Here is a 55,227-nt window from a genome sequence, read left to right as displayed (position 1 = left end):
GAACCTGGTGAACTGAAATATCTAAGTAACCAGAGGAAAAGAAATCAACCGAGATTCCGTAAGTAGCGACGAGCGAACGCGGACTAGCCCTTAAGCTGATTTGGTTCTAGGAAAACACTCTGGAAAGAGTGGCCATAGAAGGTGATAGCCCTGTATCTGAAAGGGCCATTTCAGTGAAGACGAGTAGGGCGGGGCACGTGAAACCCTGTCTGAACATGGGGGGACCATCCTCCAAGGCTAAATACTACTGACCGACCGATAGTGAACCAGTACCGTGAGGGAAAGGCGAAAAGAACCCCGGAGAGGGGAGTGAAATAGAACCTGAAACCGTGTGCGTACAAGCAGTAGGAGCTCCGCAAGGAGTGACTGCGTACCTTTTGTATAATGGGTCAGCGACTTACTGTTCGTGGCAAGCTTAACCGTATAGGGGAGGCGAAGGGAAACCGAGTCTGATAAGGGCGCATAGTCGCGGGCAGTAGACCCGAAACCGGGTGATCTAGTCATGCCCAGGGTGAAGGTGCGGTAACACGCACTGGAGGCCCGAACCCACTCCCGTTGCAAAGGTAGGGGATGAGGTGTGATTAGGAGTGAAAAGCTAATCGAACCCGGAGATAGCTGGTTCTCCTCGAAAGCTATTTAGGTAGCGCCTCATATGTATCCTCTCGGGGGTAGAGCACTGTTATGGCTAGGGGGTCATCGCGACTTACCAAACCATTGCAAACTCCGAATACCGAGACGGACTGTATGGGAGACACACGGCGGGTGCTAACGTCCGTCGTGAAAAGGGAAACAACCCAGACCCACAGCTAAGGTCCCAAATTCACTGCTAAGTGGAAAACCATGTGGAAAGGCACAGACAGCCAGGAGGTTGGCTTAGAAGCAGCCACCCTTTAAAGAAAGCGTAATAGCTCACTGGTCGAGTCGGTCTGCGGGGAAGATTTAACGGGGCTAAGCAGTGAACCGAAGCTTGGGGTGCATAACTTTGTTATGCGCGGTAGAGGAGCGTTCCGTAAGCCGTTGAAGGTGGATTGAGAAGTCTGCTGGAGGTATCGGAAGTGCGAATGCTGACATGAGTAACGATAATGCGGGTGAAAAACCCGCACGCCGAAAGCCCAAGGTTTCCTTGCGCAACGTTAATCGGCGCAGGGTGAGTCGGCCCCTAAGGCGAGGACGAAAGTCGTAGTCGATGGGAAGCAGGTTAATATTCCTGCACCTCGCGTAAGTGCGATGGAGGGACGGAGAAGGTTAGGTGTACCAGGCGTTGGTTGTCCTGGGGAAAGGCGGTAGGTTTGGATCTTTGGCAAATCCGGGATCCTTTAAGACCGAGCACCGAGACGAGCCTTTATGGCGAAGTCACTGATACCACGCTTCCAGGAAAAGCTCCTAAGCTTCAGCTTACGCAGACCGTACCGTAAACCGACACAGGTGGGTAGGATGAGAATTCTCAGGCGCTTGAGAGAACTCGGGTGAAGGAACTAGGCAACATGGCACCGTAACTTCGGGAGAAGGTGCACCCTTTTTGGTGGCTCGTGCGAGCTATAGCTGAAGAGGGTCGCAGTAACCAGGCCGCTGCGACTGTTTATCAAAAACACAGCACTCTGCAAACACGAAAGTGGACGTATAGGGTGTGACGCCTGCCCGGTGCTGGAAGGTTAATTGATGGGGTCAGCCGCAAGGCGAAGCTCTTGATCGAAGCCCCAGTAAACGGCGGCCGTAACTATAACGGTCCTAAGGTAGCGAAATTCCTTGTCGGGTAAGTTCCGACCTGCACGAATGGCGTAACGACAGCGGCGCTGTCTCCACCCGAGACTCAGTGAAATTGAAATCGCTGTGAAGATGCAGCGTTCCCGTGGCAAGACGGAAAGACCCCGTGAACCTTTACTATAGCTTTACACTGAACGTTGAGTTCGTCTGTGTAGGATAGGTGGGAGGCTATGAAACTGTGGCGCTAGCTGCAGCGGAGCCATCCTTGAAATACCACCCTGTCGTGCTTGACGTTCTAACCTGGGCCCATTATCTGGGTCGGGGACCGTGTATGGTGGGTAGTTTGACTGGGGCGGTCTCCTCCTAAAGAGTAACGGAGGAGCTCGAAGGTACGCTCAGCGCGGTCGGACATCGCGCACTGTGTGCAAAGGCATAAGCGTGCTTGACTGCAAGATCGACGGATCAAGCAGGTAGGAAACTAGGACTTAGTGATCCGGTGGTTCTGTATGGAAGGGCCATCGCTCAACGGATAAAAGGTACTCCGGGGATAACAGGCTGATACCGCCCAAGAGTTCATATCGACGGCGGTGTTTGGCACCTCGATGTCGGCTCATCACATCCTGGGGCTGTAGTCGGTCCCAAGGGTATGGCTGTTCGCCATTTAAAGTGGTACGCGAGCTGGGTTCAGAACGTCGTGAGACAGTTCGGTCCCTATCTGCCATGGGCGTTGGAGATTTGAGAGGGGCTGCTCCTAGTACGAGAGGACCGGAGTGGACGAACCTCTGGTGTTCCGGTTGTCACGCCAGTGGCATTGCCGGGTAGCTATGTTCGGAAGCGATAACCGCTGAAAGCATCTAAGCGGGAAGCGCGCCTCAAGATGAGATCTCCCGGGGCACAAGCCCCCTGAAGGAACCATGTAGACTACGTGGTTGATAGGTCAGGTGTGTAAGTACAGCAATGTATTGAGCTAACTGATACTAATGATCCGTGCGGCTTGACCATATAACCTCAAGTTGCCTTGGCTTTACGACAACGTCGTAAGAGCATCCAAGTGCACGCTACGTCACAAGAACTATGCGAGGCTGGCGCCTTGTCCATCGGGACGAGTGCGACTCTCCAAAAGCCTCCCTGGTGAAATTAGCGCTGTGGAACCACCCGATCCCATCCCGAACTCGGAAGTGAAACGCAGCTGCGCCGATGGTAGTGTGGCTCAAGCCATGCGAGAGTAGGTCATCGCCAGGGTTTACACCCAAAACCCCGCTGCTCACGCAGCGGGGTTTTTCTTTGTGCGCAGAAAATGCGGGTAGTGCCGGCCGCTGGCCGGCACCTCCGTGGCTGCACACCGGCCGGTAGATCCACGCCATGCGTGGATATTCTCCGCGGGCAGCCACAGCGCCAACCAAGGTTGGTGTCTACCGAGGGCATGCGGACCCACAGTAGATCCACGCTGTGCGTGAATGGGCTGTCCCTGCGAAGAGAGCGGTGCCAACCCCGGCAGCGGGTCAGACAGTGCGCGTCGCTGTGATTGCCGGCCAGCGTCCGGCACTACCGGTAGATCCACGCGGTGCGTGGATGCGGCGCCAACCAGGGTGGGCCGCTACTCATGGCAGGTCCGGAAGCGGCTTTTTCCTGACCCATCACGCAAAAGCGGGCAAAAAAAAACGGCGCCCTGCGGGCGCCGTCATGATCACGATCGAATTGCAGGCCCGGATCAGGCAGCCCGCGAGACCTCGTGCGGTTCCTGCTGGCGGAACACCGACACCGCTTCGGTAAGCGTACCCGCCTGCGATTGCAGTTCGCGTGCGGCCGCGGTGGCTTCCTCCACCAGCGCGGCATTCTGCTGTGTGGCCTGATCCATCTGCACCACGGTCTGGTTGATCTGCTCGATGCCGACCGACTGCTCCTGCGAGGCCGCCGAGATCTCGTGCATCAGGTGGCTGACATTCTCCACGCCCCCGACAATTCCCTGCATCCGCTGGCCCGCGTCGGCCACCAGCTGGGCGCCTTCGCCCACCTGGCGCCCGGCTTCGTCGATCAGCTTCTTGATTTCCTGCGCGGCGGCGGCCGAACGCTGCGCCAGCACACGCACCTCGCTGGCCACCACGGCGAAGCCACGGCCCTGCTCGCCGGCGCGGGCGGCTTCCACCGCTGCGTTCAACGCCAGGATATTGGTCTGGAAGGCGATGCCGTCGATCACGCCGGTGATATCGCCGATGCGCTTCGATGCACCTTCAATTGCCTGCATGGTATCGACCACGCGCTGCATGGCGACGTTGCCGTCACTGGCGGCGGCCTGCGTGGTGACCGCCAGCTGGCTGGCCTCGCGTGCATGGGCAGCGTTCTGGCGCACGGTGGCGGTCAGCTCCTCCATCGAGGCGGCGGTTTCCTGCAGGTGCGCCGCTTGGCGCTCGCTGCGCTCGGACAGCGCGCCATTGCCCGCAGCGATTTCGCTTGCAGCGGTGCTGATCGAGGATGCGCACTGCTGGATGCGGCCGACCATGCGCGCCAGCTGGCCGGCGGTGGCGTTGGCATCGCGCTGGATTGCAGCGAAGGCGCCGTGATACTCGCCGTGCATGCGTCGATCGAGATCGCCGTTGGCCAGCGCCGAGAGCATCTGCCGCACTTCGTCGACCGTACTGCCCAACGTATCCAGCAACTGGTTGATGCCACCGGTCAGCCCATCAAGGAAGCTGGCGCCTTCGGTTGCCTGCAGACGCTGGTCGAGGTTGCCGGCGGCGGCGGCCGCGACGATGCCGGCGACGGCGTTCTCCAGCGCGAGCTCATGGGTACGGTCATGCCACTCCACGGCGAAGCCCAGGCGCAGGCCCTGAGCGTCGAAGACCGGAGTAACCACCTGGGCGAAGTGCACCGGGCCGATCTGGACCTTGCCGTTGTGGGTGACCTGCAGGCCATTGAGGATGGCGCGGATGCGGTCCGGGTTGGCGTGGAAGCGATGGATGCTGCTGCCCACCAGGCGCTCGGCATCGAAATCGGGGAAGGCCTGGCGCAGCGTCGCCTGCTGGTTGCGCAGCAGGGCCACCACCGAGCGGTTCACGTAGCGGATCACGTGGTCGTTGTCGGCAATCATCATCGCGGTGCGTGAGGCATCGAGGGCCTGGCGGATCTGCGCGTTCTCGGCGTGTGCCTCCGCTTCGCGTCCACGCTGGGCCTGCACATGGCGTGCGGTGTCGGCCAGCGCATGGGCCAGCGAACCCGGTGCGTAGGCGCTGGTGTCGGCATGTGCACCAAGATCGGCGCCGGTGGCGATGTCGCGCGCCAGTGCGGCCAGCCGGCGGGGGCCGTGGCCGAGTGCTTCGGTCTGCTGGCGGAGCCGCAGTGCGACCTGGCCAAGGAACAGGGTCAGGCCGGCGAGCATCGCGGCCTGCAACAGTGTCGGCCCCACCGCGGCACCCGCCTGCAGCGGCGCCAGCAGTGCGAGCGTGCCGATGCTGCCGGCCAGCCACACCGGAAGGCGATCGCGATGGCCCAGCAGCACGCCCAGCAGCAGGGCGATCGGCAATGCCGGCGACAGGCCGGCGATCGCGCACAACAGGGACAGCTGCAGCGACAACAGGATCGCCAGGCCGTTGCGCGCGATCCCGCGGCCTGCCAGCGGACCAGCCAGCCACGAGGCGGGCAACAGCGCGCCTGCGGTCAACGCGGCGGCCACACCGTGCGGACCGCGCAGGGCCAGCACCAGGCCAGTCACGGCCAGCGCGGCGCTGCCGATCAGCAGTCGGCGGTCGGCGCCGCGGGCGAGCTGCTGCAGGTGCGACAGGCGGGCGGTATCGGGGGGACGGGCGGATGCAATGGACATCGGAGGCTCCTGGATCAGCAGACGACAACGAGCACGCCGCAACGCACGCAGCAGGGCGTGACCAGGGCGGGTGCCGGGAATTCGAGGGATGCGGCGCGATCAGCGACGCGGAGACGGGACACCGTGGCCACATCCTGTGGGTGACGGTGCAGCAGAGCGGGCATGCGGACTTCCTTGCAGAACCAGACACATGCCGCAGGACCGACCGGGCCCGCGTGCAGCGGGCGCAGGGGCCCGCAACTGATGTATCGGCCGCAGACGCGCGGAGTGAAGCGCGCGGGCGCCTGCGCTCAGCCGGCGTTGTCGTTGCTGAAGAAGTGCAGGATCACGTCTGCGATCTGTTCCGGGTCTTCCATGTGCAGGTGATGGTTGCCGGGAAACACGGCCAGCCGTCCATCCCGCAGGTGCTGCAGGCGATCGCTGCGCATCGGCTCGGGATAATACGACTGCGCCGGCGTGGCATAGATCACCTGTGTCGGGCAGGCGATGGCCTGCAGCAGGTTGTCGATCTGGCCTTCACTGAGGCGGATCGCGGTGGGCAGCATCAGGCGCGGATCACTGCACCAGCGATAGCCGCCTTCGATCGGTTCCACGCCGCGCTCGACCAGCAGCCGTGCGCACGGTTCGCTGAGCTGGTTGGTCATCATCCGTGCGCGGATCGGCGCGGCCAGGTCGGGGAACACGCGCAGCTGCTTGCGCGCCAACGCACGGGTGGCGTTCACATGCTCGCGCAGGCGATGGGCGGTTTCTTCCTCCGGGCCGCGCAGGCCGCCGAGTGCTTCGATCGCCACCAGGCGCTCGACGCGGTCGCTGACCGAGGCGGTGAGGCTGGCGATGCCGGCGCCCATCGAATGGCCGAGCAAACTGAAGCGCTCCCAGCCCAGCGCGTCGGCGACGTCGAGTACGTGGCAGATCGCGGCCGCCGTGGTGTAGCTGGCACCGGCCGGCAGATGCGCGCTGTGGCCATGGCCGGGCAGGTCGATCGCCACCAGCTGCAGCGACGACAGGTGCGGGGCCAGCGGTACGAAGCTGGCGGCATTGTCGAGCCAGCCATGCAGGGCCAGCACGCGCGGGCCCTCGCTGCTGTTGCGCAGGCCGGCGACGCGGGTGCCGCCGACCTCGAGTTCAAAGGGCTGCAGACTCATGCCAGCGAGGCCACGGCCAGTCGCGCCAAGGCGCGCGCGTGTTCCGGTTCGGCATTGAGGCAGGGGATGTAGCGCATCGTCGCGCCACGTTCGGCCAGCGTTTCGGTGAAGCCCATCGCGACTTCTTCCAGCGTTTCCAGGCAATCGGTAGCGAAGCCGGGGCAGACCACGTCGATCTGCTTCACGCCGGATTCGGCCAGGGCCCACAGGCTCGGCTCAGCGTAAGGCTGCAGCCAGCGCTCGCGGCCGAAGCGCGACTGGTAACCCATCTGCCAGTCGTCCTTGCCCAGGCCCAGCGCGTTGGCGATGGCCTGCGCGCTGGCCTCGCAGCGCTGCGGATACGGATCACCCGCGTCGGCCAGGCGCTGCGGGATGCCGTGGAAGGAGAACATCAGCGTCTGGCCGCGACCGTGCTGCTCCCAGTAGCGCCGGATCGAGCCGGCAACCGCTTCGACCCAGCCCGGGTCGATCGAGTAGTCGCGCACCAGGCTGACGGTCACGCCTGGATTGCGGCGCTGCCAGGCGTCGACGCGGTCTTCGACCGAGGCGGTGGTGGTGGTCGAGTACTGCGGGTACAGCGGCAGCACCACGATGCGGCGTGCGCCTTCGGCGGCGAGGCGGTCGAGCTCGCTGGCCAGGGCCGGTTCGCCGTAGCGCATCGCGTGGCGCACCTTCAGGGTCGGCAGCAGGGCCTGCATGGCCTGCGCCAGCTGCCGGGTATGGACCATCAGCGGTGAGCCATCCGGCAGCCAGACCTGGGCGTACTTGGCCGCCGAACGGCCGCTGCGCAGCGGCAGGATCAGCCCGCGCAGCAGCGGCTGCCACAGCAGCGCCGGGATCGAGACCACGCGGGGGTCGGACAGGAATTCGGCCAGGTAACGGCGTACGGCGGGGGCCGTCGGCGTCTCGGGCGTGCCTAGGTTGACCGCCAGCACGGCGGTATCGGGTGCGTCGAGCATGGTGTGCATTGTCGCCGATCCGGTGCCGCGCCGGGATGCAGGGTTCGGATTGCGGGCATAGCGCGCATCAATGTGAGCAGGGAACGCTCATTGGCGATTCATGACAACACTACTAATTTCAGTCACTTGCTATATCTTCCTATGGACTGACTTCTGGAGCCTGCCATGCGTCGCCCGATCCAAGCCCTGCTGATCGCCGCCAGCCTGCTGTCCAGCCAGGCCATGGCCGGACCGCAGGAAGACCAGCGCGCCCGCAATGCCGTGCGCGTGCTGGCTGAAATCCAGGAAATCCCTGAACAGGGGATTCCGGACAAGTTGCTCGACGAAGGCCGCGCGGTCATCGTCATTCCCGACACGATCAAGGCCGGTCTGGTCATTGGTGGTCGTCGCGGCCACGGCCTGATGTCGGTGCGCATGCCCAATGGCGCGTGGTCCAGCCCGGTATTCGTCAAGCTGACCGGTGGCAGCATCGGCTTCCAGGCCGGCGTCCAGTCTTCGGACGTGGTGCTGGTGTTCCGCAACGACCGCAGCCTGGACAACCTGGTCAACGGCAAGTTCACGCTGGGCGCCGATGCCGGCGTTGCCGCCGGTCCGGTCGGCCGCAATGCCGCCGCCGCCACCGACGGCCAGCTGAAGGCCGAGATCTGGTCCTGGTCGCGCGCCCGCGGCCTGTTCGCCGGTGTTGCGCTGGATGGCGCGGTGCTGCAGATCGACGATGCCGCCAACCTTGACGCCTACGGCAGCAACACCACGCCGCGCATGATCTTCGAAGGTCGCGCCGTCGGGTCGCCGTCGATGGACGTGGTCGCCTTCCGTGATCGCCTGGAAGAGGCCACCTACGCCGCCCGCAACAACCGCAACGGCAACGGTGGCAACGCGCCGCGCCCGGCGCCGGCCCCGCCTGCCGCTCCTGCGCCTGCGCCTGTTCAGGCAGCGCCGGCGGCCCCGGCCGAAGCCACCACCGCGCCGCTGCAGAACGTCCCGCAGAACCCGCCGCCGCAGCAGCAGGGCTTCCAGCCGGTCAACGACGGCGAAATCCGCACGGAAACGCTGGGCGGAAACTGACTTTCGTCACGCGCGCCGGCTAACAGCCGGTGCGCTATGCTCGACAGCCTGATCACTAACGTAACGAGCGTCTTTATGGGCAGTTTCAGCATCTGGCATTGGTTGGTCGTGCTGGCCATCGTCCTGCTGGTGTTCGGCACCAAGCGCCTGACCAGTGGCGCCAAGGACCTCGGTTCGGCGGTCAAGGAATTCAAGAAGGGCATGCGCGACGACGACAAGCCGAACGCGCAGCTGGGCGACGAGTCGCGCAGCCAGGACGCCTCGCGCACCGCGCAGGACGAGCACGACCGCACCCCTCGCTGATCCGGAGCGGTCGCGGTGTTTGATATCGGCTTCAGCGAACTGCTGGTGATCGCCGTGGTCGCCTTGGTGGTGCTCGGTCCCGAGCGCCTGCCCAAGGCGGCCCGCTTTGCCGGCCTGTGGGTGCGTCGTGCCCGCAATCAATGGGATTCGGTGAAACAGGAACTGGAGCGCGAACTGCAGGCCGAGGAGATCAAGCGGCAGATGCAGGACGTGCGCCAGGGCATGCAGGACACCGAGAACCAGCTGCGCGCCAGCGGCGAAGCGATCCGTCGCGAAGCGCAGGAAGCGCAGCAGCAGGGCGATACGCTGGCGCAGGAGGTGCGCGCACCGGCGCCCGCGGAGCTGCCGCCGCATATGAGCGGCCTGCCCCATGCTGATGCACCGGTACAGGAGAGCGTTGCTCCCGAGCCGACGCCGGCGACAACCCCTGAAGCCGGTGCACCGCCGCCGCAGAGCACGGAGCGCCAGCCATGAGTGAACAGGATTTCGGCGAAAGCTCGCTGGTCGAGCATCTGGTCGAACTGCGCGGCCGTCTGGTGCGCGCACTGCTGGGCCTGGGCGTGGTGCTGCTGGCGCTGCTGCCGTTTACCCAGAAGCTGTACAACGCGCTGGCCGAACCGCTGGTCTCGCAGCTGCCGAACGGGCAGACGATGATCGCGACCAATCCGGCCGGTGCCTTCTTCGCGCCGTTGAAGCTGACCTTCTTCGTTGCCCTGTTCGTGGCGGTGCCGTGGCTGCTGTACCAGCTGTGGGCCTTCGTCGCGCCCGGTCTGTATGCGCGTGAGAAGCGCCTGGCGGTGCCGCTGCTGGTGTCGTCGGTACTGCTGTTCTACACCGGCTGCGCCTTCGCCTACTTCCTGGTGCTGCCGGCGGTGTTCCACTTCCTGACCACCTTCAGCCCGGACGTGATCGCGATCACCCCGGATGCGAATGCCTACCTGGATTTCGTGCTGGCGATCTTCTTCGCCTTCGGTGGCAGTTTCGAACTGCCGGTGGCGATGGTGATCCTCGTGCTGCTGGGCTGGGTGACGCCGCAGCAGTTCAAGGAAGGCCGCGGCTACGCGATCGTCGGCATCTTCGTGCTGGCAGCGGTGCTGACCCCGCCGGATGTGGTCTCGCAGTTGATGCTGGCGATCCCGATGTGCCTGCTCTACGAGCTGGGCATCCACGCCGCACGCTGGCTGGTGCCGTCGTCGGTAGTGAAGAAGCCCGCCGCCTGAAAGAAAAAAAAGGGGACGGAGGGGATTAAGTCGTTAGCTGCACACACTGGGCATAAACGACTTAATCCCCTCCGTCCCCTTTTTCCGTCAGGCGTGGAAGATGTCGCTTGAGGTCGGGGTGGTCGGGATCGGCGGGGCGGCGCGGCTGCCGCGGTGCACGAACATCTGTTTCCACGCGGCGTAGACCGCGCCGACATACAGCGGCATCAGCACCGTGGTCAGCACCAGCTGCGCGATGAAGGCCGCGGCCAGCGGGCCACCGATCAGCATCGCGATCTGGATCACGATCACGAACAGGATGTAGATGCAGAACGCGGCGATCAGGCCGAGCACGGCGAACACGATCATCGCGCCGATGTTCTCGATGCAGCCCTGCAGGCTCAGGCGCAGCGCGTGCATGCCGCTCTGCTTGTCGAACACCACCAGCGCCGGCTGGGTGAACATCGCCAGCGACAGCGCAACCGCGCTCAGGAACACCAGCAGCATCCACAGTGCAATGCGCTTGGCCGGCAGGTTGGCCACCAGCGCGGCGGCATCATCCGGCTTGATCTGCTGGCCACTGCGGCTGATCTCTTCCATCTTGGTCATGACCTCGCTGAAGGCGGTGAAGCCCTCGCGGCCGATCATCATGAACAACAGCGCGCCCAGCAGCAGGACCGCCAGTACCTGGATCGCCAGCGGTACCAGCAGGTGGCTGACGCGGTGGTCGCGGATCGGCTGCAGCAGGTGCGAGGCCAGGCCCGGGCGGCCTTCGTCGATCTCACCCACGGCGTACAGCATGCCGCCGAACATGATCGGCGAGATGGCCAGGGTCATCAGTTGTACAGCCATGCCGGCGGCGCCGGGAATCAGCGTCGACAACAGGGTGACCACCCAGCTCACCAGCAGCCAGGTCAGACCGATCCGGGCCAGCTGCAGCGGCGCACGCCGATACAGCGAGAACGTATCCAGCAACCACTGGGCGCCCGCCGAGGCCGGCAGCTTGCGAATCTCTTTCATGGACATCCGGGAAGGACAGGAGGGGGCCGGGCGGTTGCCCGTGGCGCCGATTATCCCTGTTTTGCCGCCGGCTGGGCTGAAGACAGCCGCGCCTGGCGGACGAAGCGGCGCAGCAGCTGGCGGGCCAGCGGTGCGGCGCTGACCGCGCGCTCGATGCTGCGGGCGCAGCCGCCGTGGCGGCCGATGCAGTCGGCGCGGGCACGCACGTAGCCGCGCATGTGGTGAGTGGCGAATTCGGGATGGAACTGTACGCCCCAGGCCTGGCGCCCCCAACGGAAGGCGTGGCAGCCGTCCAGCGGCGAGCGTGCCAGCACTTCGGCACCGTCGGGCGCGCGCAGCACAGTCTGCAGGTGGGTGGCGTGGGCGGCGAAGTGCTGGGGCAGGCCCTGGAACAGCGGGTCCTGCGCGGCCTGCGGCTGCAGTTCCAGTTCGATCGTGCCGGACTCGCGCCCGGCCGGGTTGTAGGCCACCTCGCCACCCAGCGCGTGCGCCAGCAGCTGGTGGCCGTAGCAGATGCCGAACACGGGCAGGTCGGCGTGGGCGGTCTGGCGCAGCCATGCGGCGCTGCGTTCACTCCATTCGGCGTGGTCGGTGACGAAGGCGGCCGAGCCAGTCACCAGCACGCCAGCGAAGGCATGCGGGTCGGGCAGGGCATCTCCGTGTTCGACATCGACCACCACCGTCTCGTGCTCTTCCAGCCCGGCGGCGACGCGGATCCAATGCGGGAAGCGCCCATAGCGGCGCAGTGACGGCACCGGTCGGCCGGTTTCAAGGATCAGGAACGGGGCTGGGTTCATCCGGGGGCGGCAGGACTGACAGGACTTCCTCGATTGTAGTCAGCCCCTGCGCCACCTTTTCAAGCCCGGCCTGGCGCAGGGTTCGCAGCCCTTCAGCCCGCGCGGCGCGGGTGAAGCCGGCCAGATCCATGTCGGCGCGGATCTGCCCGCGCAGGCGCGAGCCCAATGGCAGCAACTCATACAGGCCGATGCGGCCGAGGAATCCGGTGCGCCGGCACTCCAGGCAGCCGACCGGCCGACAGGGCGTGGCGGCATCTGGATATGCGGCATGGCTATCAGCCAGCACCGCCCAATCGGCGGCGCCGAGGCTGTGTGGCTGCTTGCAGTGCGGGCACAGCGTGCGCACCAGGCGCTGGGCAAGGATGCCGTTGAGGGTGCTGGCCAGCAGGTAGTGCGGCACGCCCAGGTCGAGCAGGCGGGTGACCGCCGACGGCGCGTCGTTGGTATGCAGGGTGGACAGCACCAGGTGGCCGGTCAGCGACGCCTGCACCGCCATCTGCGCGGTCTCCAGGTCGCGGATCTCACCGATCATGATGATGTCCGGGTCCTGCCGCAGCAGGGTGCGCACGCCGCTGGCGAAGTCCAGGTCGATGTTGGCCTGCACCTGCATCTGGTTGAACTCGGGCGCGATCATCTCGATCGGGTCCTCCACCGTGCAGACGTTCACGTCCGGCGTGGCCAGCCGCTTCAGCGTCGAGTACAGGGTGGTGGTCTTGCCCGAACCGGTCGGGCCGGTGACCAGCACGATGCCATGCGGGCGCTCGACCAGCGCATTCCAGCCGGCGGCCTCCTGCGGGCTGAAACCGAGCTGGTCGATGCTCTTGAAGGCGGCATCGGGGTCGAAGATGCGCATCACGCACTTCTCGCCGAAGGCGGTGGGCATGGTCGACAGGCGCATCTCGACTTCGCGGCCGCCCGGCGAGCGGGTCTTGATGCGGCCGTCCTGCGGGCGCCGGCGCTCGGCCAGATCCATGCGGCCGAGCACCTTGATGCGGCTGACCACGGCGGTCATCACTGCCGGTGGCACTTCGAACACCTTGTGCAGCACGCCGTCGATGCGGAAGCGCATGCGTCCCATCTCGCGGCGAGGTTCCAGGTGGATGTCCGAGGCGCGCTGCTCGTAGGCGTACTGCAGCAGCCAGTCGACGATGTGCACGATGTGCTGGTCGTCGGCGTTGACGTCGCCGGTGCGGCCCAGCTCGACCAGCTGCTCGAAGCTGGGCAGGGTGGTGTTGGCCTCGCCACGGACGTCGCCGCGGGCGCCACGCACCGAGCGGGTCACCCCGTAGAACTCCATGGTGTAGCGGTGCAGGTCCAGCGGGTTGACCACCGCCAGCTCGATGCGGCGGCGGGTCAGGTGCTGCAGGTCGCGGCGCCATTCCTGTACCAGCGGCTCACTGGTGGCCACCAGCACGCGCTCGGCATCCACTGCCAGCGGCAGGAAGCGGTGGCGGCGGGCATAGGCGTGGGAGACCAGCGCGGTGACGGCCGCGACGTCGACCCGGGTCGGATCGATGCGCAGGTAGCGGCTGCCGGTCCGCCGGGCCAGCCATTCGGTCAGGCGCTCCAGGGTCAGCTCGCCACCGTCGCGGGCGGCCAGCTTGAGGTTGGACAGCAGCACCAGCGGATGCACTTCACTGGCATTGCGCGCGCCCTGCGCGGAAAACCGCATGCGCTCGCCCTCGTGCTCGGCGACCAGGCCGTCGGCCAGCAGCGCCGCACCGACCTGTTCGAAATGCAGGCGGCCCCACGGCAGCGGGACGCCGCCTGGCTCGCCGGGCGTGCCCACCGGCAGCCGATGTTCCATCTGCCTGCTCCTCCCGGGTACGGAATGCCCCGCAGGTCGGCCGTTATACTAGCGCACCCCCTTGCCGGCCAAGACTCGTACGCATGTCCGCGACCCCGACCGTTCCGATCACCTTCCAGGGCCTGATCCAGACCCTGAACCAGTTCTGGGCCCAGCAGGGCTGCGTGCTCATCCAGCCGCTCGACCTGGAGGTGGGCGCCGGTACCTTCCACCCGGCCACCTTCCTGCGTGCGATCGGTCCGGAAAGCTGGAACGCGGCCTACGTGCAGCCGTCGCGCCGCCCGACCGATGGCCGCTACGGCGAGAACCCGAACCGCCTGCAGCGCTACTACCAGTACCAGGTGGCGATGAAGCCGGCGCCGGACAACATCCAGCAGCTGTACCTGGATTCGCTGAAGGCCCTGGGCATCGATCCGCTGGTGCACGACCTGCGCTTCGTCGAGGACAACTGGGAATCGCCGACGCTGGGCGCCTGGGGCCTGGGCTGGGAAGTCTGGCTCAACGGCATGGAAGTGACCCAGTTCACCTACTTCCAGCAGGCCGGTGGCCTGGAGTGCCGCCCGGTGCTGGGCGAGATCACCTATGGTCTCGAGCGCCTGTGCATGTACCTGCAGAACTGCGACAACGTCTACGACCTGGTCTGGACCTACGGCCCGGACGGCCAGCCGGTGACCTACGGCGACGTCTACCACCAGAACGAGGTGGAGCAGAGCACCTACAACTTCGAATACGCCGACGTCGAAGAAATGTTCCACCGCTTCGACGCCTGCGAGCGTGAAGCGCAGAAGCTGGTGGAAGTGAACCTGCCGCTGCCGGCCTACGAGCAGGTGATGAAGGCCAGCCATACCTTCAACCTGCTCGATGCGCGCCGCGCGATCAGCGTGACCGAGCGCCAGCGCTACATCCTGCGCGTGCGCGCGCTGGCCCAGGCGGTGGCCAAGGCGTACTACGAGCAGCGCGAGAAGCTGGGCTTCCCGGGCGCGAAGAAGGCCTGACCGCCTTCCTGCACCGACCCGCTTTTCACCCACTACCCGGGGCGCCGGACGCGTTGCGCGCTGCGCCCCCACCACAGGATCGAACCGATGAGCCAATTGTCCCCCCTGCTGATCGAACTGGGCACCGAGGAGCTGCCGGTCAAGGCGCTGCCGGGCCTGGCCCAGGCGTTCTTCGACGGTGTCGTCGAAGGCCTGCGCAAGCGCGGCGTCGCGCTGGAACTGGGCGATGCGCGCCCGTTGTCGACCCCGCGCCGCCTGGCCGTGCTGCTGCCGGGCGTCGGCCTGGAGCAGCCGGAACAGCACAGCGAAGTGCTGGGCCCGTACCTGAACATCGCGCTGGACGCCGAAGGCCAGCCGACCAAGGCCCTGCAGGGCTTCGCCGCCAAGGCCGGGATCGACTGGACCGCGCTGGAGAAGACCACCGACAACAAGGGTGAGCGCTTCGTGCACCGCGCGGTGACCCCGGGTGCGAGTACTGCCAGCCTGCTGCCGGAAATCCTGCGCGAGGCGATTGCGGCGATGCCGATTCCCAAGCCGATGCGCTGGGGCGACCATGCCTGGGGCTTTGCGCGCCCGGCGCACTGGCTGGTGCTGCTGCACGGTGCCAACGTGGTCGAGGCCGAGCTGTTCGGCCTGCAGGCCGGCCGTGTCAGCCGCGGCCATCGTTTCCACCACGACCAGGCCGTGTCGCTGGCACAGCCGCAGGACTACGTTGAAGCCCTGCGCGCCGCGTTCGTGCTGGTCGACCCGAGCGAGCGCCGCGCGCGCATCGTCGCCGAGGTCGAGGCCGCTGCGGCCAAGGCTGGCGGCAGCGCCCGCATCACCGACGACAACCTGGAGCAGGTGGTGAACCTGGTCGAGTGGCCGTCGGCGGTGCTGTGCAGCTTCGAACGCGCGTTCCTGGCGGTACCGCAGGAAGCGCTGATCGAGACGATGGAGATCAACCAGAAATTCTTCCCGGTGCTGGATGACAGCGGCACGCTGACCGAGAAGTTCATCGGTATCGCCAACATCGAATCGAAGGACGTGGCCGAAGTGGCCAAGGGCTACGAACGCGTGATCCGCCCGCGCTTCGCCGATGCCAAGTTCTTCTTCGACGAGGACCTGAAGCAGGGCCTGGTGTCGATGGGCGAAGGCCTGAAGACGGTGACCTACCAGGCCAAGCTGGGCAGCGTGGCCGACAAGGTGGCGCGCGTGGCCGCCCTGGCCGAAGTGATCGCACCCCAGGTGGGCGCCGACGCTGCGCAGGCGCGGCGTGCCGCCGAACTGGCCAAGAACGACCTGCAATCGCGCATGGTCAACGAATTCCCGGAACTGCAGGGCATCGCCGGCCGCCACTACGCCGTGGCCGGTGGCGAATCGGCCGATGTGGCGCTGGCCATCGACGAGGCCTACCAGCCACGCTTCGGCGGTGACGACATCGCGCTGTCGCCGCTGGGCAAGGTGCTGGCGATTGCTGAACGCGTCGACACGCTGGCCGGTGGTTTCGCCGCAGGCCTGAAGCCGACCGGCAACAAGGACCCGTTCGCCCTGCGCCGCAATGCGCTGGGCCTGGCCCGCACGATCATCGAGAGCGGCTTCGAGCTGGACCTGCGCGCGCTGCTGGCCAGCGCCAACGCCAACCTGGCCGTGCGCAACGTGCAGGCTGATGTCGGCGAGCTGTACGACTTCATCCTCGACCGCCTGAAGGGCTACTACAGCGACAAGGGCGTGCCGGCCACGCACTTCAACGCCGTGGCCGAGCTGAAGCCGGCCTCGCTGTACGACTTCGACCGCCGCCTTGACGCAATTGGCACGTTTGCCGCGTTGCCGGAAGCCGAAGCACTGGCTGCGGCCAACAAGCGCATCCGCAACATCCTGCGCAAGGCCGAGGGCGACATTCCGGCCCAGATCGATCCGGCGCTGCTGCAGGAAGATGCCGAACGCGCGCTGGCCGAAGCGGTCACCGCGGCCATCGACGACACCGGCGCCAGCCTGCAGCACAAGGACTACGTGGCCGTGCTGGCACGCCTGGCGCGCCTGCGCCCGCAGGTCGACGCGTTCTTCGATGGCGTGATGGTCAATGCGGAAGATCCGGCACTGCGTGGCAATCGCCTTGCGCTGCTGACGATGCTGGGTGAGCGGCTGGGCAAGGTCGCGGCGATCGAGCATCTGTCGAGCTGATGCCCGTACCGGTAGTGCCGGCCGCTGGCCGGCATTGCCACCGCGCATCGGATCGATCTGTGGGTTGCCGGCCAGCGGCCGGCACTACCGGATCACCGCCGGCGGATGTCCATCGGGGTCATCGCCGGCATCGGGTACGATGCCGGCATCCTCGCCTGCGATCACGATGATCGCCACAAAGGCGCGTATTTTGACCGCAACTTAACAACCGATCCCCAATGACGTGATGCATTTCGCATCGTCACCTTCGGTCGGTATGCTGTGCCGCATGCAGCCAAAGAAATACGCCCTGCCGCTGATGGTCCTGTCGCTGGCCGCCACCTCCGTGGTCCACGCGCGCGGCACCATCGACAAGGTGGACATCAAGGGATTGGACAAGGGCGACGACGCCGCAATCATCGAGAACATCCAGGAATCGCTGTCGCTGTACGACACGATCGGCAAGGAACAGGGCGAATCGCGCCTGGAGTACCTGCTGTCCCAGGCCGAGCGGCAGACCCGCCAGGCACTGGAACCGTTCGGCTACTACAACCCGGTGATCAAGGTCGAGGCGCCGCGCGAGGACGAGCACGTCCGCGTGCTGATCCATGTCGACAAGGGCACCCCGGTGACCGTGCGCCGCGAGCACATCGACATCACCGGCCCGGCGATGTACGACCAGTACCTGCAGGATGACCTGGCCGCGTTCAAGCCGCGCAAGGGCCAGCGCTTCGAGCACACCCAGTACGAAGCCAGCAAGATCACCATCACCCGGCGCCTGGCCGAGCGCGGTTACTTCGATGCCGACTACACCCAGCGCCAGGTGCAGATCACCCGCGCCGACAATGCCGCCGACATCGACCTGACCTGGGACAGCGGCCGCCGCTACAACATGGGCCCGGTGCGCTTCGAACAGGACTACTTCGTCGACAAGCTGTTCGATCCGCTGGTGTACTGGGACCAGGGCAGCTACTACCACGAGGGCAAGCTGGACCGCCTGCGGCAGTCGCTGACCAAGCTGGACTACTTCAGTGTGATCGACATCCAGCCGCGCCCGGACCAGGCCGACGAGAACGGCGACGTGCCGGTGGACGTGAAGCTGACCCGGGCCAAGCGCACGATCTACACCGCCGGCCTGAGCTACGGCAGCGAGAGCGGCCCGGGTGTGCGCGGTGGCATCGAGCGGCGGTTCCTGAACAACCGCGGCCACAAGATGAACACGCAGCTGGACTATGCGCAGAAGCGCAAGAGCCTGGTCACCAGCTACCGCATCCCGGCCTTCAACTGGCTCGATGGCTGGTACACCTTCGCTGCCAGTGCGTACGACGAGCAGACCGACTACATCGACCTGCGCAACTTCAAACTGATCGCCAGCCGCAGCGGCGAGATCAACGAGCACTGGACCGCGATCGCCTCGGTCAACGCACTGCGCGAGCGCTGGCGTTATGCCTCCGGCACCGAGTTCACCGACGCGGTCTACAACACCTCGACGCTGGTGTACCCGCAGATGGTTGCCGACTACGTCAACGTCGACGACGAGATGTTCCCACGCAAGGGCATCAGCGGCACTGCGACGATGCGTGCCGGTGTCGAAGGCGCCGGCTCGGATACCAGCTTCGTGCAGGCCAACGCGGTGTTGCGCTGGTACATCCCGGTGGGTGAAAGCAATCGCCTGATCCTGCGCGGCGAGGGTGGCACCACCTGGACCAGCGATCTGGTGGCAATGCCGCCCAGCCTGCGCTACTTCGCCGGTGGTGACCGCAGCATCCGCGGCTATGCCTACCGCGAGGTCGGCCCGCGCACGCCGGCACCGGACAAGTACGCGCTGGGCGCCAAGAACCTGGTGATCGGCTCGGCCGAATACGAGCACTATTTCAATGGCGGCCCCTGGGGCGCGGCGGTGTTCGTCGATACCGGCAGCGCCTTCGACAACACCATCGACCTTCATACCGGCGTTGGCTTCGGCGTGCGCTGGAAATCGCCGGTGGGCCCGGTGCGCATCGACGTGGCGCATGGCCTGAACAACCCGGATTCGCAGTTCCAGCTGTACCTGAACATCGGAGCGGACCTGTGAGCACGCCCGCACCGACCACGAACACGCCGCCGCCGCGCGTGCGCTTCTATCGCCGCCGCCGCTTCTGGGCGTGGTCCGGCGCCGGCGTGATCGGCCTGGTACTGCTGGCCCTGCTGGCGGTGTACTGGCTGCTGCAGACCGTGGCCGGCCGCGATGTGCTGCTGGCACAGGTGGTAGCGCGGCTGCCGGTGGGCGCCAGCTTCACCTGGGACAAGGTGGACGGCCCGGTGGCCGGTCCGCTGACCCTGTACAACGTCGACTTCCGCTACGACGACATCCACTTCCACGCCGAGCGTGCGCACCTGGAGCCGGACCTGCGCCCGCTGCTGGGCCGCAAGCTGCTGCTGGACAAGCTGGAGCTGACCAATGCGACGTTGAACCTGGCCAAGAGTGACGAGCCGTTCAAGCTGCCGTCGTGGCCTGATTCGCTGCCGCAGATCGAAATGCCGCTGGCGATCCAGGCCGATGCCATCGCCATCGACGGTTTCCGCATCAGCCAGGCCAACGAGCCGGTGATCGACATCAGCCGCGTACGTGGCGGCATCGAGATCGCCAACGGTGAGTTCCAGGCGCACAAACTGGTCGTGGACAGCGACATGGGCAATTTCACCGCCCAGGGCCGCTACATCCCGGCCAAGGACTACGACACCGACGTGACGGTGACGGCAGTGCTGCCGGCGCCGCGTGGCCGTACCGCCGCGACGCTTGGACTGGTCGCCCGTGGTGACCTGTCGCACATGGAAGTAGCGGTGGCCGGGCGTGCGCCGAAGCCGCTGCACGCGATGCTGGTGTTCGATGGCCGCACCGACCCGAGCTGGAGCGCCAGCGTGCGCAGCGACGAGCTGGATCTGGCGCTGCTGTCGCCGGCATTGGCCAGCTCGGCGATCGCGCCGCTGGCATTGGACTTCACCGCCGCCGGCAAGGGCGGCAACGCCAACCTGCGCGGCAAGGTGAAGCAGGGTGATCAGGAACTGGAGCTGGCACCGTCGGTGGTGTCGCTGCAGGACCAGGTGCTGAAGGTTTCACCGCTGCTGGTGAAGGGCCTCGGTGGCGAAGCCCGCCTGGAGGGCACCGCTGATTTCAGCCAGGAAGACCAGCAGAAGCTCAACTTCTCGGTGGTCGCGCGGGACCTGACCTATGTGCCGGCGCCCGATCCGAACACCGCCGGCAGCGCACCGGTGCCGGTGACCCTGAAGGAAGCTCGCTTCGGCCTGGCTGGCACGTTGAAGGCCTGGGCCGCGATCGGCCGCGCCGAGGTGGAACGTGATGCACAGAAGGCGCAGCTGCGCTTCGACGTGCGCGGCAACGACCAGGCCGCGTCGATCCACCAGCTGCAGGCGCAGACACCGGGTGGGCAGCTGCAGGTGGAAGGCCAGGTGGCCTGGGCGCCGCAGCTGGACTGGGACGCCAAGGCCACGCTGAAGGACTTCGACCCCGGCTATTTCGTGCCGGGCTGGAACGGCCGCCTGTCCGGCAACCTGGCCTCCAAGGGACGCCAGCTGCCACCGCCGGCCAATGCCGCACCGGGCACCGCCGGAACGCTGGAAGCCACGGTGGACCTGCCGTCGCTGAAGGGCATGCTGCGCCAGCGCAACCTCGACGCACAGGGCAAGTTCGCGCTGCAGGGCGCGCAGGGCCAGGGCGACCTGAAACTGTCGCTGGGCAGCAGCCGGGTGACCGCGTCGGGCAAGGTCGGTGACCGCCTCGACATTGATGCGCGTTTCGAGCCGCTGCAGCTGAGTGACCTGCTGCCGGGCGCCGATGGTGGCCTGCGCGGCCAGGTGCAGGTGAAGGGCCCGCGCGATGCGCCGGACATCACCGCCGACCTGGTCGGCAACAACCTCAACTGGGACGGCTACGGCGCCGAGAGCGTGAGCATCAAGGGCCACCTGCCGTGGCGCGGTGACAGCGGCACGCTGGCGGTGCAGGGCCAGCAGGTCAACGCCGGCATGCTGCTGGAACGCTTGAATGTGGATGCGCAGGGCAGTGTCTCCAACCTGCGCCTGGCGGCGCAGACCCGCAACGAGATGGGCGCGATCGAGCTGCAGGGCAGCGTGCGCCAGCAGGGTGCGCAGTGGCGTGGCGAGCTGGCATCGCTGCGCATCGCACCGGTGAAGGGCGACGCCTGGTCGCTGCGTGCACCAGCGGCGTTCGCGATCAACGGCGGCACCTACACGCTGTCCGAAGCCTGCCTGGCCGCCGCCAGCAGCGGTGCACTGTGTGCACAGGCGAACTGGCCGCGCGAGGGCCTGGTGGTGCGCAGTGATGCGTTGCCGCTGGCGCTGGTGCAGCCGTGGTTGCCGCCGCAGTCCGGCCGCCGCATCTACCTGCGCGGCGATGTCAGTCTGGACGCGCAGATCCGCCCGCGCGGCAACGCCTGGGAAGGCCATGTGGAAGTGCGCTCGAAGGAAGGTGGCGTGCGCCTGGGTGAGAACCGCAATGCCGTGGGGGACACCACCCGTGGCGAGCTGGTGCGCTACGACCAGTTCTCGCTGAAGCTGGACATGACCCCGGCCAGCATCAAGGGCTACCTGGGCATGGGCTTCCAGGGCAACGGCTTCGTCGACGCCAGGATGCAGACCGGCTGGGAAGCCAGTGCGCCGCTGAACGGTGAGCTTTACCTCAACATGTCGCGGCTGTACTGGCTGGAGCTGTTCTCGCCGGACATCGTGCGACCGACCGGCCTGATCGAAGGCCACGTCAGCCTGCGCGGTACGCGTGGCCAGCCGTCGCTGGGTGGTGACGCGCAGCTGAGCAACTTCAAGGGTGAATTCCCGGCACTGGGCCTGACCTTCGATCAGGGCAAGGGCAGCTTCGTGGCCCAGCCCGACGGTTCGGCCAAGATCACCGCGCAGGCCAACTCCGGCCAGGGCACGTTGTACGTGGATGGTGGCCTGTCGTGGTTCGGCGATGCACAGCCGCTGCAGCTGAAGATCCACGGCGAGAACGTGCTGCTGTCCAACACCAGCGAACTGCGCATCGTCGCCAATCCCAACCTCGACTTCACCCTGGCCAAGGCCGCGATGGAACTGCGTGGCACCGTGCACGTGCCCGAGGCCGACATCGACCTGGAGCGCCTGGACCGTGGCACCTCGGTGTCCGAAGACGTGGTGGTGCTCGACCCGGCCGATCCGGAAGAGTCGCGCACCTCGCCGCTGGACATGGACCTGACGGTCAGCCTCGGTGACAAGGTGAAGATGACCGGCTTCGGCCTGAAGGGTGCACTGACCGGCAAGATGCAGGTCTGGGCCAAGCCCGGCCGCGAGATGACCGCCAATGGCGGGCTGGAAGTGAGTGGTCGCTACAAGGCGTATGGGCAGGACCTGACCATCACCCGCGGCAACCTCACCTGGAACTACAACGCGGTGTCCGACCCGCGCATCAACATCCGTGCCGAGCGCCGGATTGGCGATGTCACCGCCGGCATCGACGTGACCGGGCGTGCGCAGCAGCCGCGTGCGGACGTGTGGTCCGATCCGGCGATGTCGCAGTCCGAAGCGCTGGCCTATCTGGTGCTCGGCCGCAGCCTGACCGGTGCCAGCAGCGACCAGACCCAGCAGGTCAACGCGGCCTCGGCGGCACTCTCTGCAGGCAGTGGCCTGCTGGCCTCGCAGCTGGGTGCCAAGCTGGGCCTGGACGATGCCGGCGTGAGCCAGTCGCGCGCGCTGGGTGGCTCGGTGATCGGCGTCGGCAAGTACATTTCGCCCAAGCTGTACGTCGGCTACGGCGTGTCGCTGGTCGGTGCCGGTTCGGTGATCACGCTGAAGTACCTGCTGCGTCGCGGCTTCGACGTGGAAGTGGAATCGAGCACGGTGGAAAACCGTGGGTCGATCAACTGGCGGCGGGAGAAGTAGAGCTACGCCATGCGTGGAGGTGGCAGCGACGCCGGGCGTCGCTCCACCTCGACAGGGGCGGGGCCAGCCCGCCCACCTGGCGATGCCGGCCGTCAGTACCCGCGCGGTTCTGGCTTCGGCCGGGCATGGATGACGGCGTCGATTGTCCACACGGCCATGGCCAGGACCGCAGCGACTTCACCGATCATCAGGGCCAAGGCCCCGATCTTCACCATGGGGATGGCGAGCAACGCCATCCATGGTCGAAGTTCGAACTCGAAGCTGCTGCGTGCCCACAGACGTATCGCGGCCAGCAGCAACGTCGCCCAGGCCAGGATGCCGCCGACCAGACGTGCGTCGGCCACCTGCATCAGCAGCAGTGCCCCGATCGCCAGCAGTGGGACCAGCAGCAGCCTAGGCAGCCATCCGTGCTGGCGTGGATGCTCAGGCGCGCATTGCCACTGCATCAACCCGCCCAGGGGCAGCAGCAGGGAGCCACCGATGAGCACGGCCAGTCCACCGTACAGGGCAACCTGGCCGATGCTGGCCATGCCGTGGTTGCGCGGTCGCGACGGGTCGTCCGCCAGGGCCAGCGCCCCCAGGACCAGCAGCAGTATCAGGGCGCACAGGATGCTGCGCAGCACACCAAGCTGCATCTTCAGCGGCGTGACCTTCCTCGGCTGCGACAGGATCTGCCAGAACGCTACCTGGTCTGGATTCAACGGTGGCAACACATCCTGGGCGTAGTGCACGCCCAGCAGTTCAAGAGTGCGCCGCATGGTTTCCACGCGACCGGGCATGCAGGCGGTCCACAGGGCTTCCAGCCGGTGCCAGGGTCGGGTGAGTCGCTCCATGCGGACGCGGGCTTCCCGCGCAGACACAGGGGCTTCCGGGCGATCCAGGCAGGCGACCAGTGCGGCATGATTGTGCGGCTGCAGCCGCCAGTAGTGGTGCAGCTGTTCGCGCCGCAGATGGATCTCGAAGGGATCGATGTCACTGCCGATTTCATTCCAGCAGAAGCACAGGTCCAGCAGGTCGAAGTTCTCCGCACACACTGGTGCTCCCTGACGCAGCAGGATCTGCAGCACGGTGTCGCCGATCCGCTGCTTGTCGGTCAGTGACCACAGCTCCTGCCGCGTCGCCAACCAGCGTTCGAAGCTGTCGGGGTCGCTGTCAGTCGCGGTGTCCACTACCAGACGTGCGAAACGATGCAGGTCCAGTGCGGGCTCCGCCGCGTCGTTCGGCGTGGCCTCGATCGGCATGGGGGCACTGGTGTGCACTGGCCCGTGGCTGGGAGCAGGTCGACCTTCGAACGGCAGCAGCGCGTCGAGCCTGGCCATATCCATGTCCATGTCCGGCGATTCCGGCGATTCCGGCGATGGAGGCGGGAAGTGGGCCTGCAGGAGCGGAGCCGCCTGAGCGGAGCTGTCCACCGCGATGGCGTCGTCCAGGCCGCCCAGCGCATCGTCACCACAATGTGCACGCTCACGCGCCCATTGCAACGCGGCCTGGTAGGCCTCGTGCAGTTGCTGGAAGGCCTCCGGATCGCCGTCGGGCCGAGTCACCCGCAGTCGCTTCGCATAGGCGCGCTTGATCGCGCGCTCGTCGGCCGATGCGTCCAGTTCCAGGACCTGCAGCGCCCAGCTCACGCGTCACGCTCCAGTGCGTCGAGGGCCTCAGTCAGTTCACGGCGATGGCGCTCGACGGTGACCGTATCCTGGCCGTCCAGTACATGACGGAAGTGGCTGAGCCACGACTGCAGCTGTTCGCGATGGTGGATGAGTTCTTCATACAACCGCTCGGCACGAGCAACAACTGCCAGGTTCGGTTGCGCGTCGCGCGGATGGACCTTCAGGTTCTGCAGGGCATGCAGCCGCTGTTCGATCTCAGCCGGCGACAATACGCCGGGGTTCTGTTCCAGGATGAGCTCCTGGCGCTTGCCGGTAGCGTCCTCGGTGACTTCGACCTGCAGCAACCCATTCACGTCGTAGGTGAATCGCGCAGTGACGCTGCGTTCGTGCAGTGGGCCGCGGTGCGTGAGTGGCAGGGTCAGCTCGCCCAGCTTGATGTTGCGATCGACCATCGGGCTCTCGCCCTGGTAGACATCGATCACGACCACGCGCTGCTGCTCGTGCAGCGGGAAAAAGCGATCCTCGCGGCTGACCGGCACCACGCTGTTGCGCTGGATGATCGGGTGGAAATAGCCGCTGCGCTCGCCACCGGAGGCATCCTGGCGGGACACCTGAGTGCCCAGTGTGTAGGGGCAGACATCGGTCAGCACGACCTCGCGCAGCGATTCGTCGCGCGCCTTCAGTCCGGCGGCAACGGCGGCACCCAGCGCAATCGCCTGGTCGGGATGGACATGGCGCAGTGGCAGCCGGCCGAACATCCGGGTCGCCAGCCTGCTGACCATCGGCATGCGTACCGCACCGCCGACCAGGATGATGTCGTCCAGCGCCTCGGGCTTGAGCCGAGCGTCGCGGATCGCGCGCTCGATGGGCGTGCGCATGCGCAGCAGCAGCGGCTCACAGAGCTGCGCGTAGCGTGCCTCATCCAGCTGCCACTGGCGTTCGCGGCCGGCCAGGGGCAACTGCAGGCTGGCAGCACCGCTCTGGCTGAGTTCGCGCTTGAACAGTTCCAGCCGACGCAGCAGCTGCGCCTGTTCGGCAGCGGACAGGTCGCTGGCGGACGTGCCCTGGTCGGCATGGAAGGCCTGCACGAGTACCTGCAGGAAGTCCTCGCCACCCAGGAAATTGTCGCCGGCGCTGGCATGCACTTCGACCACGCCGTCGAACAGCTCCAGGATGGAGACGTCGAAGGTGCCACCGCCCAGGTCCAGCACCAGCACGCGGCCTTCGCCGTCACGCTCCTGCAGGCCATAGGCCAGCGCGGCGGCCGTGGGTTCATTGATCAGGCGCTCGACACGGATGCCGGCCAGCTCGCCGGCGGCGCGGGTGGCCTTGCGCTGGGCATCGGAGAAGTAGGCCGGAACGCTGATCACCGCTTCCTCCACCTTGTGGCCCAGGGCGGCTTCGGCGTCGGCCAGCAGCGAACGCAGCACCATCGCCGAGAGCTCCTCGGGACGGAAGCTGCGCTCACCCAGCCGGGTCTCACGGTCGCTGCCCATCCAGCGCTTGAAATGGGCCACGGTCTGCTGCGGATGGCTGACCAGGCGGTCACGGGCCGGCTGGCCGACCAGCACGGCGCCATCGACGAGGCTGACCACCGAAGGGGTCAACAGCTCGCCATGGGCATTGGGGAACAGCTGCGGCCCCGCTGCCGTGTGCATGCCGATGAGGGAATGGGTGGTGCCAAGATCGATGCCGACGATCATCTGCGGACGTCCGATGTGCAGAAAACGGCAATTCTAGGAGTGCGACGCAGGCCTGACTATCGGGCGTTGCCCGACAGCGCCCCACGGGCTATGGTCCCGGGCTGTTCTGTCGTACCGGATTGCCTCATGTCACCACGCAAAGCCCTTCCCACCGCCCTGGCCCTGGGCCTGACCCTCGCCGCCGGTGCCCACGCCGATGAAGGCATGTGGATGCCGACCCAGCTGCCGGAACTGGCCAAACCGCTCCAGGCTGCAGGCTTCAAGGGCAATCCGGCCGACCTGGCCAACGTCACTGCACCGCCGCTGAGCGCGGTGGTGCGTGCCGGTGGTGGCACCGGCTCGTTCGTGTCCAGCGATGGCCTGCTGCTGACCAACCACCACGTGGCGATGGGCGTGATCCAGTACAACAGCTCGCCCGAGCACGACCTGATCAACGGTGGCTTCATCGCCAGGGACCGCGCCGACGAGCGCCCGGCCAACCCGGACTTCCGTGTGCTGGTCACCGTCGGCTTCGACAAGGTGACCGACCAGGTGCTGGCGCAGGCGCGTGGCAAGACCGGCCGTGCCTACTTCGATGCCGTGGATGCGGCCAGCAAGCAGATCGTGGCCGAGTGCGAGAAGGACGGCAGCGTGCGTTGCTCGGTGGCCAACATGTACTACGGCACCGACTTCTACCGCATCGCCCAGCTGGAGCTGAGCGACGTGCGCTTGGTGTACGCGCCGCCGCGTGCGATCGGCAACTACGGCGATGAGATCGACAACTTCATGTGGCCGCGCCACACCGGCGACTTCACCCTGCTGCGCGCTTACGTGGGCAAGGACGGCAAGCCGGCCGCCTACAGCAAGGACAACGTGCCCTACCAGGCGCCGGCGCACCTGCAGATGTCGGTGGAAGGGCCGAAGGAAGGCGACTACGCGATGCTCGCCGGTTACCCGGGCATCACCTACCGCCACCGCACCGCCGCCGAATTCGCTGGCCAGATCGATACCGTGCTGCCGCGCCGCGTGTCGGTGTTCCAGCAGATGATCGACACCATCGAGGCGGCCAGCGCCAAGGACGCGCAGGCGCGTACCCGCTACGCCTCGCAGCTGCAGTCTCTGAAGAACAACCGCAAGCGCGCCGCCGGTGAGCTGGAAGGCCTGCTGCGCAGCGACGCCAAGGCCCAGCGTGCCGCCGACGAGACGGCGATGCTGGCCGCCACCGACCGCAAGTACCAGGGCGACATCAAGGCGCTGCTGGCCAACCTGTCGCAGGGCGCGGCGGTGGGCGAACGTGACCTGCTGCTGGAGCAGATGGCCGCACAGAGCCAGCTGCTGCGCTCGGCGCTGCTGCTGGAACGCCTGCGCATCGAATCGGCCAAGCCGGACGCACAGCGCGAGAGCGGCTACCAGCAGCGCGACCAGGCGATGATCGAAGGCGTGCTCAAGCAGGTCCAGCGCCGCTACGCGCCGGAAGTCGAGAAGGCGCTGCTGAGCACCCTGCTGACCCGCTACCAGCAGCTGCCGGACGCGCAGCGCGTGGCCGAGTTCGACGCCGCCTTCGGCCGTACCCCGCAGCAGCTGGCGACGGCGCTCGATACCCTGTACGCCGGCACCCAGCTGGGCGAGGAGGCACAGCGCCTGTCCCGTTTCGCGGCGGCCCGCGAAGGCAAGGCACTGGCCGCCGATCCGCTGATCGCCGTGGCCGGCCCGCTGGTGGCCGCGCAGCTGCGCATCGAGAACGAGAGCAAGACCCGCGAAGGCGAGCAGCTGCGCCTGCGCCCGGCCTACATGCAGGCGCTGTTCGCCTGGCGTGCCAAGCAGGGCCGTGCGGTGTACCCGGATGCCAACCGCACCCTGCGCATCAGCTACGGCAAGGTCGAAGCGCTGCATCCGCGCGACGGCGTGACCTACTCGCCGGTGACCACCGTGGCCGGCATCGTCGAGAAGAACACCAACGCCTATCCGTTCGATGCTCCCAAGCCGCTGCTGGCCGCGATCGCCAAGGGTGACTTCGGCAGCACCGCCGACCCGGCGCTGAAGACCCAGACGGTCAACTTCCTGACCAACCTGGACACCACCGGCGGCAACTCCGGCTCGCCGGTGCTCAACGCCAAGGGCGAACTGATCGGCCTGAACTTCGACAGCAACTGGGAATCGGTCAGCGCCAGCTGGTGGTTCGACCCGCGCTACAAGCGCGCCGTGCACGTGGACATGCGCTACCTGCGCTGGCTGCTGGCCAAGGTCTACCCGGCACCGGAACTGCTGAAGGAAATGGGCGTGCCGGCCCAGTAACGCCGGCTCCTGGTGGGTGCCCAACGTTGGTGGGCACGGAGGCCTCCGTCACGACCAACGGTCGTGACCCACCGTCGCGCCACCCTTGCGCCCCTCTGTCGTGACCTACCATCACGACCAACGGTCGTGATCTACTGGCCCCTGTCCTGACGGAAACGCGCGCGTGGTCTCCAGCTGGATCCTGCTGCTGGTCTCGGTTGCCTATGCCGCGCTGCTGTTCGGCGTGGCGTGGTGGGGTGACCGTCGGCCGATGTACCCCGACCGGCCGTGGCTGCGGCCGGTGGTCTACAGCCTGGCGCTGGCCGTGTACTGCTCGTCGTGGACCTTCTACGGCGCGGTCGGCACCGCCGTGCGCAACGGCGTGGGCTACCTGCCGATCTATATCGGTCCGTTGCTGCTGCTGTTGTTCGGCTGGCGCATCATCGAGCGCCTGGCGCTGATCGCGCGCAGCCAGAACGTGGTGTCCATCGCCGACTTCATCTCTTCGCGCTTCGGCCGCTCGCGGCGGCTGGCGGCGCTGGTGGCGATCATCGCGCTGATCGGCATCATTCCGTACCTCGCCCTGCAGTACAAAGCGGTGGCGATGAGCCTGCAGGTGCTGACCGGCAACACCGGCCCGACCGGCTTCTTCACCGATCCCGCGCTGTATGTGGCGCTGCTGATGGCATTGTTCGCCACCCTGTTCGGTACCCGCCAGGTCGATGCCACCGAGCACCACCACGGCATGATGCTGGCGATCGCCTTCGAATCGGTGATCAAGCTGCTGGCGATGCTGGCCGTGGGCGTGTTCGCCTACCTGTGGCTGAGCAACCGCACCGACGCGGTGGTCGAGTCGGTGCATACGCTGTTCACCGGCCTGCCGCCGGTGGGCTTCATCTCGCAGACCCTGCTCAGTTTCCTCGCCATCATCTGCCTGCCGCGCCAGTTCCACGTGGCCGTGGTCGAGTGCGGTGACGTGCGCGACGTGCGCCGCGCGCGCTGGATGTTCGGCGGCTACCTGGTGCTGATTTCCGGCATGGTGCTGCCGATCGCCACCGCCGGCGTGACCCTGTTCGGCACCGGTGGCAGCGTCGCCGACGATTCGATGGTGCTGGCCCTGCCGCTGGCCGAGGGCCGCAACGCGCTGGCGCTGATCGCCTATGTGGGCGGGTTCTCGGCGGCCACCGGCATGGTCATCGTGTCGTCGATCGCGCTGGCCACCATGGTCAGCAACGACCTGGTGATGCCGGTGCTGCTGCGCCGTAGCGGTGACCACCAGGAGGCCGCCGACGTCGCCTCGCGCGTGCTGTGGATCCGCCGCCTGGCGATCCTGCTGCTGGCACTGATGGCCTACAGCTATTACCGCACCAGCAGCAACGACAGCACGCTGGCCTCGTATGGCCTGATGGCGTTCGCAGCGGTGGCGCAGTTCGCGCCCGGCCTGATCGGCGGCCTGTACTGGCGTGGCGCCAGCCGTCGTGGCGTCGAGACGGGCATGCTGCTCGGCTTCGCCACCTGGCTGTACACCCTGCTGCTGCCGGCGATGACCATGGCCGGCTGGGTCGATGCCGCCTGGGTGCAGCACGGCCCGTTCGGCATCGAGTGGCTGCGGCCGCAGCAGCTGTTCGGCATGACCGGCTGGGATCCGTTGACCCACGGTACGTTCTGGTCGCTGCTGGTCAACGCGGCGACGATGATGCTGGTGTCCGCGCGCTGGCGGCCCGGCGTTGATGAGCGGCTTCGCGCTGCGCCGTTCCTCGATCCATATGCCGAGCGCCCGTCGGTGGCCGGTGGTTGGCCGGGTCACGTGCACGTGGGCGACCTGCTGGCGCTGGCCTCGCGCGTGGTTGGCGAGCGCCACGCGCGGCGTTCGTTCTTCGAGCAGGCGCAGTCGCTGGGCCGCGAGCTGCAATCCTCGGCGCCTGCGGACCGGCCGTGGGTACAGTTCACCGAGCGCCTGCTGGCCGCGTCGATCGGTGCGGCATCGGCACGCCTGCTGCTGACCAGCCTGCTGCGCGGCTCGGGCATGGACCTGGGTGAAGTGGTGGCGGTGCTGGATGAAGCGGGACAGGAACTGCGCTTCAACCGCGAGATCCTGTCGACCACGCTGGAGAACATCAGTGCCGGGGTCAGCGTGGTCGACCCGGACATGCGCCTGACCGCGTGGAACCGCCGCTACCAGGATATGTTCGGCTACCCCGACGGCATGCTCTACGTGGGCCGCCCGGTGGCCGACCTGATCCGCTACAACGCCGAGCGCGGCGAGCTGGGCGAGGGTGACATCGAAGTGCAGATCAACCGCCGCATCGGCTACATGCGCGCCGGTTCACCGCACGTGTTCGAGCGCACCCGCAGCGATGGCAAGGTGATCGAGATGCGTGGCCAGGCTCTGCCCGGTGGTGGCTACGTGACCAGCTACAACGACATCACCGACTACAAGCACGCGGAAAAAGCGCTGCTGGAAGCCAACGAGACGCTGGAACAGCGCGTGGCCGAACGCTCGCATGAGGCCGAGGTCGCGCAGCAGTCGAAGACCCGCTTCCTGGCGGCGATCAGCCATGACGTGCTGCAGCCGCTGAACGCAGCACGCCTGTTTGCTTCGGCACTGCGCGACAGTGATCACGTGAGCGACGAGCAGAAGCATCTGGCCGAGCGCGTGGATGCGTCGCTGCGCGCGGCTGAAGAACTGCTCGATGGCCTGCTGGATGTATCGCGGCTGGATGCCGGCGGCCTGCACCCGGTGATCGGCGAGTTCGACGTGAGTGCGCTGATGCGCGAACTGGCCGCGCAATACACCCCGGTCGCCGCCGGCCGTGGCCTGCGCCTGGACCTGTTCGCACGCCCGGCATGGGTGCGCAGTGACCGCCGCCTGCTGCGCCGCGTGCTGCAGAACTTCCTGGCCAATGCGCTGCGTTACACCCGCCAGGGCCGCATCGTGCTGGCCGTGCGCCAGCGCGGCGACGAAGTGGAACTGCAGGTGTGGGATACCGGGCCCGGCATTCCCGAGCACCACATGCGGCAGATCTTCGACGAGTTCCACCGCTACCAGCAGCCGTTCGACTGGGGCGAGCAGGGCCTGGGCCTGGGCCTGTCGATCTGCCAGCGCATCTCGCGCCTGCTCGACCATCGATTGAACGCACGCAGCCGGGTCGGCAAGGGCTCGATGTTCTCGATCATCCTGCCGCGGGTGGCACCGCTGCCGGGCTATACCGAACTGGCCACGCCGGTACCGACCGTGGCCGCACCGGTACGCAGCGATTCGCTGGCCGGCCTGCGCGTGCTGTGCGTGGACAACGACGAGGAGATCCTCGACGGCATGCGCGCACTGCTCGGCCGCTGGCAGGTGCAGGTGATCACCGCCGCCACCGTCGACCAGGCGCTGGAGAAGATCGCCGAGCGCCCGCAGGTGATGCTGGTGGATTACCACCTGCACGACCGCATGGATGGCCTGGACGCGCTGGTGGCGTTGCGCGAGGCGGCCGGTTACCCGCTGCCGGGCGCACTGCTGACCGCCGATGGGCGTGATGAGCTGAAGCGGATGGCACGCGAACGGGGTTACCGCGTGCTGACCAAGCCGATCAAGCCGGCCTCGCTGCGCGCCTTCCTGGGCGCGCTGCGCGACGCGCAGTAGCGCCGGCCGCCCGGCAGTAGATCCACGCCATGCGTGGATGTGACGTCTGGTAGTGCCGGCCGCTGGCCGGCAACCACGCAATCGCCCGCTCTCGGCGTTTTACCCCACGCCGTGCAGGTGCTCGTACAGGATCGTCGCACCGATGATCACCAGGATCACGCCACCGATGATCTCGGCGCGCTTGCCGACCATGCTGCCCAGCACGCGGCCGAGCATGATGCCGACGGTGACCATGGTCAGCGTGCACAGGCCGATCACCGCAGCCATCACGCCGATATGCACGTCCATGAAGGCCAGGCCGATGCCCACCGCCATCGCGTCGATGCTGGTGGCGAAACCGGTCAGCGCCAGCTTCCAGAAGCCGTGGTGCTGCGAGGGATCCTCGTCGTCCTCGGCACTGTCCGGGCGCAGGCCGTTGTAGATCATGTGGATGCCCAGTGCGCCGAGCAGGCCGAAGGCGATCCAGTGGTCGAAGGCTTCGACGTACTGCAGGGCGGCACGGCCAAGCAGCCAGCCGATGATGGGCGTGATCGCCTCGATGACGCCGAAGATGATGCCGGCACGCAATGCATCGCGGAACACCGGCTTGCGCATGGCCGCGCCCTTGCCGATTGCAGCGGCGAAGGCATCGGTGGACATGGCAAAGCCGATCAGGAGGATCGAAATGGGGGACATGGGCGGCGGCTGAGGTCGGGCTAGGACGGACGCACGGCCTGCGCTCGCGCCCAACCTGATGTTGCGCGCGCGGGCCGCTGGTCTCGCCAACCATCATGGTTGTCCACGCCACGGCGCACTGGCCGAGTATGTTGACGTGGACGATTCCTGCGAAGGAATCCGGCTACTCCCCAAGGGGACGCGAAGCTTAGCATCGCGATCCGCGCGTGGCGCACTTCCAGCGAAACGCGCAGGCAGGGCTGGTTTGTATAGCGATGGCTATAACAGGGCGAAGCAAAGGCGTGCCAAGCAAGCTTGGCACCTACCAGTGCGGTTTCAGATGATGTCGCGCGTTTCAGGCGATTGCCGGCCAGCGGCCGGCACTACCGTCAATCTTCTTCCGGCGGCAGCACGATGGCGTCGTCGTCGATCGCCAGCTTGCCGGCCATCAGCACGGCCTGGGTGCGGTTGGTCACGCCCAGCTTGCGCAGGATGGCGGTGACGTGGGCCTTGATCGTCGCTTCGGAGACGTTGAGGTCGTAGGCGATCTGCTTGTTCAAGCGCCCAGCGCCGAGCATCTGCAAGACGCGGAACTGTTGCGGGGTCAGCTCACGCAGGCGCTGGCCGACTTCGCGTTCCTCGCTACCGGTGGGCGGCACGTTGTGCGCTTCCGGCGGTGCCCAGGTCTCGCCATCGAGGATGGTGCCCAGCGCGTGGCCGATGGTGTCCGAGTCGGCCGACTTCGGAATGAAGCCCAGCGCGCCGTGGTCGAGTGCACGGCGCATCACCGTGGCTTCTTCGCGCGCGGACACCACCACCACCGGCAGGTGCGGGTGCAGCGAGCGCATGTGCACCAGCGCGTTGAAACCCTGCGCACCGGGCATGTTGAGGTCCATCAGGACCAGGTCGGCGTCGTTGTGCTGGTCGGCCAGCGCGTACAGTGCTTCCACGCTGTCGGCCTCGAACAGCTGCACGCCGGGGATGACCCGCTGCACCGCCCCACGCAGGGCTTCGCGGAACAGCGGGTGGTCATCGGCAATCAGGAGGGTGGTCATGGTCGGGGGGAACCGTGGGGGGAAACTCTATGGGGTCAGAGCCCTTTCCTGGCGGAAAGGGATCTGACCCCGGGTGATGCATCAGCGTACTTTGCGCTCGTCCACCAGCGACGCCACCACCGACGGGTCGGCCAGGGTCGAGGTGTCGCCGAGCTGGTCCGGCGCGTTCTCGGCGATCTTGCGCAGGATGCGGCGCATGATCTTGCCCGAGCGGGTCTTCGGCAGGCCCGGCGCCCACTGCAGGTGGTCCGGCGTGGCGATCGGGCCGATCTCCTTGCGCACCCAGGCGACCAGTTCCTTCTGCAGCTCATCGCTCGGTGCTTCTTCGGCCACCAGGGTGACGTAGGCGTAGATGCCCTGGCCCTTCACGTCGTGCGGGAAGCCGACCACGGCCGCTTCGGCCACCTTCGGGTGCGAGACCAGCGCACTTTCCACTTCGGCGGTGCCGATGCGGTGGCCGGACACGTTGATCACGTCGTCGACGCGGCCGGTGATCCAGTAGTAGCCGTCTTCGTCGCGGCGGCAACCGTCGCCGGTGAAGTAGCTGCCCGGGTAGGTGCGGAAATAGGTATCGATGAAGCGCTGGTGGTCGCCGTACACCGTGCGCATCTGGCCCGGCCAGGAATCGCGGATGATCAGGTTGCCCTCGGTTGGGCCGTCCTGGATCTCGCCATCGGCATTGACCAGCGCCGGCTGCACGCCGAAGAAGGGCAGGGTGGCCGAGCCCGGCTTGAGGTCCATCGCGCCGGCCAGCGGCGAGATCAGGATGCCGCCGGTCTCGGTCTGCCACCAGGTATCGACGATCGGGCAGCGACTGTCGCCGACCACCTCGTAGTACCAGCGCCAGGCTTCCGGGTTGATCGGTTCGCCGACACTGCCGAGCAGGCGCAGCGACGCGCGCGAGGTCTTCTTCACCGGCTCCTCGCCCTCGCGCATCAGTGCACGGATGGCGGTCGGGGCCGTGTAGAAGATGGTGACCTTGTGCTTGTCGATGACGTTCCAGAAGCGCGAGGTGTCCGGGTAGTTCGGCACGCCTTCGAACATCAGCGAGGTCGCGCCGTTGGCCAACGGCCCGTACACGATGTAGCTGTGGCCGGTGACCCAGCCGACGTCGGCGGTGCACCAGTAGACGTCGTTCTCGCGCAGGTCGAACACCGCTTCATGGGTGTAGGCCGCGTACAGCAGGTAGCCGCCGGTGGTGTGCAGCACGCCCTTCGGCTTGCCGGTGGAACCGGAGGTGTAGAGGATGAACAGCGGATCTTCCGCGTTCATGCGTTCCGGCTCGCAGGTAGCCGGCTGGCTGTCCACCACATCGTGGAACCAGCGGTCGCGCGGGGCCTGCATGTCCACCGCGCCGCCGGTGTGGCGCACCACCAGCACGGTTTCCACGGTATTGGTGCCGGGCAGCTTCAGCGCGGCATCGACGTTGGCCTTCAGCGGAATCTTTCGACCACCGCGCAGGCCCTCGTCGGCGGTGATGATCAGCTTGCTCTGGCAGTCGCTGACGCGGTCGGCGATCGAGTTCGGTGCGAAGCCACCGAACACCACCGAGTGGATCGCACCGATGCGCGCGCAGGCCAGCATGGCCACGGCGGCGTCGACGATCATCGGCAGGTAGATGGTGACGCGGTCGCCCTTCTTGACGCCGAGGTTGCGCAGCGCGTTGCCGAGGCGGCAGGTGCGCTCGTACAGCTCGCGATAGGTCACGTGCTGGGCCGGTGCATCCGGGCCATCCGGCTCGAACAGCAGGGCGGTCTTGTCGCCGCGCGTCTCGAGCTGGCGATCCAGGCAGTTCACGCTGGCATTGAGCTCGCCATCTTCGAACCACTTGATGTGGAAATCGGACAGGTCGTAGCTGACGTTCTTGATCTTCGTCGGCTTGCGCATCCATTGCAGGCGCTCGGCGGCCTTGCCCCAGAAACCATCCGGGTCGGTCACCGAAGCCTGGTACTGCTGTTCGTACGACGTCTTGTCGATGCGTGCCTTGGCGGCGAACTGCGGATCGACGGGGTAGATATCAGCCATGGCACCCTCACTTGCACGTTGACTTTGTGTGTGCGGTCGCAGCATTGCGGCGACCGATCCCCTTCAGTTTGCCCCATCCACCCCCGGCCGCGTCACCACTCTGGTTAGACCATGGTCGAAAGTGAGCGCCCAGCAGGGCCGGGTTCGACCAATGGCGAATAGCCGCTATACATAATCGCCCCGCAGTCTCGGCTCGACCGTGCCCCACGCGCGGCATCACCTTGCCACTTGGGAGAGAGGGCAACATGAGCCACCGTACGTTGAAAGCCGTGCGCACACCTTTGGCGGCCTGCCTGTTGGTCGCCCTGGTCGCACCGGGCATGGCGTTCGCAGAGACCGCCAAAGAGAAAGCACTGGAAGCACGCGTTGCCGAACTGGAACGCCAGGTCCAGCTGCTGCTGTCTTCGCAGCAACAACAACAGACCCAGATCAGCCAGACCCAGCAGGCGGTGACCGAAGTCCGCACGGTGCAGGCCGAGCAGAAGCCGGTCGCACAGGTGCCGGCCGGCAAGCAGCCGATCCAGGTCACCACCATCACCCCGGGCGCGGCGCCGGGCACCACGGTCAAGATCGGCGGCTTCATCAAGGCCGACTTCCTGGCCACCCAGACCAGCGATGGCCAGCTGGCCGACGACGCCACCGGCCGCTCGCTGTACCTGCCGGGCCAGACCCCGGTGGAAGGCGCCGGCGGCACCGGCAAGCGTTCGGGCACCGACTTCAACGCCCATGCCAAGTTCTCGCGCTTCAACCTGGGCATCGACAACGTGAGCGAATCGGGCAACAAGGCCGGTGCGTTCTTCGAGATGGACTTCTTCGGCAACTCGCTGGGCAACCAGACCGCCACCAACACCTATGGCGTGACCCTGCGCCACGCCTACATGTACTGGAACAACTGGCTGGCCGGCCAGACCTGGTCCAACTTCATGGACGCGGCCGCACTGCCGGAAGCGGTCGACTTCGTCGGCCCCACCGACGGCGTGATCTTCGTGCGCCAGGCCCAGGTGCGCTACACCCAGGGCGGCTTCAGCGTCGCGCTGGAAAACCCGGAAACCACCAACCTCACCGGTACCCGCAACCCGGTCACCGGCGCCTGGACCAACACCAGCGCCAACTCCGATCGTGGCAGCCTGCCTGATCTGACCCTGCGTTACGGCTGGAAGGGCGACTGGGGCACCTTCGGTGTCGGCGGCATCGTCCGCCAGCTGAAGGTCGACAACCAGGCCACCGGTGCCAAGGCTGACAAGGTGGCCGGCGGCCTGACCCTGGGCGGCAAGTGGGTGATGGGTGACAGCGATTCGCTGCACTACCAGCTGACCGGCGGCGAAGGCATCGCCCGCTACATCGGCCTGGGCATCACCGCCGACAGCGCCTACGACGTGGCCCGCGACGAGCTCAACCCGACCGGCGTGCTGGCCGGCTACGTGGGCTGGCGGCATGCGTTCTCGCCGAAGCTGCGCACCAACCTGATCTACGCGCGCAGCGACTACGACAACGACAGCATCCTCGGCCCGCTGGTGACCAAGAGCGTGCAGAGCATCCGCGGCAACATCTTCTATTCGCCGCTGCCCAAGGTCGATATCGGTGCCGAGCTGATGTATGGCCGTCGCGAAGTGGAGAACGGCAACAAGGGTGACATCACCCGATTGCAGTTCACCACCAAGTACAGCTTCTAAGAGCGTGCCGGCCAGCGGCCGGCACCTACCGAGATGGGGTGCCGGTCGCGGCCGGCACCTACCGAATTGAGTGCCGATCAAGGTCGGCACCCACCGAGATTGAATGCCGGCCAAGGCCGGCATCTACAGAGGGAAAGCGTCCCATGTCCAGCACTGCATCAAGCCCGCACAATGCGGCGGGCACCCTGACCAAGGGTCACAAGAAAGTCATCTTCGCCTCGAGCCTCGGCACGGTCTTCGAGTGGTATGACTTCTTCCTGTACGGCTCGCTCGCCGCCATCATCGCCAAGCAGTTCTTCAGTGGCGTCAATGAAACCACGGGCATGATCTTCGCCCTGCTGGCGTTTGCAGCCGGCTTCTTCGTGCGTCCGTTCGGCGCGGCCTTCTTCGGCAGCCTCGGCGACCGCATCGGCCGCAAGTACACCTTCCTGGTCACCATCCTGATCATGGGCATCTCGACCTTCCTGGTCGGCGTGCTGCCCAACTACGCCTCGATCGGCTTCGCCGCACCGGTGATCCTGATCATCCTGCGCCTGGCCCAGGGCCTGGCGATGGGCGGCGAGTACGGCGGTGCCGCCACCTACGTGGCCGAGCATGCGCCGGACGACAAGCGTGGCCTGTACACCAGCTTCATCCAGTGCACCGCCACGCTCGGCCTGTTCATGTCGCTGCTGATCATCCTGGCCTGCCGCTACTTCCTGGGCAACGAAGCCTTCGAAGCCTGGGGCTGGCGTATTCCGTTCCTCGTGTCGATCCTGCTGCTGGGTGTGTCCGTGTGGATCCGCCTGCAGCTGAGCGAATCGCCGCTGTTCCAGCAGATGAAGTCCGAGGGCAAGGGTTCCAAGACGCCGTTCCGTGACAGCCTGAAGGGCGGCAACCTGAAGCTGATGCTGCTGGTCCTGCTCGGCGCCGCAGCCGGCCAGGCCGTGGTCTGGTACGGCGGCCAGTTCTACGCGCTGTTCTTCCTCAGCAGCATGCTGAAGGTCGATGCCACCACCTCCTACCTGCTGATCGCGGCCGCGCTGGCACTGGGCGTGCCGTTCTTCATCTTCTTCGGCTGGCTGTCCGACCGTATCGGCCGCAAGAAGATCATCCTGGCCGGCTGCCTGCTGGCGGCTGTTACCTACATCCCGATCTTCAAGGGCCTGACCCATTTCGCCAACCCGGCCATCGAAGAAGCCCGCAGCAGCTCCCCGGCCCTGGTCGTGGCCGATCCGAACACCTGCTCGTTCCAGTTCGATCCGGTCGGCCTGCGCAAGTTCACCAGCTCCTGCGACGTGGCTACCGCTGCGCTGACCAAGGCCGGTGTGCCGTACGACGTACAGCCCGCCGCCGCCGGTTCGCTGGCGATGGTGAACGTGGGCAGCGCCAGCGTCACCTCGTATGAGGCCGCTGGCCTGACCAAGGAAGACGGCAAGGCCAAGGCCGACGCGTTCGGTGCGGAACTGAAGACCGCCCTGACCACCGCCGGCTACCCGGCCAAGGCCGATGGCGCACGCATCAACATCGCCGGCACCATCTTCATGCTGTGGCTGCTGGTGCTGTACGTGACCATGGTCTACGGCCCGATCGCCGCTTACTTGGTCGAACTGTTCCCGACCCGCATCCGCTACACCTCGATGTCGCTGCCGTACCACATCGGCAACGGCTGGTTCGGTGGCTTCCTGCCGGCGATCTCGTTCGCGCTGGTGGCCGGTACCGGCAACCTCTACTACGGCCTGTGGTACCCCATCATCATCGCGTTGATGTCGGTGGTGATCGGCGGCTTGTTCCTGCGCGAGACCAAGGACGTGGATATCACCAAATAACCGGCGTGCCGACCAACGGTCGGTACCCACCGGGTTTCAGGGGCCGCGGTGCAGACCGCGGCCCTTTTGTTTCCCTGTTTTTGGGGTCAGATCCCTTTCGCCTGCGAAAGGGATCTGACCCCATCGAGACGCGGCTCGACCCTACAATCGGCCCATGAGCACCGTCACCCCAGTCGACCTCCCCGCCATCCTGCACACCCTGCGCAGCGCCTGGCAGTCGCAGCGCCCGTCGCTGGACCAGCGCGAGAATGACCTGCGCCGCTTGCGCGAGGCGCTGAAGCCGCGCCTGGACGAAATGGCCCAGGCCATCGCCGAGGACTTCGGCCACCGCGCCCACGTCGAATCGAAGCTGGCCGATGGCATGAGCGTGCTGTCGGCCATCGACCACCTGCGCCGCCATCTGCGGCGCTGGTCGAAGCTGCAGCGGGTGGGCGCCGGTTGGCGACTGTGGCCGGCGCGCGCGCAGCTGCGGCCGACGCCGCTGGGCGTGGTCGGGGTGATCTCGCCCTGGAACTACCCGGTCACGCTGGCATTGGTGCCACTGGCCACCGCCATCGCCGCCGGCAACCACGTACTGCTGAAGCCTTCGGAACACACGCCGCGCACCAGCGCGTTCCTGGCCGATCTGCTGGCCAGCGTGTTCCCGCCCGATCGGGTGGCGGTGGTGCAGGGTGGGGCGGACGTGGCCGCGGCGGTGTCGTCGCTGCCGCTGGACCATCTGCTGTTCACCGGCTCGACGGCCGTTGGCCGCAAGGTGATGGCCGCAGCGGCCGAACATCTGGTACCGGTCACGCTGGAACTGGGCGGCAAGTCGCCGGCGATTGTCTGTCGCGATTTCCCGCTGGATAAAGCCGCAGCGCGGCTCGCCACCGGAAAATGGTTCAACGCCGGCCAGACCTGCATCGCGCCGGATTACGTGCTGATCGATACCGCGCGCCAGCGCGAGTTCGTGCAGGCGCTGCAGCAGCAGGTGCGCGAACGCTACGGCGATTTCAGCGATGCCGGCGACTACACGCGCATCATCAACGAAGGCCAGTACCGGCGCCTGCAGGGCTATCTGGCGCAGGCGCGCGAACGCGGCGTGCCGGTGATTCCGCTGGCGCAGGTGGATGAGGCGCGCGCCGACCGCGAGCGCCTGCTGGTGCCGACCGTGGTGCTGGACCCGCCGGACGACCTGGACCTGATGCGCGAGGAGATCTTCGGGCCGATCCTCCCGGTGCGGGCGTACCCGGATCTGGATGCGGCGCTGGCCGACGTGCTGTCGCGTGATCGGCCGCTGGCGCTGTATCCCTTCAGCCACGACAAGGCGACGGTGGAGCGCATCCTCGGCCAGGTAGTGGCCGGCGGAGTGACCGTCAATGACACGCTGCTGCATTTCGCCGCCGATGGCCTGCCGTTTGGCGGGGTAGGGGCCAGCGGCATGGGGGCGTACCACGGCCGCGCCGGATTCGATGCGATGAGCAAGCGGCTGCCGGTGCTGTGGCAGTCGCGCTGGGCCGCCAGTGACCGGCTGCGGCCGCCGTATTCGAAGATTGCGGGGTTGTTGAAGCTGCTGCTTCGGTAGTGCCGACCGCTGGCCGGCAAATGCAGGGTCTCGCCGAGGGTTCATGGGGTTGCCGGCCAGCGGCCGGCACTACCGGTAGGTGCCAACCCGCGCGGCCCCTTCCGGTGGGTGCCAACCTTGGTTGGCACGCGTGAACCCCATGCGCCAACCAAGGTTGGCGTCTACCAAACCCGGGCCGGGTAGAATGCCCCCATGAAGATCGCCTCGTGGAACGTCAATTCACTCAATGTCCGCCTGCCGCACCTGGAGCAGTGGCTCAAGGAGTTCGGCCCGGACATCGTCGGTATCCAGGAAACCAAGCTGGAGGACCACAAGTTCCCCGATTCGGCGCTGATCGGCGCGGGCTACCGCAGCGTGTTCGCCGGCCAGAAGACCTACAACGGCGTGGCGTTGCTGTCGCGTGAGCCGGCGCAGGACGTGCAGATCGGCATTCCCGGTTTCGAGGACGAGCAGAAGCGCGTCATCGCCGGCACCTTCGGCGACCTGCGGGTGATCAACCTGTACGTGGTCAACGGCCAGGACATCGGCACCGACAAGTACGAGTACAAGCTGCGCTGGCTGGAGGCGGTGCATGCCTGGATCGCCGAAGAACTGCAGCGGCACCCGAAGCTGATCGTGATGGGCGATTTCAACATCGCCCCGGACGCGCGCGATGTGCACGACCCGGAGGTGTGGAACGAGAACCACATCCTCACCTCCACCGCCGAGCGTGGCGCGCTCAACAAGCTGCTGCAGCTGGGCCTGCACGATGGCTTCCGCCTGCACAATGACGAGGCGGGCACCTTCAGCTGGTGGGATTACCGTGCCGCTGGCTTCCGCCGCAACCTGGGCCTGCGCATCGACCTGACCCTGGTCTCCGATGCGCTGAAGGGCAGTGCGGTGGCTTCGGGTATCGATCGTGAGCCGCGGACCTGGGAACGGCCGAGCGATCACGCGCCGGCATGGGTGCAGATCGGTTGAGCGAACGGGGCCCGACGATTGCCGGGCCCGTTGTGATGCGTCTGCCGGCCAGCGGCCGGCACGACTGCCGTGTCAGCGTATGCTCTTGCGGGTGAACAGGTTGACGATCGCCAGCAGGATCACCGCACCGATCAGCGAGAACAGGAAGGTGCGGATGGTGATCGCTTCGTTGATGCCGCCGCCGAACAGCCAGCCGGAAATCAGCGCGCCGACGATGCCGACCACGATGTTGAGGATGATGCCCTGCTGGGCATCGCGCTTCATGATGATGCTGGCCAGCCAGCCTACGATGCCGCCGACGATCAGCCAGATGATGATGCCCATGATCGAACCTCCGGTGGGGAACTGTGACCAGTTGACGCGCACGGCCGTGAACCCGTCGTGGAATTGCGTGATGGGCGCGTGCGGATGAGCCTGCCAGCCACCCTCGACGGCCCGTGGCGCTTCGGTCCGGTGACGGTCTGGCGGCGCCCGCACGTGCCGGGCCACCGCGGCGAACCGCAGGCGCGGCAGGTGCTGGCGCAGGCGCTGGGCGCCGAGCCGGAGACGCTGCCACTGGTCCGTGATGACAAGGGCCGGCCAGAGCTGAGCGGCGCGCTGGCCCACTACGGCACCGGCTGGAGCCACAGCGGCGAGGTGCTGCTGGTGGCGCTGGGCGAAGGCGTGCGGCTGGGCGTGGACCTGGAGCTGCTGCGGCCGCGGGCCCGCCTGCTGGAGATCGTGCAGCGTTTCTTCCACCCCGAGGAGGTGGCCTGGCTGGAAAGCCTGGACGAGGCCGGGCGCGAGCACTGGTTCTTCCGCGTGTGGTGCGCCAAGGAAGCGATGCTGAAGGCGCACGGGCAGGGCATCTCGTTCGGCCTGCACCGCCTGCAGCTGGCGCCGGGGGCCGATGGCGCCCTGCACCTGCGCTGGTGCGACCCGGAACTGGGCGAGGCCGCGCGCTGGCACCTGCACGAATGGCAGGCCACCGGCCAGTTCCGTGCGGCATTGGCCTGGTATCCACACTGAAGCGGGGAATCAGCGCGCAAAACCGGCGATAATGTCGGCATGAGCGAACACCCACTTCCCGCCAGCGTGTCTGCCACGCTGGAACAGGGCCTGGCCAGCATGGGCCTGGACGCCGCGCTGGCGCCGCCGCTGCTGCGCTACCTGGCCCTGCTGCACCGCTGGAACGGCACCTACAACCTCACCGCCATCCGCGATCCGCAGGAGATGGTCACCCGCCACCTGCTTGACTCGCTGGCGATGCAGCCGTTCGTGGCCGATGGCAGCCTGGCCGACCTCGGCACCGGCCCCGGGCTGCCCGGCATCCCGCTGGCGATCGCCTGCCCGGGCCTGCAGGTCACCCTGGTCGAGAGCAACGGCAAGAAGGCGCGCTTCATGCGCGAGGCCGTGCGCCAGCTCGGCCTGGGCAACGCCCGCGTGGCCGAATCGCGCGCCGAGGCGCTGGACGAGGCCGGCCGCTACGACCAGCTGACCGCGCGCGCGATGGACACCCTGGCCGGCATCGTCCGCGTCGGTGGTCACCTGCTGCGCCCCGGCGGTGTGCTGCTGGCCATGAAGGGCGTCTACCCGCATGAAGAGATCGCGGAGCTGCCGGACGGCTGGCAGGTGCGCGAGGTGACCCCGCTGAGCGTGCCCGGCCTGGCCGGCGAACGCCACCTGGTCACTGTTACAGGCCCCTGATTCCCGCCGCCAGCCCCTTGTGGAACAACGGGTTGGCGATTCACGATTTCCGCAAGGGGCCGGTTGTACGCATAATGACCGGTCCCAGCACACGTCGACGAGGCACACCCGCATGGCCCGCATCATCGCCATCGCCAACCAGAAGGGTGGCGTCGGCAAGACCACGACCGCCGTCAACCTGGCCGCTTCCCTGGCCAACGCACCCAAGCGCGTGCTGTTGGTCGACCTGGATTCGCAGGGCAACGCGACCATGGGCAGTGGCGTGGACAAACGAGAGCTGGCCGCCTCCACCTGTGACCTGCTGCTCGGCGAGAACAGCGCCGCCGATGTGCGCGTGCAGACTGCCGAGGGCTACGACCTGCTGCCCGGCAACATCGACCTGACCGCCGCCGAGATCCAGTTGATGGGCCAGAGCGAGCGCGAGCAGCGCCTGAAGCGCGCGCTGGCGCCGATCCGCGACGAGTACGACTACATCCTGATCGACTGCCCGCCGGCGCTGTCGCTGCTGACGCTCAACGCGCTGGCCGCCGCCGACTCGGTGATTGTGCCGATGCAGTGCGAGTACTACGCGCTGGAAGGCCTGAGCGCGCTGGTGGAAACCATCGAGGCGCTGCGCACCAGCCTGAACCCGGCGCTGGAGATCGAAGGCGTGCTGCGCACCATGTTCGATGTGCGCAACAACCTGGCCAACGCGGTCTCGGCCGAGCTCACCGAGCACTTCGGCGACCGCGTGTTCCGCACCATCGTGCCGCGCAACGTGCGCCTGGCCGAGGCGCCCAGCCATGGCCAGAGCATCGTCGGCTACGACCGCGCCTCGCGCGGTGGCGTGGCCTACCTGGGCCTGGCCGGCGAGATCATCCGCCGCAACAACGAACGCAACAAGGCCGCCAAGGCCGTGGAGACCGTCTGATGACCAGCAGTAAGCCGGCAGCCAAGAAGCGAGGCCTCGGCCGTGGCCTGGATGCCCTGCTGGGTCCCAAGGGTGCGGTCAGCCAGGTGCAGGCCACCACCGCGGTGATCGAGCCGCTGCCGGGTGAAGTGCTGCGCAAGCTGGCCGTGGGCCAGCTGCAGCCGGGCAAGTACCAGCCGCGCCGCGAGATGGACGAGGGCAAGCTGTCCGAGCTGGCCGACTCGATCAAGTCGCAGGGCGTGATCCAGCCGATCCTGGTGCGCCAGCTGCCGGCGGGCAACTACGAAATCGTTGCCGGCGAACGCCGCTGGCGCGCATCGCAGCTGGCCGGCCTGGACGAAGTGCCGGTGGTGGTGCGCGAGCTGGAAGACCGCACCGTCATCGCGATGGCGCTGATCGAGAACATCCAGCGCGAAGACCTCAACCCGCTGGAAGAAGCCGAGGCGCTGCAGCGGCTGATCAGCGAGTTCACCCTGACCCATGCCGAGGCCGCCGAGGCCGTCGGCCGCTCGCGCGCGGCGGTGTCCAACCTGCTGCGCCTGCTGGAGCTGCCGGTGGCGATCCGCCTGCTGCTGGAAACCCGCCGCCTGGAAATGGGCCACGCCCGCGCGCTGCTGACCCTGGCCCCCGAGCTGGCCGGCAAGCTGGCGCAGGAAGCGGCCGATGAAGGCTGGTCGGTGCGCGAGGTCGAGCGCCGTGCGCAGGCCTTCGCGGCCGGCAAGGTGCCGAGCAACCGCCCGGTGGCCGCGCCGAAAGTGCAGCAGGCCGACATCGCCTCGCTGGAAACCGAGCTGTCCGAAGCCCTGGGGGCCAAGGTGGCGATCAACCATGGTCGCGGCGGCAAGGGCAAGCTGATCATCCACTACACCGACCTGGATACCCTGGACGGCGTGCTGGAAAAGCTGCGCACGCGCCAGGGCTGAGCCCGGCGCAATGACAGGGGGCGCGGCCCGTTCCTGCCGTGTCCCGCGAATGACAGGGAACGCACCGCCGCGCGCGCCGTGGGATGTACTGCCTTCCGGCCCGTGGCCTCATCCAGGGAGCAGGACATGAGCAACGCATTCGACGACGTCAGCCCGGGCGGCAGCCCGATCCTGGTGCACAGCCGCCAGAAGGACTTCACCCCGCCGCAGGGCGAAGAACACATCGAGGCGATCGGCGCGCACATCGAGCGCCACCTGGGCCCGGTGTCCGGCGTCTTCCACGAGATCATCTCCGACCTGGTGCACATCGACGTGCACGTGGTGCCGGCCACCGACCAGTTCCCGTATCTGCGGCTGGTGACCTCCGGCATGAGCGATCTGCCGATGACCGTGCCCGCCGAGGTGGAGGCGGACGTGCCGCGCTACATGGAGCTGATGGTGACCCTGCCGGCCGACTGGCCGATCTCGCAGGACGCCTTCGAGGACGAGCGCAACTACTGGCCGGTGCGCCTGCTGAAGGGCATGGCGCGGCTGCCGCACGAGTACGACACCTGGCTGGGCTTCGGCCACACCATTCCCAATGGCCATCCCAGCGAGCCCTATGCGCCGGGCGTGGGCTTCGACGGCACCATCGTGCTGCCGCCGGTCACCACCCCGGAAGATTTCGCCGAACTGGTGCTGGAGGATGGCAGGACCATCGCCTTCATGGCCCTCATGCCGCTGTACCCGGAAGAAATGGACCTGAAGCTGAAAAAGGGCGCCGAGGCGCTGCTCGACCGCTTCGATGCAAAGAACATCCAGGACGTGATCGAGCCCGGCCGCACCAACGTGGCCAGGAAGCGTTTCGGGCTGTTCTGAGCCCGCAGCGTATCCTCTGCACCTGTACTCATTGATTTCCAGGCAACTGCAATGACCATCCTGCTCACCGGCGCTGCCGGCTTCATCGGTGCCTACACCGCCCGCGCGCTGCTGGAGGCGGGCCAGCCGGTGGTCGGCCTGGACAACTTCAACGACTACTACGACCCGCAGATCAAGCGCGACCGCGTGGCCGCGCTGTGCCCGGCGCTGGACCTGCGCACGCTGGACCTGACCGATCGCGAAGGCCTGGCCGCACTGTTTGACGAAGTGCAGCCGACCGCGGTGATCCACTTGGCCGCGCAGGCCGGCGTGCGCTATTCGCTGGAAAACCCGCACGCCTACGTCGACAGCAACCTGGTCGGCTTCGTCAACATGCTCGAACTGTGCCGCCACCGTGGCGTGCAGCATCTGGTGTATGCCTCCAGCAGCTCGGTCTACGGTGATTCGGCCACGCCGCCGTTCTCCGAGGACCAGCGCGTTGACCAGCCGCGCTCGCTGTACGCGGCGACCAAGGCCGCCAACGAACTGATGGCCTACACCTACGCGCAGCTGTATGGCCTGCACGCCACCGGCCTGCGTTTCTTCACCGTGTATGGCCCGTGGGGCCGACCGGACATGGCACCGCTGCTGTTCTCGCGTGCGGTGCTGGCCGGGCGGCCGATCGACGTGTTCAACGAAGGCCGCATGCAGCGCGACTTCACACATGTTTCCGACATCGTGTCGGGTATCCTCGGCGCCCTCGCGCATCCGGCCGACGGTCCGGTGCCGCACCGGGTGTTCAACCTCGGCAACCATACGCCGGTCGAGCTGGAGCGCTTCATCAGCGTGATCGAACAGGCCGCCGGCCGCCCCGCGCAGAAGGTCTACAAGCCCATGCAGCCCGGCGACATGGTGCGCACGATGGCTGATACCCGACGCGCACATGACGCTTTCGGCTTCGATGCGGTGACCCCGATCGAAGAAGGCCTGCCGCCTGTGGTGCAGTGGTGCCGCGAGTATTTTGGCGATCGCGCCTGAGGATGGATCCTCACGCCGCGGGGTTCATCTTCGGATAACCTCGGTTTCGGAGAATGCGCGGTCTTTGTCCCCCCTTGGCCGAGTGCCTTATGAGCCAACCCGAGCTTTCCGTTGTCGTCCCGGTGTTCAACGAGCGCGACAATGTCGCCCCGCTGGTTGCCGAAATCACCGCTGCGCTGCGTGGCCGGCTGCCGTTCGAGATCGTCTACATCGACGATCACTCGCGCGATGACACCCTGGCGGTGCTGCAGGGGCTGAAGGCAACCACCCCGGAACTGCGCGTGCTGCACCATGTGAACCAGAGCGGGCAGAGCACCGCGGTGCGCACCGGCGTCAAGCATGCGCGGGCGCCGTGGATCGCCACCCTGGATGGTGATGGCCAGAACGATCCGGCCGATATTCCCAAGCTGCTGGCAGCGCGCGATGCTGCCGAGGCGCAGGTGAAGCTGTTTGCCGGCTGGCGCGTCAACCGCCAGGACAGCGGCAGCAAGCGCTGGGCCAGCCGCTGGGCCAACCGCATCCGCGCGCGCATGCTGCGCGACGATACGCCCGACACCGGCTGCGGCATCAAGCTGTTCGAGCGCAGTGCGTTCCTCGACCTGCCGTACTTCGACCACATGCACCGCTACCTGCCGGCGCTGATGCAGCGCGCCGGCTGGAAGACCACCAGCGTGCCGGTCAACCACCGCCACCGCACCGCCGGCGTGTCCAAGTACAACAACCTCGGGCGCGCGCTGGTCGGCATCCGTGACCTGCGCGGCGTGGCCTGGCTGATCACCCGCAGCAAGCGCACCGCGGTGGAAGAGCGGTGATGGGCCTGGAGCTGCACTGGCTCGACCAGCCGCTGACCTGGCTGTACTGGACCGGCCTGCATGTGACCGGCTGGAAGCTGATCGGCTATACCGGCGCACTGATGTTCGGCGGCCGCTGGCTGGTCCAGTTCATCGCCTCCAAGCGCGCCGGCAAGCCGGTGATCCCGCGCCTGTTCTGGTACATGAGCGTGATCGGCAGCCTGATGACGCTGAGCTACTTCCTGTTCTCGGCCAAGCAGGACTCGGTGGGCGTGCTGCAGAACCTGTTCCCGGCGTTCACCGCGCTGTACAGCCTGCACCTGGACATCAAGCACCGGGGCTGGAAGCGGGACAAGGCCAGCCACTGAGGCTGTGGGGTCGGATCCCTTTCCGCAGGAAAGGGCTCTGACCCCGTCCGGATCGCCGGCGCATCCACGCATGGCGTGGCTCTGTTGCATGTCCGGCGGCCGTGCCGGGTCCTGCCTGCTGTGGGTAGAGTCGACTTTCGCGCGAAGCGCGGGGTTTGCTACATCTGGCGGAAGAGCAGCCGACTGACAGTCGGCTCTACCACGCGCCTTCGGCGCTGGGGCCCCGGCCTGCGGCCGGTTCCCGGTCCTGCCTGCGTTGCAGGCAGGACCTTCGTCCCATGCCACGGGCCGTGGGCGGTGCCATGATCGGGGTCTGCCTTCCCGGGAACCTGTGCTCGTGAAAACCCGTCTTGCCGTTGCCCTGCTGATCGCCCTGTCCGCCCCCGCCGTGGCCCTGGCCGCGCCGCCCGCCACCGCCGCACCGGCCAGCGTGGCCACTGAATCGCCCGCCGACGCCGCCTTCCGCGCGCTGTACGAGAAGGAATGGAAGTGGCGCCAGCAGGGTGGCGGTGAAGCCAGCGAGGACGAGGACGCCCCGGCCAACGCCACCCGCATGCCCGACATCGGCCCGGCCGCGCAGCAGGCACGCTTGAAGGTGTGGGACGAAACCCTGGCCGCGCTGAAGAAGATCGACCCGAAGACCCTGTCGCCCGACAACCAGGTCAACTACGCGATCTACCACGACCAGGTGTTCAACCTGGCCGAAGAGACGCGCCTGCGCGGCTACGAGATGCCGTTCAACGCCGACTCCTCGTTCTGGTCCAACCTGTCCTTCATGGCCCGGCGCGAGATGAAGACCGCGCAGGACTACCAGAACTACATCGCCCGCCTGAACGATGTGCCGCGCTACTTCGGCCAGCAGACCGAGAACATGCGCGTCGGCCTGAAGCGTGGCTTCAGCGTGCCGCGTGCCGTGCTCGATGGTCGCGAAGTGTCCATCGCTACCGTTGCCGAACTGAAGGACCCGACCGAATCGCCGCTGTACGCGCCGTTCAAGAAGCTGCCCAACAGCATCCCGGCGGCCGAACAGGCCAGGCTGCAGGCGCAGGCGCGCGCGGCGATCAGCGGCAAGGTGGTGCCGGCGTTCCAGCAGCTGCGCACCTTCTTCGTCAACGAGTACGTGCCGCAGGCGCGCACCACCCTGGCCGCCGAAGCGATGCCGGACGGCAAGGCGTACTACAAGCAGCAGATCCACGAATACACCACGCTGGACCTGTCGCCGGACGAGATCCACCGCATCGGCCTGGGTGAGGTCGAGCGCATCCAGAAGGAAATGAACGACATCATCAAGCAGGTGAAGTTCAAGGGCAGCTTCGCCGAGTTCCTGACCTTCCTGCGCACTGATCCGCAGTTCTATGCCAAGACGCCGGAAGAGCTGCTGTCGCGCGCCGCGTGGATTTCCAAGCGGGCCGATGGCCAGCTCGGCAAGTACATGACGTTGCCACGCGCGCGCTTCACCATCGTGCCGGTGCCGCCGGACATCGCACCGTTCTGGACCGCTGGCCGTGGTGGCATGGGCACCTACTGGCTCAACACCTACAACCTGCCGTCGCGCCCGCTGTACAACCTGCCGGCACTGACCCTGCACGAATCCGATCCGGGCCACTCGCTGCAGGGCGCGATCGCCGCCGAGCAGAAGAACCTGCCCGAGTTCCGCCGCAACGCCTACATCTCCGCCTATGGCGAAGGCTGGGCGCTGTACTGCGAGAAGCTGGGCGTGGAGATGGGCATCTACGAAACCCCGTACGAGGATTTCGGCCGCCTGACCTACGAGATGTGGCGCGCTGCGCGCCTGGTGATCGACACCGGTGTGCACAGCAAGGGCTGGACCCGCGAGCAGGCAATGGCCTACCTGCGTGACCACACCGCATTGAGCGAACATGAAGTGACCACCGAAGTGGACCGCTACATTTCCTGGCCGGGCCAGGCGCTGAGCTACAAGCTGGGCGAGATCGCCATCGTTCGCCTGCGTGCACAGGCCGAGAAGGAGCTGGGCGACAAGTTCGACATCAAGGGTTTCCACGACACCCTGCTCAAGCAGGGCTCGGTGCCGCTGCCGGTGCTGGAACAGCAGATCCAGGCCTACATCGCCGAACGCAAGAAGGCCTGACCGTTCCAAGGTAGTGCCGGCCGCTGGCCGGCAATCCGACCCGGTCATGGGGTCGGATCCCTTTCCCACGGAAAGGGCTCCGACCCCGGCATCACCTCACCCCACCGCCCTTGGCTTGGCCACCCGTGCCGCGAAGGTCGGCAGCACCAGCAGGGTCAGCACGGTGGCGGTGATCAGGCCACCGATCACCACCGTCGCCAGTGGCTTCTGCACCTCGGCACCGGAACCGCTGGCGATTGCCATCGGAATGAAGCCGACGATCGCCACCAGTGCCGTGGTCAGCACCGCGCGGATGCGACTTGAGGCACCGTTGATCGCCGCCTGCAGCGGCAGGTCGCCGGCGTCCAGACGTTCGCGGATCGCCTGCATCAGCACCAGGCCATTCAAGGTCGCCACGCCGGAGACGGCGATGAAGCCGACCGCCGCCGACACCGAGAACGGCATGCCACGCAGCAGCAGCGCGAGGATGCCGCCGACCAGTGCCAGCGGCACGCAGCTGAACACCAGAATGGCTTCCTTGCCGCTGCGCAGGGCCATGAACAGCAGGCTGCCGATCAGCAGGAACACCACCGGCACCACCGTTGCCAGCCGCTTCTCGGCGCGCTGCAGGTTCTCGAACTGGCCACCCCAGGTCAGGTACGCACCCGGCGGCAGCGCCACGTCGGCCACTGCAGCCTGCGCTTCGCCCACGAAACCGCCCAGGTCGCGGCCACGCACGTTGGCCTGCACCACCACGCGGCGGCTGCCGTTGTTGCGGCTGATCTGGTTCGGCCCTTCGCTGACCGTGATGCGCGCGACCGACGACAGCGGAATCACCAGCCCCGACGGCGTGGCGATCGGCAGTGAGGCCAGTTGGTCCGGATCGTTGCGCGAGGCATCGTCCAGGCGCACCACCACGTTGAAACGGCGGTCGCCTTCGAAGATCTTGCCCGCCGCGGTGCCACCGATACCAGTGGACAGTGCATCGCTCACGTCCGCGGCGGTCAGCCCATACTGTGCCGCTGCAACGTGGTCGATGGCCACGTTGAGCGTCGGCAGGCCGGAGATCTGCTCCACCCGCACATCGGCCGCGCCCTCCACCGCGCGCAGCTTCAGCGCCACCTGGTCGGCCACCTTCTGCAACTGGCTGAAGTCATCGCCGAAGATCATCACCGCCAGGTCGGTACGCACGCCGGAAATCAGCTCGTTGAAGCGCAGCTCGATCGGCTGGCTGAACTCGAAGCTGTTGCCCAGCTGCTGCCCGGCCAGCGTTTCGAAGCGTGCCACCAGCGCGTCCTTGCCCAGCTTCGGATCCGGCCAGTCCTTGCGTGGCTTCAGCACGATCACGCTGTCGGAGATGTTGGTCGGCATCGGGTCGATGGCCGCCTCGGCGGTACCGGTGCGCGAGAACACGGTCTCCACTTCCGGCTGCTTGGCGATTGCCTTTTCCAGTGCCAGCTGCATCGCCAGCGACTGCTCAAGTGAGGTCGATGGCACGCGCAGGGCCTGCATCGCCACGTTGCCTTCGTCCAGCGTCGGCATGAACTCGCGGCCCAGCAGCGAGAACGAGCCGATGCCCACCACCACCATCATCACCGCACCGGCCAGCACCGTGCGCGGATGGGTCACGGCCTTGCGCACCACCGGCTCGATGCGCGCACGCAGCACGCGGATCAGCTTCGTCTCGTGCTCGCCATCATCGGTATGCGCATCGCCGTCCTTGACCTTCGGCTCGCGCACCAGCAGCGCGGCCATCGCCGGCACGAAGGTGAAGGAGAAGATGAAGGCACCGACCAGGGCCAGCATGAAGGTGGCTGCCATCGGGTGGAACGTTTTGCCCTCCACGCCTTCCAGAGTAAGGATCGGCGCGAACACCAGCAGGATGATCAACTGGCCGAAGGCCGCAGGGCGCGCCATCTTCATGGCCGAATCGGCGGCCACGCGCAGGCGTTCCATCGCGGTCAACGCACGGCCGAGTTCGGCGCGGCGCTGACCCAGCATCAGCAGCGTCGACTCGACCACGATCACCGCACCGTCCACCAGGATGCCGAAGTCCAGGGCACCCAGGCTCATCAGGTTGCCGCTGATGCCGAAGCGGTTCATGCCGATCACCGCGAACAGGAACGACAGCGGAATCACCAGCGCGGTGATCGTTGCCGCACGCAGGTTGCCCAGCAGCAGGAACAGCACCACCACCACCAGCAGCGCGCCCTCGGTGAGGTTCTTGGCCACGGTCTTGATGGTGGAATTGACCAGCACGCTGCGGTCCAGCACCGGTGCCGCCACGATGTCGGCCGGCAGCGATTTGTTCACCTGCTCCAGGCGCGCGGCTGCGGCCTGGGCCACGGTGCGGCTGTTGCCGCCGGCGATCATCAGCGCGGTGCCCAGCACGGCTTCGTGGCCGTTGCGGCTGGCCGCACCCAGGCGCGGCGCGCGGCTCAGCTCGACCTCGGCCACATCGGCCACGCGCACCACCACGCCATTGCGGGTGGCTACCGGGGCCTGTGCCAGATCCTCGGTGGTCAGTGCCAGGCCATCGGCACGCACCACCAGGCCTTCGCCGGCACGCTGCACGAAACCGGCACCGGCCTGCACGTTGGAACGCTGCAGGGCAGTGACCAGATCGGCCAGGCCGAGGCCGTGCGCGGCCAGCCGGGCGCTGTCCGGATGCACGCCGTATTCCTTGACGTAGCCGCCGACCGTATCGACGCCGGCCAGCCCCGGGCTGGAACGCATCTGCGGCGCGATGATCCAGTCCTGCACGGTGCGCAGGTAGGTGGCACGTTCTTCTGGCGTGCGCAGCAGGTTGCCTTCCGGCGTGCGGTAGACCTCGCCGGCCTGCCAGCCCGCTTCACCGGGCTTGGCCAGCCTGGCCGGATCGAACGTGGTGAAGTCCACGGTCCACATCAGCACTTCGCCGAGGCCGGTGGTGACCGGCGACAGCATCGGCGACGCACCATCGGGCAGGTCTTCGGATGCCTCGCGCATGCGTTCGGCCACCTGCTGGCGGGCGAAGTAGATGTCGGTCGCATCGGTGAAGATCGCGGTGACCTGCGAGAAGCCATTGCGCGACAGCGAACGCGTGGTGGTCAGGCCGGGAATGCCGGCCAGCGCGGTTTCCAGCGGGTAGGTCACCTGCCGCTCGATCTGTTCCGGCGTCAGCGCCGGTGCCACCGTGTTGATCTGCACCTGGCGGTTGGTGATGTCCGGCACCGCGTCGATCGGCAGCTTGCCCAGCTGGAACAGGCCCACGGCAGCGATCAACGCCGCCATGAACACCACCAGCCAGCGGTGGCGCACCGCTGTTTCAATGATCAGCTTGAACATGGTCGCCTCCTCAGTGGCCGTGCTCGGCTTCGCCCTTGGCCAGTTCGGCCTTGAGCAGGAAGGCGTTGGCACCGACGATGCGCTCGTTGCCGGTCAGCCCACCGAGGATCTCGATGCGGTCGCCGGCACGGCGCCCGGCCAGCACCGGCTGTGCCTTGAAGCCGCCGTCGACGGCGACGAACACCGCGCTGCTGCCATCAACGTTCTGCACCGCGTCGGCGGGCACGCTGAGCGAACCGTCCTGGCCTTCGGTGACCACCACTGCCGAAACCGGCGAACCGGCCGGCGGCAGCGAAGCGTCCACCGGCGTGGCGCGGATCACCGCGACGCCGCCCTGCTGACGCACATCAGCGGCCGACCCGGTGACGGTGGCGGTGAAGCTGCCACCCGGCACGCTCACTTCCAGCTTCATGCCGGGCGTGACCTGTGCGGCCAGCGCGGGCGGCGCGGTGAACACCAGTTCGTTCATCGCCGGATCGGCGACATCGGCCACCGCGCTGCCGGCGGCGACCACCCCGCCCGGGGTGACCTGCACGTTGCCGACGATGCCGGCCACCGGACTGGTGATGCGCACGCGGCCACTGGCATCGGGCGCACCGTTGGCAGCAGCCTGGGCCTGCGCGGCAGCGGCCTGGGCCTGTGCCGCCAGCGAGCGGGCGCGCGAGGCCTCCAGCTCCTGGCGCGCGACCACACCCTGGTCGACCAGCGCCTTGTCGCGGCCATAGGCCAGGCGCGCGGCTTCGGCTTCGGCCGATGCAGCCAGTGCATTGGCGCGGAATACCGCGGCCTCACCGCTGACCACGATCGCCAGCGCCTGGTTCTGCTTCACCGCCGTGCCCGGCGCGACCAGCACGCGCTCGACGCGGCCGGTTACCGTGGACGCCACCGACGCGCGTGCGCCCACCGACGGCTCGACGCGGCCGGACAGGCGCGTGGAGCCACCGCCACCGCGGCCGATGGCGACCACCTCGATACCGGACGCCTTGATCTGTTCCGGGGTCAGCTCCACCACGCCTTCATCGGCGTCGGCGGGGGCCTTGGCGGTTTCCGCCTTGGCCTCCTTGCTGTCGGCGGCATGGCCGTGGCCATCGTCGGTGCCGGCCTTGGCCGCAGCCGGGTCTTCATTGGCAGGCGTCTGCGCATTGCCGGCGCAGCCGGCAAGCAGAACGGTCAGCAGCACGCCGCCGATCAGCGGGAAAGTACGGGAGAGAGTCATTTGGCCTCCACAAAAGGTGCGCGCCCTTCAAGGCGGGCAAGATCGATTTCGGCGCCGACGCGCGACAGGCGCGCATCCACGGCGGTGCCGCGGGCGGCGATGAGGGCGCTGCGCGTGCTGCGCAGTTCCAGCTGCGAGATGCGTCCGGCGTCGAAGCCGACGCGTGCGAGGCGATACGCCTCTTCGGCGGCGACCACGCTTTCATCGGCGGCGCGGGTACGGCTG

General features: G+C 66.9%; 38 protein-coding genes, 2 rRNA genes and 1 riboswitch (2 of these 41 cut by a window edge). Of the genes, 25 read left to right on the top strand and 15 right to left on the bottom strand.

The annotated features are described in order from the left end of the window. Both ACZK1G_RS22105 and rrf read left to right on the top strand, forming a co-directional pair. Nucleotides 1-2,706, top strand: a 23S ribosomal RNA gene (locus ACZK1G_RS22105); it begins 174 nt to the left of the window's first position. Nucleotides 2,707-2,831: 125 nt separating this feature from the next. Further along, nucleotides 2,832-2,946 (top strand): 5S ribosomal RNA (rrf, locus tag ACZK1G_RS22100). Nucleotides 2,947-3,415: 469 nt separating this feature from the next. On the opposite strand, the gene ACZK1G_RS22095 is transcribed toward rrf, so the two are convergent. The 3 genes from ACZK1G_RS22095 to hemH all read right to left on the bottom strand — a co-directional run bounded on the left by ACZK1G_RS22095 (nucleotide 3,416) and on the right by hemH (nucleotide 7,625). Then, nucleotides 3,416-5,521 carry a methyl-accepting chemotaxis protein gene (locus ACZK1G_RS22095; protein ID WP_101766333.1) on the bottom strand — a complete coding sequence of 702 codons (2,106 nt, stop codon included), beginning with the start codon at nucleotides 5,519-5,521 and terminating at the stop codon, nucleotides 3,416-3,418. Between the two features lie 290 nt (nucleotides 5,522-5,811). Further along, entirely contained in the window at nucleotides 5,812-6,666 is an 855-nt protein-coding gene (locus ACZK1G_RS22090) for an alpha/beta fold hydrolase (protein WP_049446887.1), read from the bottom strand. Beyond that, the gene (gene hemH / locus ACZK1G_RS22085) at nucleotides 6,663-7,625 is read right to left on the bottom strand and encodes a ferrochelatase (protein ID WP_101766460.1); all 963 of its coding nucleotides are present in this window, start codon (nucleotides 7,623-7,625) and stop codon (nucleotides 6,663-6,665) included. The genes ACZK1G_RS22090 and hemH overlap by 4 nt, the downstream gene beginning before the upstream one ends. A gap of 165 nt (nucleotides 7,626-7,790) precedes the next feature. Here hemH and ACZK1G_RS22080 point away from each other — a divergent pair, with 165 nt between their 5' ends. From ACZK1G_RS22080 to tatC, 4 genes are all read left to right on the top strand, one after another. Then, nucleotides 7,791-8,690, top strand: a complete 900-nt coding sequence (locus ACZK1G_RS22080; protein WP_101766332.1) for a lipid-binding SYLF domain-containing protein — start codon at nucleotides 7,791-7,793, stop codon at nucleotides 8,688-8,690. A gap of 75 nt (nucleotides 8,691-8,765) precedes the next feature. Beyond that, nucleotides 8,766-8,993 (top strand): Sec-independent protein translocase subunit TatA, encoded by a 228-nt coding sequence (gene tatA / locus ACZK1G_RS22075; RefSeq protein ID WP_014648907.1) that lies wholly within the window; start codon nucleotides 8,766-8,768, stop codon nucleotides 8,991-8,993. A 15-nt stretch (nucleotides 8,994-9,008) separates the two neighbouring features. Next, nucleotides 9,009-9,467 (top strand): Sec-independent protein translocase protein TatB, encoded by a 459-nt coding sequence (gene tatB / locus ACZK1G_RS22070; protein ID WP_049446893.1) that lies wholly within the window; start codon nucleotides 9,009-9,011, stop codon nucleotides 9,465-9,467. Continuing rightward, nucleotides 9,464-10,213 (top strand): twin-arginine translocase subunit TatC, encoded by a 750-nt coding sequence (gene tatC, locus ACZK1G_RS22065; protein ID WP_005411675.1) that lies wholly within the window; start codon nucleotides 9,464-9,466, stop codon nucleotides 10,211-10,213. Before tatB ends, tatC begins: the two co-directional genes overlap by 4 nt. A gap of 87 nt (nucleotides 10,214-10,300) precedes the next feature. On the opposite strand, the gene ACZK1G_RS22060 is transcribed toward tatC, so the two are convergent. Genes ACZK1G_RS22060 through ACZK1G_RS22050 form a run of 3 tightly spaced genes read right to left on the bottom strand, consistent with a single transcriptional unit; the run spans nucleotide 10,301 to nucleotide 13,816 of the window. After that, on the bottom strand, nucleotides 10,301-11,212 hold the full coding sequence (locus tag ACZK1G_RS22060; protein WP_101766331.1) for a BPSS1780 family membrane protein: 912 nt from the start codon (nucleotides 11,210-11,212) through the stop codon (nucleotides 10,301-10,303). A gap of 50 nt (nucleotides 11,213-11,262) precedes the next feature. After that, entirely contained in the window at nucleotides 11,263-12,009 is a 747-nt protein-coding gene (locus ACZK1G_RS22055; protein WP_014038989.1) for a glutamine amidotransferase, read from the bottom strand. After that, the gene (locus ACZK1G_RS22050) at nucleotides 11,981-13,816 is read right to left on the bottom strand and encodes a GspE/PulE family protein (protein ID WP_101766330.1); all 1,836 of its coding nucleotides are present in this window, start codon (nucleotides 13,814-13,816) and stop codon (nucleotides 11,981-11,983) included. The genes ACZK1G_RS22055 and ACZK1G_RS22050 overlap by 29 nt, the downstream gene beginning before the upstream one ends. Before the next feature lie 83 nt (nucleotides 13,817-13,899). On the opposite strand from ACZK1G_RS22050, the gene glyQ reads away from it, so the two are divergent. The 4 genes from glyQ (at nucleotide 13,900) to ACZK1G_RS22030 (ending at nucleotide 22,881) form a co-directional block, all read left to right on the top strand. Next, complete coding sequence (gene glyQ / locus ACZK1G_RS22045) at nucleotides 13,900-14,811, top strand: glycine--tRNA ligase subunit alpha (protein ID WP_006403404.1); 912 nt, start codon at nucleotides 13,900-13,902, stop codon at nucleotides 14,809-14,811. Nucleotides 14,812-14,898: 87 nt separating this feature from the next. Then, nucleotides 14,899-16,974: a glycine--tRNA ligase subunit beta gene (gene glyS / locus ACZK1G_RS22040; RefSeq protein ID WP_101766329.1), complete on the top strand. Its 2,076-nt coding sequence runs from the start codon at nucleotides 14,899-14,901 to the stop codon at nucleotides 16,972-16,974. Nucleotides 16,975-17,230: 256 nt separating this feature from the next. Then, complete coding sequence (locus tag ACZK1G_RS22035; protein ID WP_083663084.1) at nucleotides 17,231-19,027, top strand: autotransporter assembly complex protein TamA; 1,797 nt, start codon at nucleotides 17,231-17,233, stop codon at nucleotides 19,025-19,027. Beyond that, nucleotides 19,024-22,881 carry a translocation/assembly module TamB domain-containing protein gene (locus ACZK1G_RS22030; RefSeq protein ID WP_101766328.1) on the top strand — a complete coding sequence of 1,286 codons (3,858 nt, stop codon included), beginning with the start codon at nucleotides 19,024-19,026 and terminating at the stop codon, nucleotides 22,879-22,881. The genes ACZK1G_RS22035 and ACZK1G_RS22030 overlap by 4 nt, the downstream gene beginning before the upstream one ends. A 92-nt stretch (nucleotides 22,882-22,973) precedes the next feature. Here the strand turns inward: ACZK1G_RS22030 and ACZK1G_RS22025 are convergent, their stop codons facing one another. Both ACZK1G_RS22025 and ACZK1G_RS22020 read right to left on the bottom strand, forming a co-directional pair. Next, a complete protein-coding gene (locus ACZK1G_RS22025; protein ID WP_053085947.1) occupies nucleotides 22,974-24,509 on the bottom strand; it encodes a J domain-containing protein in 1,536 nt (511 codons plus the stop codon). Continuing rightward, the gene (locus tag ACZK1G_RS22020; RefSeq protein ID WP_101766327.1) at nucleotides 24,506-26,194 is read right to left on the bottom strand and encodes a molecular chaperone HscC; all 1,689 of its coding nucleotides are present in this window, start codon (nucleotides 26,192-26,194) and stop codon (nucleotides 24,506-24,508) included. The genes ACZK1G_RS22025 and ACZK1G_RS22020 overlap by 4 nt, the downstream gene beginning before the upstream one ends. Nucleotides 26,195-26,320: 126 nt before the next feature. Between ACZK1G_RS22020 and ACZK1G_RS22015 the strand changes: the two genes are divergently transcribed. Further along, nucleotides 26,321-28,468 (top strand): S46 family peptidase, encoded by a 2,148-nt coding sequence (locus ACZK1G_RS22015; protein WP_101766326.1) that lies wholly within the window; start codon nucleotides 26,321-26,323, stop codon nucleotides 28,466-28,468. 163 nt (nucleotides 28,469-28,631) lie between these two features. Continuing rightward, nucleotides 28,632-32,078, top strand: a complete 3,447-nt coding sequence (locus tag ACZK1G_RS22010) for a hybrid sensor histidine kinase/response regulator (protein WP_049446912.1) — start codon at nucleotides 28,632-28,634, stop codon at nucleotides 32,076-32,078. Between the two features lie 99 nt (nucleotides 32,079-32,177). Here the strand turns inward: ACZK1G_RS22010 and ACZK1G_RS22005 are convergent, their stop codons facing one another. From ACZK1G_RS22005 to acs, 3 genes are all read right to left on the bottom strand, one after another. Continuing rightward, nucleotides 32,178-32,753: a manganese efflux pump MntP gene (locus tag ACZK1G_RS22005; RefSeq protein ID WP_032957840.1), complete on the bottom strand. Its 576-nt coding sequence runs from the start codon at nucleotides 32,751-32,753 to the stop codon at nucleotides 32,178-32,180. Nucleotides 32,754-32,841: 88 nt separating this feature from the next. Next, a riboswitch (yybP-ykoY riboswitch) is annotated at nucleotides 32,842-32,931 on the bottom strand. Between the two features lie 190 nt (nucleotides 32,932-33,121). Further along, the gene (locus tag ACZK1G_RS22000; protein WP_006477308.1) at nucleotides 33,122-33,787 is read right to left on the bottom strand and encodes a response regulator transcription factor; all 666 of its coding nucleotides are present in this window, start codon (nucleotides 33,785-33,787) and stop codon (nucleotides 33,122-33,124) included. An 81-nt stretch (nucleotides 33,788-33,868) separates the two neighbouring features. Further along, nucleotides 33,869-35,812, bottom strand: a complete 1,944-nt coding sequence (acs, locus tag ACZK1G_RS21995; protein ID WP_049446915.1) for an acetate--CoA ligase — start codon at nucleotides 35,810-35,812, stop codon at nucleotides 33,869-33,871. Nucleotides 35,813-36,057: 245 nt separating this feature from the next. Between acs and ACZK1G_RS21990 the strand changes: the two genes are divergently transcribed. From ACZK1G_RS21990 to xth, 4 genes are all read left to right on the top strand, one after another. Then, on the top strand, nucleotides 36,058-37,485 hold the full coding sequence (locus tag ACZK1G_RS21990) for a DcaP family trimeric outer membrane transporter (protein ID WP_101766325.1): 1,428 nt from the start codon (nucleotides 36,058-36,060) through the stop codon (nucleotides 37,483-37,485). Nucleotides 37,486-37,628: 143 nt separating this feature from the next. After that, entirely contained in the window at nucleotides 37,629-39,293 is a 1,665-nt protein-coding gene (locus tag ACZK1G_RS21985) for an MFS transporter (RefSeq protein WP_049446920.1), read from the top strand. A 154-nt stretch (nucleotides 39,294-39,447) separates the two neighbouring features. Beyond that, nucleotides 39,448-40,857: a coniferyl aldehyde dehydrogenase gene (locus tag ACZK1G_RS21980; RefSeq protein WP_101766324.1), complete on the top strand. Its 1,410-nt coding sequence runs from the start codon at nucleotides 39,448-39,450 to the stop codon at nucleotides 40,855-40,857. A 192-nt stretch (nucleotides 40,858-41,049) separates the two neighbouring features. Continuing rightward, the gene (gene xth, locus ACZK1G_RS21975) at nucleotides 41,050-41,817 is read left to right on the top strand and encodes an exodeoxyribonuclease III (RefSeq protein WP_049446923.1); all 768 of its coding nucleotides are present in this window, start codon (nucleotides 41,050-41,052) and stop codon (nucleotides 41,815-41,817) included. Between the two features lie 72 nt (nucleotides 41,818-41,889). On the opposite strand, the gene ACZK1G_RS21970 is transcribed toward xth, so the two are convergent. After that, the gene (locus tag ACZK1G_RS21970) at nucleotides 41,890-42,141 is read right to left on the bottom strand and encodes a GlsB/YeaQ/YmgE family stress response membrane protein (RefSeq protein WP_005411656.1); all 252 of its coding nucleotides are present in this window, start codon (nucleotides 42,139-42,141) and stop codon (nucleotides 41,890-41,892) included. Between the two features lie 84 nt (nucleotides 42,142-42,225). On the opposite strand from ACZK1G_RS21970, the gene ACZK1G_RS21965 reads away from it, so the two are divergent. From ACZK1G_RS21965 to ACZK1G_RS21925, 9 genes are all read left to right on the top strand, one after another. Beyond that, the gene (locus tag ACZK1G_RS21965) at nucleotides 42,226-42,825 is read left to right on the top strand and encodes a 4'-phosphopantetheinyl transferase family protein (RefSeq protein ID WP_049446926.1); all 600 of its coding nucleotides are present in this window, start codon (nucleotides 42,226-42,228) and stop codon (nucleotides 42,823-42,825) included. Nucleotides 42,826-42,864: 39 nt separating this feature from the next. Next, nucleotides 42,865-43,503: a 16S rRNA (guanine(527)-N(7))-methyltransferase RsmG gene (gene rsmG, locus ACZK1G_RS21960; protein WP_049442096.1), complete on the top strand. Its 639-nt coding sequence runs from the start codon at nucleotides 42,865-42,867 to the stop codon at nucleotides 43,501-43,503. Between the two features lie 112 nt (nucleotides 43,504-43,615). Beyond that, nucleotides 43,616-44,413: a ParA family protein gene (locus tag ACZK1G_RS21955; RefSeq protein WP_005411653.1), complete on the top strand. Its 798-nt coding sequence runs from the start codon at nucleotides 43,616-43,618 to the stop codon at nucleotides 44,411-44,413. Continuing rightward, on the top strand, nucleotides 44,413-45,336 hold the full coding sequence (locus ACZK1G_RS21950) for a ParB/RepB/Spo0J family partition protein (protein WP_014038972.1): 924 nt from the start codon (nucleotides 44,413-44,415) through the stop codon (nucleotides 45,334-45,336). Before ACZK1G_RS21955 ends, ACZK1G_RS21950 begins: the two co-directional genes overlap by 1 nt. A gap of 126 nt (nucleotides 45,337-45,462) precedes the next feature. Further along, the gene (locus ACZK1G_RS21945) at nucleotides 45,463-46,194 is read left to right on the top strand and encodes a suppressor of fused domain protein (RefSeq protein ID WP_049446932.1); all 732 of its coding nucleotides are present in this window, start codon (nucleotides 45,463-45,465) and stop codon (nucleotides 46,192-46,194) included. Between the two features lie 51 nt (nucleotides 46,195-46,245). Next, nucleotides 46,246-47,211 (top strand): NAD-dependent epimerase/dehydratase family protein, encoded by a 966-nt coding sequence (locus ACZK1G_RS21940; protein WP_049446935.1) that lies wholly within the window; start codon nucleotides 46,246-46,248, stop codon nucleotides 47,209-47,211. A gap of 89 nt (nucleotides 47,212-47,300) precedes the next feature. Then, nucleotides 47,301-48,023 carry a glycosyltransferase family 2 protein gene (locus ACZK1G_RS21935; RefSeq protein ID WP_049446937.1) on the top strand — a complete coding sequence of 241 codons (723 nt, stop codon included), beginning with the start codon at nucleotides 47,301-47,303 and terminating at the stop codon, nucleotides 48,021-48,023. Further along, nucleotides 48,023-48,370 carry a lipid-A-disaccharide synthase N-terminal domain-containing protein gene (locus tag ACZK1G_RS21930; RefSeq protein WP_014038968.1) on the top strand — a complete coding sequence of 116 codons (348 nt, stop codon included), beginning with the start codon at nucleotides 48,023-48,025 and terminating at the stop codon, nucleotides 48,368-48,370. Before ACZK1G_RS21935 ends, ACZK1G_RS21930 begins: the two co-directional genes overlap by 1 nt. Nucleotides 48,371-48,707: 337 nt before the next feature. Beyond that, nucleotides 48,708-50,480 carry a DUF885 domain-containing protein gene (locus ACZK1G_RS21925; protein ID WP_101766323.1) on the top strand — a complete coding sequence of 591 codons (1,773 nt, stop codon included), beginning with the start codon at nucleotides 48,708-48,710 and terminating at the stop codon, nucleotides 50,478-50,480. Between the two features lie 96 nt (nucleotides 50,481-50,576). Here the strand turns inward: ACZK1G_RS21925 and ACZK1G_RS21920 are convergent, their stop codons facing one another. The 3 genes in view from ACZK1G_RS21920 to ACZK1G_RS21910 are tightly spaced (at most 10 nt apart) and all read right to left on the bottom strand, a layout consistent with a single transcriptional unit that may run on beyond the window. Beyond that, nucleotides 50,577-53,786 (bottom strand): efflux RND transporter permease subunit, encoded by a 3,210-nt coding sequence (locus ACZK1G_RS21920; RefSeq protein WP_049446941.1) that lies wholly within the window; start codon nucleotides 53,784-53,786, stop codon nucleotides 50,577-50,579. A 10-nt stretch (nucleotides 53,787-53,796) separates the two neighbouring features. After that, nucleotides 53,797-55,002 (bottom strand): efflux RND transporter periplasmic adaptor subunit, encoded by a 1,206-nt coding sequence (locus ACZK1G_RS21915; protein ID WP_049446943.1) that lies wholly within the window; start codon nucleotides 55,000-55,002, stop codon nucleotides 53,797-53,799. After that, nucleotides 54,999-55,227: the 3' end of a TolC family protein gene (locus ACZK1G_RS21910; protein WP_101766321.1), read on the bottom strand. The gene runs 1,025 nt beyond the window's last position; the window shows 229 of its 1,254 coding nt (coding positions 1,026-1,254); its start codon lies beyond the right edge, outside the window; the stop codon is at nucleotides 54,999-55,001. Before ACZK1G_RS21910 ends, ACZK1G_RS21915 begins: the two co-directional genes overlap by 4 nt.

This window comes from Stenotrophomonas sp. 109824_Sma, from assembly GCF_056480025.1.
This window is presented reverse-complemented; position numbering and strand designations above follow the sequence as displayed.

What these genes read in the sequence shown, in the direction of transcription:
- acs (WP_049446915.1), bottom strand. Translation starts at nt 35,812, where the DNA reads ATGGCTGATATCTACCCCGTCGATCCGCAGTTCGCCGCCAAGGCACGC.
- ACZK1G_RS21930 (WP_014038968.1), top strand. Translation starts at nt 48,023, where the DNA reads ATGGGCCTGGAGCTGCACTGGCTCGACCAGCCGCTGACCTGGCTGTAC.
- rsmG (WP_049442096.1), top strand. Translation starts at nt 42,865, where the DNA reads ATGAGCGAACACCCACTTCCCGCCAGCGTGTCTGCCACGCTGGAACAG.
- glyQ (WP_006403404.1), top strand. Translation starts at nt 13,900, where the DNA reads ATGTCCGCGACCCCGACCGTTCCGATCACCTTCCAGGGCCTGATCCAG.
- ACZK1G_RS22060 (WP_101766331.1), bottom strand. Translation starts at nt 11,212, where the DNA reads ATGAAAGAGATTCGCAAGCTGCCGGCCTCGGCGGGCGCCCAGTGGTTG.
- tatC (WP_005411675.1), top strand. Translation starts at nt 9,464, where the DNA reads ATGAGTGAACAGGATTTCGGCGAAAGCTCGCTGGTCGAGCATCTGGTC.
- glyS (WP_101766329.1), top strand. Translation starts at nt 14,899, where the DNA reads ATGAGCCAATTGTCCCCCCTGCTGATCGAACTGGGCACCGAGGAGCTG.
- ACZK1G_RS21970 (WP_005411656.1), bottom strand. Translation starts at nt 42,141, where the DNA reads ATGGGCATCATCATCTGGCTGATCGTCGGCGGCATCGTAGGCTGGCTG.
- ACZK1G_RS22050 (WP_101766330.1), bottom strand. Translation starts at nt 13,816, where the DNA reads ATGGAACATCGGCTGCCGGTGGGCACGCCCGGCGAGCCAGGCGGCGTC.
- ACZK1G_RS22020 (WP_101766327.1), bottom strand. Translation starts at nt 26,194, where the DNA reads ATGATCGTCGGCATCGATCTTGGCACCACCCATTCCCTCATCGGCATG.
- ACZK1G_RS22080 (WP_101766332.1), top strand. Translation starts at nt 7,791, where the DNA reads ATGCGTCGCCCGATCCAAGCCCTGCTGATCGCCGCCAGCCTGCTGTCC.
- ACZK1G_RS22015 (WP_101766326.1), top strand. Translation starts at nt 26,321, where the DNA reads ATGTCACCACGCAAAGCCCTTCCCACCGCCCTGGCCCTGGGCCTGACC.
- ACZK1G_RS21950 (WP_014038972.1), top strand. Translation starts at nt 44,413, where the DNA reads ATGACCAGCAGTAAGCCGGCAGCCAAGAAGCGAGGCCTCGGCCGTGGC.
- ACZK1G_RS21985 (WP_049446920.1), top strand. Translation starts at nt 37,629, where the DNA reads ATGTCCAGCACTGCATCAAGCCCGCACAATGCGGCGGGCACCCTGACC.
- ACZK1G_RS22090 (WP_049446887.1), bottom strand. Translation starts at nt 6,666, where the DNA reads ATGAGTCTGCAGCCCTTTGAACTCGAGGTCGGCGGCACCCGCGTCGCC.
- ACZK1G_RS21940 (WP_049446935.1), top strand. Translation starts at nt 46,246, where the DNA reads ATGACCATCCTGCTCACCGGCGCTGCCGGCTTCATCGGTGCCTACACC.
- ACZK1G_RS21915 (WP_049446943.1), bottom strand. Translation starts at nt 55,002, where the DNA reads ATGACTCTCTCCCGTACTTTCCCGCTGATCGGCGGCGTGCTGCTGACC.
- ACZK1G_RS21935 (WP_049446937.1), top strand. Translation starts at nt 47,301, where the DNA reads ATGAGCCAACCCGAGCTTTCCGTTGTCGTCCCGGTGTTCAACGAGCGC.
- ACZK1G_RS21980 (WP_101766324.1), top strand. Translation starts at nt 39,448, where the DNA reads ATGAGCACCGTCACCCCAGTCGACCTCCCCGCCATCCTGCACACCCTG.
- ACZK1G_RS22095 (WP_101766333.1), bottom strand. Translation starts at nt 5,521, where the DNA reads ATGTCCATTGCATCCGCCCGTCCCCCCGATACCGCCCGCCTGTCGCAC.
- ACZK1G_RS22055 (WP_014038989.1), bottom strand. Translation starts at nt 12,009, where the DNA reads ATGAACCCAGCCCCGTTCCTGATCCTTGAAACCGGCCGACCGGTGCCG.
- ACZK1G_RS21955 (WP_005411653.1), top strand. Translation starts at nt 43,616, where the DNA reads ATGGCCCGCATCATCGCCATCGCCAACCAGAAGGGTGGCGTCGGCAAG.
- ACZK1G_RS22000 (WP_006477308.1), bottom strand. Translation starts at nt 33,787, where the DNA reads ATGACCACCCTCCTGATTGCCGATGACCACCCGCTGTTCCGCGAAGCC.
- hemH (WP_101766460.1), bottom strand. Translation starts at nt 7,625, where the DNA reads ATGCTCGACGCACCCGATACCGCCGTGCTGGCGGTCAACCTAGGCACG.
- ACZK1G_RS21990 (WP_101766325.1), top strand. Translation starts at nt 36,058, where the DNA reads ATGAGCCACCGTACGTTGAAAGCCGTGCGCACACCTTTGGCGGCCTGC.
- ACZK1G_RS21965 (WP_049446926.1), top strand. Translation starts at nt 42,226, where the DNA reads ATGAGCCTGCCAGCCACCCTCGACGGCCCGTGGCGCTTCGGTCCGGTG.
- ACZK1G_RS21920 (WP_049446941.1), bottom strand. Translation starts at nt 53,786, where the DNA reads ATGTTCAAGCTGATCATTGAAACAGCGGTGCGCCACCGCTGGCTGGTG.
- ACZK1G_RS22035 (WP_083663084.1), top strand. Translation starts at nt 17,231, where the DNA reads ATGCTGTGCCGCATGCAGCCAAAGAAATACGCCCTGCCGCTGATGGTC.
- ACZK1G_RS22005 (WP_032957840.1), bottom strand. Translation starts at nt 32,753, where the DNA reads ATGTCCCCCATTTCGATCCTCCTGATCGGCTTTGCCATGTCCACCGAT.
- xth (WP_049446923.1), top strand. Translation starts at nt 41,050, where the DNA reads ATGAAGATCGCCTCGTGGAACGTCAATTCACTCAATGTCCGCCTGCCG.
- ACZK1G_RS21945 (WP_049446932.1), top strand. Translation starts at nt 45,463, where the DNA reads ATGAGCAACGCATTCGACGACGTCAGCCCGGGCGGCAGCCCGATCCTG.
- tatA (WP_014648907.1), top strand. Translation starts at nt 8,766, where the DNA reads ATGGGCAGTTTCAGCATCTGGCATTGGTTGGTCGTGCTGGCCATCGTC.